Raw genomic sequence first — 57,671 nt, 5'->3', positions numbered from 1 at the left:
AGCGGCGCGCGGATGTTCGGGATCAGCGAGAGGATGTTCTGACCGTCCGCTTCAGCCTCGGCAATCTTGATCTGATCAAGGATGAAGTTGAGGTCGGAGCGGACCATGTTAAGGCCCGGGCCACCCTCGGTGGCATTGACTACCGGTGTCGGTGCTGTCGGCACGACCGGTGCGCCGGGAACCACGACGCCTGTCGGTTGCGAGAACACCACTTCAGTCGTGCCATGGCCATCCTGGTAGATAGCCTTGACCCGCAGTGACAGCCCGGCAAGATCCGGCGAGACCTTGAAGGAGGTGCCATCGGCACTCTGGAACGCCAGGTCACCCGCAGGCAACAGGATGATGTCTTCGAACACACCACTGCCTGGGTCGGCTTCGAACTGCCAGTAGTAAGACACCGAAGTATTGTTGACGAGACCCTGCGGGTTACCCGCAGTGACGTTGTTGGCATCGCTCACCCCGAGCATGCTCACGGTCAGTGTGTCGCCCACTGTAATGTCGCCGCCGTTGCCATCCGTGACAGTCGGCCTGCCGACCGGTTGTGCGTTCAGCCCCGGTACCAGCACCCGCTGGGTGTCGGCGAATTGCAGGCGCTCGATATGCAGCAGGGTATCGGTGCCGTCGCGACCCGCAACGGTATCCGTCACCGTCCAGACATCGTCCGCCAGGTTGGCCGTGCCACGGGTGTCCTGGGTCACCGTGTACTCGGACTGAAGCCCGGAGAAAATCGCGGTGTCGAACGCCGCCCCGCCCGTCGAGGTGCCGGGCAGGATTTCCCGCACGGCCTTGAGCTGCCCAGGGTTATACGTACGGTCCAGCATGAACGGGATCATATCAGCCATGCTGTCGAAGCTGGCGATCTCGGGGCCGGTATGGTTGACGTCGCCGGGGGCATAAACTGCGATTCTGACGTTGATCCATTTGTCGCCATCGATCAGATCATCGCCGCCGCGGCCCTCGATCAGGTCACTGCCATTGCCACCGAGGATGATGTTGCCCGTGGCAAAGCCGGTGGTCGGCAAGCCGGCATCGGACAGGAACTGCGCCAGTCCACGGATCAAGTCCACATTGGTCAGTGCACCACCCGTGGCACCACCGTGGTTGAGGATAGTGACCGCATCAACATCATCGCCTTTGAGGACGTCGCCGAAATTCGAACCGGACAAGCCTTCGACCTCGGCGAAACGGTCGAGAATCGAGGCCGGCGAGGCACCGACCGGATTGAACACCCCGGCGTTCTGGTTTGGCGCGTTGCCATGTGGCTGCGCCAGCGCGGCCAGGGACAAGTCGGCGGTCACGCCGACCTGGTCATTTTTGAAGGTCACCCAGTCGAACCCGGACATGCCGTCCATCTTGTCCTGGGCATCGCTGCCGACAAAGATGTCATCGCCACCCTCGCCGATCATTTCATCGAAGCCACCACCGCCGACAAAGATGTCGTTGCCGACCACATCGTCATTGAGCAATGGCGAGAAGTTATCGCCAGGCGCACCGTCCTGGGTGCCTTTCTCGATCCAGTCATCACCTTCGTTGCCGGTCGGTGGCAGGTTGGTCTTGGCACCGAGGATGAAGTCGTCACCCTGACCGCCGAAGGTGGTGCTGATGTCTTCGGTGGTGATGATGAAGTCCTGGCCATCGCCGCCAAGGATCAGGTTGCCCGCAACCCCCATTTTACCGGCCACGATCACGTCGTTACCGGCATTGCCTTCCAGGCGGTTGTCGCCGAACGAGTCGGTGATGATGTCATCACCCGCGCCGCCAAGTACCGCATCGTTCCCGGCGCCGCCCTCGAGGACATCGTTGCCGCCGTCGCCGTAAACGGTGTCATCACCTTCACCGGAGATGATGATGTCATCGGCGGCGGTGCCGCCGAGGACGACATGATCTTCACCGGTGTAATGCAGAAAATTACTGTCCGTGCCCACGGTGTCGGGGTTGTCGCGGATCACCAGCGGCACGACTTCCACGCCGTTGATCATGATGCCGCCCGTCGGGTCGGCACGACCGCCGACGCCAAGGCCAGTGAACTGATTGGCCTGGGTCACTTCGAGGGTGAACGCCGGTGTCAGGAACACGGTGTTCGACAGGTGGGTGACATCGGTGTTGAGCATGATCAGCTTGGCGAAGGAGTTGTTCTCAAGCTCGGTGCCGAAGTTCAGGCCCGCCGTACGCGACAGGTAGTAGAAACGGTCGCCGTTCTGCAACGCCTCCATCTGGGTTTCAAACACGAAGTTGAACGTCGAGCCGAGCATACCGCCGAACGGCATCTTCTCTTCGGCAAGGCCGCCGACCCAGAAGTCGATGTCGTCGACACCGGTGGTGGTGACGCCATTGACCATGGCGTAGGTGCCCGAGCTGTTAAGGAATGCCAGGCGATCCTCTTCAGTGGCGGTAAAAGTACGCTCATCGGCAGTGCCGGCGTTGATCACCGCGCTGCCGCCAAACACCAGGGCAGCAGCGACCGCACGCATCTCGACCAGCGTATCCACATCGGCCGCAGTCAATGCCCCGTGAGTACCGAAGGCCGCGATGAAGTTGACCAGGGATTCGGGGTGTTTGAGGTTTTCCGCCAAGTCAGCCCAACTGATGTACGGCTTGAGTTGGCTGTCGCCGGTTGCCTGGTAAAACTCACGCCGCGCCTCATTCAACGTAGGGATGCCAGTGTCGCGCCCACGCGCCAGGTTCAGGGCCGGCAAATCGAGGGGTAGACCCAGCAGATTGTTGCGCAACGCTTCGGTGACGAACTCGTCGATCTCGTTGCCGAGCTGACGGGTCACACCGCGAATGATCGCCCCTGCCGCTTCGTCAGCGGTAGCCCCGCTGCCGGCAAATGCCAGAGGGTTGAGGAAGGCTGCGATCAGACCGAGCTGCGCGTCAGGGTTGTTCGGGTCAGAGAGGACCGGATTGAATTCGGGGTCGAAGCGATCGACAGTCTCGGTCAGCATCGAGTGACCGAAGCGATACACCACGTGGGCGAACTCGGCGAGGATGGCCGGGTTGATTGAAGTGTCATAGCCGTTGGGGGCAAGGAATTCGTCGACCTGCGGCTGAACGGTCCGCGCAAATTCCTCGAACACCAGGTGCTGATACTGCATCTCGGTGCCGAACTTGGCGGCCTGGAACAGCCGTTCGCCATCCCACACCAATCCTGCGATTTCGGCGGGAGTAGTCGGAATTGCCGCGACGTCGTCTGCCAGCCACTCATTGAGAAACGCCAGATCGCCAGAGGCCAGGATGGTTTCCTTGGACTGCTGGACCAGGCGGTTGTGTTCGGAGTGGAACACATGGTGCACAGTGGTCAGGCCGATGTTTTCGTTCGCCCGGCCATCGCCGGCAATGTAGTGAGCGTCGAGCAGTTCGTTGTCGTAGGTCAGGTTGTTGCCGCCCGCGCCCACTGGCTGCGCATTGCCGATTTCGGTGTCACCATCCGCCTGCAAAACCCCGTCGACGAGCACCGGCGCGGCATTGTGCGCGATGTCGTCGAGGAAGCCATGCCCGGTGCTCACGGCGTTGGCCAGACTGATCGGAGCATCCCGGTTGCCTTCGACCAGTTGCGTGATGTCATCCGCCGTACCGGCGATACCGTCTGCGCCGTTGCTGATGCGCATCACCACCTGCGGCATACCGCCCGGGCCACGGATGAAGTTGCCATACGCGTCGGTCGCCAGCAGCGGCACGTTGTGCACATCGGCGTCGGTCAGGTTGATGCCGAGAATGTCACGGGCCTGGGCCTTGACCACTGCCCAGGTCGCCATGCCGCCATTTTCGGCGCCGCCATCATCGGCAGTGCCGAACTCGCCATCGGCGCCCAGATCGCGATTGGTAATCAAGCGCCCGGTTGCAACAGGGTCACCTGCCGCGTTGATGACGTACTCGCGCAGAAATACCTGATGCGAGGGGTGTGAGCTGTAAGTCTGGCTTTGGTCTACGAACGGCGAGGTGGTGTTGAGCTGCCCATCGTCCGTCGTACCAACAATTCCGTCCGCGCCGGCCGTACGCACGGCCCGTGGCAGCACCATGAAGTTGGTCGGACTGCCCGGCACGAACAACGGATCGTCCGGCTGCAACGGAATAAACACAAAATCGGTAGCGCTCTTGCTGACCAGGTCGAGGCCGTGGTCGAAGAACTGGCCGAAGAAAGTCATCCACGAGTTGAAGCCCGCAGTCAGTCCGGCGTCCGCGGACTGGTTGGGGATGAAGAACACTTGTTTGTCGTCATCCGTGCCGAAGACACCGTCGGGGCCTGGGCTGATGACCGGATCGGCACCGCCGTTCGCCGCAACCGCAGCCGGGTTGTTGGCGGTCTGATCAACGATCAGGTTACTGATAATCCGTGGTTGTGGGTCGATCACATCCCCTGTCCCGGAGTATGACGCCAGAAACGAGGGGTCCAGCAGGCGCGGGAAGGCATTGTCCGCAGCGCCAAACTCACTTTGCCCGGTCACCAGGTTGTTGTAGCTGCCATCGACGGTGCGCAGGCCGAAAGGCACCTGACTGTTGGGTAGCAAATCACTGAGGCTGGCGCCGTCGGCATGTGCTTCTGCGATGAAAATTTGTTTGAGGATGAACTCCAGGTCGGACTTGTTGAAATTGGCCATTTTGCTTGCCCTCGATTTCTTTGGTGAAGGGCACGGGACGAAAAGAATCCTCCCGCGCCCAGTCAGGTGCTGGCTTGCGCAGTGTGTAGGTTCATTTTTTTGGCGAGAGCTGACACGGGAAGGCAAAGCCGTCAGTACGGCCCCCGGTATGCGCGCCTGGAATTCGCGGAACTCGCGAAAGAATGGCTCGCTAAGCGATCAGGCAGAGCGAACCCGGGCCCTAGGCGGGCCATGGAAACTTGAGGTCAAGGCGAACTTGCTGAACAGCCCCTTCCCTCTGCAGTAGAACGAAGTGATCGACATGCTGTGCTCCTTCGGAGAACCACCGCGCTTTTCGCTGCCAAAGAGTTGACAGACTTCAGGCGGACGGTTGTCGTCAATGAGTAAGACTAAAGTTGGATAGCAAAAAATTGTCAATTTTACGACGGACAAACCGGACGACCGGTGCTAAGCCTCTCAACTCGCTGTTTTTAATGGACTTATAGAAAGATTGACGCACCATTAGAGCGAAATGTTATTTCAGATTGTTTCGCCGCGACCTACGCTGCTTGCTACGGGAGCAACGCAGAAATTTGCATGAGATTCGCCCGAGAGCGAACCTGCGTATCGACGGCTACCCACGGGACTAAATCTGTTAGCTGCTGCTCCGCAAGGGCAAACGGCTTTTTGAAGAGGGGGTCAGCCAAATGCAAAAGCAGTCGAACTCTCGATCCGAACTGGCCGACGCACTCTTCCGACTTCGTCGTAGTTTTTACTCCCTGGCGGGTTTCAGCGGCGTCATCAACGTCATGATGTTGACGCCAGCCGTTTACATGTTGCAGGTCTATGATCGAGCCTTGGTCAGTCGCAACGTCACAACGTTGACGATGCTGACCGTTCTGGTGATAGGCCTGTTCTTGCTGATGTCCACGCTTGAAATGTTCCGCACCCGTGTGCTGATCCGGGTCGGCAACTGCCTCGACATGGACCTCAATCGACGCATTTTCACCGCTGCATTCGAGCGCAACCTGAACCGCGCCGGAGGCAATCCGGCCCAGGCCCTGCAGGATCTCGCGCAGGTGCGCCAGTTCCTCACCGGCAACAGCCTGTTCGCGTTCTTTGATGCGCCATGGACGCCGATCTACCTGCTGGTCGCCTACCTGATCCACCCGCTGCTCGGACTGGTCACGCTCATCGGCTCGCTGATTCTGATGGGCCTGGCTTACCTCACCGAGAAGGCGACGCAAAAGCCGCTGGCCGAAGCCAATCAGGCCGCCCTCTCCTCCGCCACCTACGCCAACAACAACCTGCGCAACGCCGAGGTCATCGAGGCCATGGGCATGTTGCCGTCGATCGGCAAGCGCTGGTACCAAAGCCATTTGCGCATTCTGGAAATGCAGACCCTGGCCTCAGACCGGGCCGCCCTGATCAGCAGCACCGGGCGCTTCGTGCGTATCACCTTGCAATCGCTGATCCTCGGCGCCGGTGCGCTGCTGGCGATCGAAGGCAAGATCACCCCCGGGATGATGATTGCCTGCTCGATCCTTACCGGTCGTGCGCTGGGCCCGGTGGAACAAGTCATCGCGTCGTGGAAGCAACTGCTTGGCTGCCGTTCGGCCTGGGGCCGGTTGAATGAAATGCTCAACGACTTTCCGCGCCGGCCACCAAGCATGTCGCTGCAACGGCCGCTGGGCATGCTGGCGGTGGAGAATGTGTACGCCGGCTCCCCCGGCACCAACAACACGATTCTGCGCGGGGTGAGCTTCAACCTTTCCCCCGGCGAAAGCCTTGGCATTATCGGCCCATCCGCCTCGGGCAAATCCACCCTCGCCCGCCTGTTGGTCGGCGTCTGGCCGGCACAGGCCGGCAAGGTGCGCCTCGACGGCGCGGACATTTTCACCTGGAACAAAGGCGAACTTGGCCCCTGGCTCGGTTACCTGCCACAGGACGTGGAGCTGTTCGAAGGCACCATCGCCGACAACATTGCGCGCTTTGGCGAAGTGGACAGCGACGCGGTCATCCGCGCCGCCAGAACGACGGGCGTGCACGAGATGATCCTGCGTTTTGCGCAAGGTTATGAGACCCGCCTGGGCACCGATGGCAGCCCGCTTTCCGGTGGCCAGAAGCAACGCATCGCCTTGGCCCGCGCGCTGTATGGGGACCCCAATCTGATTGTGCTCGATGAGCCGAACGCCAACCTCGACGACGTCGGTGAAAAGGCGTTGGTCGATGCATTGGCCCAACTCAAAGACCGTGGCGCCACCGTCATTCTGATTTCCCACCGTCCCAATGTGCTCTGCGCCGTCGACAAAGTGCTGATGCTGCGTGACGGCGGCGTGCAGATGCTCGGCACTCGCGACGAAGTATTCGCAGCGCTGCGCAAGGCGAGTGTGATGCCTGCAGGCGCGTCGACTCCGCTGGCCTCCGTCAAAACGCGGGAGTGACCGATCATGCAAATGAGCCAACACACCGAGATGATTCACGTCGATCCCAGGAACGATGTAGATCTGGACGTCGCCAAACCTGTGCGCAGGGGCCTGTGGCTGGTGCTCGCCGGCTTCGGCGGCTTCCTCCTGTGGTCGTGGCTGGCGCCGCTGGATGCCGGCGTGGTAGCGACTGGCACGGTAAAAGTCACCAGCAATCGCAAAGCCGTGCAGCATCTGAGCGGCGGCACTGTGGAGGCCATTCTTGTCCGCGAAGGCGATTCCGTGAAAAAAGGCCAGGAGGTGGTCCGCCTCGATTCGCTGCGCGCACTTGCCGAACAGGGTGCGGTCAGCGCCCAGTACATCGTCAGCAAGACCGTGGAAAACCGCCTGGAAGCGGAACGTGACAACCTCGACGTAGTGAACTTCGATCCCGAACTGTTCAAGCGCTTCGGGAATGACCATCGCCTGCTGGCTGCCATGGATCTGCAGCAACGCCTGCTGAACACCCGACGCGCCGGCCTCGCTGGCGAAATCAGCATCCTGCAGGAAAACCTCGCGGCGTCGGCGGTGCAGCTCAAGGGCCTGCAACAGGTCTATGGCGCCCGCGCCTCGCAGATCAACTTCCTCAACCAGGAACTGAAAGGCACCCGCGTGCTGGCAGCCGAAGGCTATGTGCCGCGCAACCGCCTGCTGGAACTGGAACGCAGCAATGCCGACCTCTCCGCCGGCCAGGCCGAGAACCTCAACAACATCGCTCGCGTGCGTAGCCAGACCACCGAAATCAAGCTGCGCATCCTGCAGCGCCAGCACGATTACCTGAAGGAAGTCGAATCGCAGCTCACCGACACCGCCAAGGAAAACACCACCCTGGCCGACCGCTTGCGTGCGCTGGACTATGAAGTGACCCACACGGTGATTCGATCGCCCATCGATGGCATGGTCCAGTCCCTGAGCATTGCGACTGTCGGCGGGATCATCCAGCCCGGCTTCAAGATCATGGAAATCGTTCCGGACAACGAGCCGCTGCAGGTCGACGCAATGATTCCCGTGCAGGCCATCGACAAGATGGTCCCTGGCCTCGCCGTGGACATTGCCTTCCCGGCCTTCAACCATGCCCAGACGCCCAACATCCCCGGCCGCGTGAAGACCGTTTCCGCCGACCGCCTGATGGACGAGGAAAGCAAGCAACCGTTCTATCTGGCTCAGGTAGAGGTCACACCCGATGGCATGAACCTGCTTGGCAGCAATCACATTCGTCCCGGCATGCCCGCCAGCGTCACCATCAAAACTGGCGAGCGCAACATGATGAGCTATCTTCTGAAACCAATGCTCGACCGTGTTGACAGCTCTTTCAAGGAACAATGAAATGGACCGTCATTGCCTGTTCGCCTGCCTGCTATCGCTGTCTCTGCCTGCCAGCGCCATTGACCTCAAACAAGCGTGGGATCTGTTGCAGTACCAAGGCCCCATCTATCGCGCTGCCGTGCATGAAAAGGAGGCCGGCCTGGAAAACCGCGCCATCGGCCAGGCCGGTCTGCTGCCGCAGATCAGTGCCTCGGCCTACGACAACAAGGTCAATGGCACCCAGCGCCAGAGCGGCATCGAGAGGGATCTGGACTACGACTCCAAGGGCGCCAACGTGCGCTTGCGCCAGCCGCTGTTCAACAAACAGAAAATGGCCGAGTACCGCCAGGGTAAACAGCGTGCCGACTACAGCGTCGCGGTGTTCGATGCCAAGAGTCAGGACGCCGCGGTGCGCCTCGCCGAAAGCTATTTCGACGTGCTGTTGGCCAGTGAAACCATCGTCCTCGCCAAGTCCAAGCTGAACGCCTTCGAGGAGCAACTCGCTTCGGCGAAACGGCGCATGGAGCTGGGGGCCGGCACCGTCACCGACATCGACGAGTCGATCGCTCGCCGCGACCTTGCCGATGCCGAGCTGATCGAAGCGCAGGACAACCTGATCAATGCGCGCCGCAAGCTTGAGGAGTACATCGGAGAAACCCCAGAATCGTTGACCACCTTGCGTCCGACTTTCGATACGCCACCGCTGCTGCCGAGCAACCTGCAGGACTGGCTGGTCAAGGCTCAGACCGACAGCCCGCTGATCCATGCGCGCCGTCATAGCAGCGACCTTGCTGAAGAAGAAGTGAAGCGCGTCAAGGCGGGCCACTGGCCGACACTGGATTTCGTTGCCGGCTACACCGCGGGCGATAGCCAATCCATCTCCGAGCTGAATCAACGCAACCGCTACGGCTCAATCGGGCTGGAAGTCAATTTCCCGCTGTACAACGGTGGCGGCACCAGCGCGCTGGCACGCCAGGCCAGTTCCAATAGCTCCAAGGCCCTGGACGAACTCGACGCCACGCGACAGGAAGTCATCTCGGGAACGACCCGCGAGTACGCCGGCGTACAGAGCGGCGCCAAACGTATTCACGCCCTGGAGCGGGCCGTAGAGTCCAACGAACGCTCACTGCTGTCCACACGAAAGGGTTTCAAGGAAGGAGGCACCAGCACCAACTCGGACGTCCTCAATGCCGAAGAACTGCTCTTCGTTGCACGCCACGATCTGTTCGAGGCGAAGCTGCGTTACTTGATGTCGCGCCTGCGCCTGGCCTCTTCGGTGGGCAGCCTGGGCGACGACGACATCGACCACATCAACGACTACCTCGGCCCGGAGCTGTTGGTCACCAATTGAATTGGCGTTCAGGTGAACAGCGTCATTCCTGAGCCGTCGCTAATCGTAGAACGGCTCAACCAGCGCCCGGCGGCCGACAAAAAAGCTATCAGCGACCAGTCGCAGCGGCTGGAGATCCAGGTCACTGGCCTTGTCGCCAATCAGCTGTTGAAAATGTCGATACACCGCCGTGTACTCACCCTCCTCCGATACGGCCTGGCGCACGCCGTCGATACTCAAGAGTGCGCCGCCGTTGTCCAGTCGCAGGATGCCTTCGGCGCAACGAATCTCGATGCTCCAGAGTTCGTCATGGCCGTGGTCGAAATCGAACTCCGCACGAACATCGAGGTGGCGCGCGTCGGACATTTTGATGGACGCGGCGATAGGCGACTGGCAGTTGTCGGGGACGCGCAGTTCGGCGGACTCGACAAACAGCGACAGGGGCAGCAGATGAGTCGCAATCGACAAGGCATTGATGCCGGGATCGAAGACGCCCAGGCCGCCCGGCTGCCAGATCCACGCTTGGCCGGGGTGCCACTTGCGCACGTCTTCCTTCCAGTCGATCTGTACGCTTTGCAGGGTGCGGGTGGCCAGCCAGTCACGAGCGGCTTCAATGCCGGGCGCGTAGCGCGAATGCCAGGCGAACAGACCGCTGACGCCTTGCTCTGCAACCTGATTCACCAACGCCATCGCTTCGCCCAACGTGGCGCACGGAGGTTTTTCGACCAGTACGTGTTTGCCTGCGGCCAACGCTTGTTGCACCAGTGCGAATCGTCCTTGCGGCGGTGTGCAAAACGCAATCGCATCCACAGGCGGGCCGTTTTCGAGCAGCTCGCCCAGGGACTGAAAGTTCTCTACCCCGGCGCAGGGTTGCCCTTGCGTTGCGACAGCGACCAAATGGAACGCAGGGTTGGCGTTGATCGCTGGAACGTGTTGATCCTGGGCAATCTTGCCGTAGCCCACCAGACCGAGACGGATCGGTTGCATTAATGACTCCTGTTTTTTTTCTTGTCATGGGAAGCGAATCGACAAGACTACGTTTGTATAGCGGGGAAGTCATTGATGACGTGCTGACGTTTGGTGAACGCTACCTTTCAGTCAGCCCCTCCCCGCACAAACCGCCTGACCTCGGCCTGTATGGCATAAGCCGGCGCCTCCACCGCATTGAAATCCTGTGTATACCGCTGGGCAAATCCATCGACTCCCCACTCCTGAAACTGCTGCACATGCTTGAGTTCGTGAGCCCAGAGCGCGACATCCTGTTCTGCGGTTTGAGCGTCCCGGAAGAGAATGATGTCGATCAGCGTCACGGCTCCGACATCGGGGTTTTGCAGCATGGCAGTGGCGGCACTGAACTGACCGTTGTCGCTGACTTTATAGCCCGCGGCATCGAGGACACCGGGGTCGTACCAGCGCAGCAGTTGCTCGCGGATGTGCGGTGGGATGGGTTGGATGCTGGTGTTGACTACTTCAGCATGGGCTTGGGTCAGCCACAGCGCCAGGGCAGGTGCAGCGATCTGGTAGACACCATCAGGCACGGGGCCGAGCACTTGCCCCAGGTCTGGCAGGCAGATGCAGCCGTCCAGACAAACTTGTTTCTCGCCAGCCGGGCAGGCGCCGGGCTGGGCTGGCACTTCAAGCGTCAGACAAAGAACAAACAGCGCCACCAGGCGCGTGATGATCGGTGGCATTGTGACCTCCAGGGACGGAAGCAGCGCGAACAGTGGGCCATAACTGATCGACAACCTGCAAAGCTTTAGCGTATCCCTAAATTTCTTTGCGCCACTTTCCTGCGGGCAAAACAAAACCCCAACTGCTTTCGCAATTGGGGTTTCGGAATTTAATCTTGACGATGACCTACTCTCACATGGGGAAACCCCACACTACCATCGGCGATGCATCGTTTCACTGCTGAGTTCGGGATGGGATCAGGTGGTTCCAATGCTCTATGGTCGTCAAGAAATTCTTGAGCTGACGCGTCTTACGACGTTCCAGCGAATCGGGTATGCGATAGTTTGTGTGTTGCTCTCGAACTTTCGGTTCATTGCGTCTTCACACACCGCAATCTGATGCTCTTTCGAGTAGTCAAATTGCTTGGGTGTTATATGGTCAAGCCTCACGGGCAATTAGTATTGGTTAGCTCAACGCCTCACAGCGCTTACACACCCAACCTATCAACGTCGTAGTCTTCGACGGCCCTTCAGGGGACTCAAGGTCCCAGTGAGATCTCATCTTGAGGCTAGTTTCCCGCTTAGATGCTTTCAGCGGTTATCTATTCCGAACATAGCTACCCGGCAATGCCACTGGCGTGACAACCGGAACACCAGAGGTTCGTCCACTCCGGTCCTCTCGTACTAGGAGCAGCCCCTCTCAAATCTCAAACGTCCACGGCAGATAGGGACCGAACTGTCTCACGACGTTCTAAACCCAGCTCGCGTACCACTTTAAATGGCGAACAGCCATACCCTTGGGACCGGCTTCAGCCCCAGGATGTGATGAGCCGACATCGAGGTGCCAAACACCGCCGTCGATATGAACTCTTGGGCGGTATCAGCCTGTTATCCCCGGAGTACCTTTTATCCGTTGAGCGATGGCCCTTCCATACAGAACCACCGGATCACTAAGACCTACTTTCGTACCTGCTCGACGTGTCTGTCTCGCAGTCAAGCGCGCTTTTGCCTTTATACTCTACGACCGATTTCCGACCGGTCTGAGCGCACCTTCGTACTCCTCCGTTACTCTTTAGGAGGAGACCGCCCCAGTCAAACTACCCACCATACACTGTCCTCGATCCGGATAACGGACCTGAGTTAGAACCTCAAAGTTGCCAGGGTGGTATTTCAAGGATGGCTCCACGCGAACTGGCGTCCACGCTTCAAAGCCTCCCACCTATCCTACACAAGCAAATTCAAAGTCCAGTGCAAAGCTATAGTAAAGGTTCACGGGGTCTTTCCGTCTAGCCGCGGATACACTGCATCTTCACAGCGATTTCAATTTCACTGAGTCTCGGGTGGAGACAGCGCCGCCATCGTTACGCCATTCGTGCAGGTCGGAACTTACCCGACAAGGAATTTCGCTACCTTAGGACCGTTATAGTTACGGCCGCCGTTTACCGGGGCTTCGATCAAGAGCTTCGCGTTAGCTAACCCCATCAATTAACCTTCCGGCACCGGGCAGGCGTCACACCCTATACGTCCACTTTCGTGTTTGCAGAGTGCTGTGTTTTTAATAAACAGTCGCAGCGGCCTGGTATCTTCGACCGGCATGAGCTTACGGAGCAAGTCCTTCACCCTCACCGGCGCACCTTCTCCCGAAGTTACGGTGCCATTTTGCCTAGTTCCTTCACCCGAGTTCTCTCAAGCGCCTTGGTATTCTCTACCCAACCACCTGTGTCGGTTTGGGGTACGGTTCCTGGTTACCTGAAGCTTAGAAGCTTTTCTTGGAAGCATGGCATCAACCACTTCGTGTTCTAAAAGAACACTCGTCATCAGCTCTCGGCCTTAGAATCCCGGATTTACCTAAGATTCCAGCCTACCACCTTAAACTTGGACAACCAACGCCAAGCTGGCCTAGCCTTCTCCGTCCCTCCATCGCAATAACCAGAAGTACAGGAATATTAACCTGTTTTCCATCGACTACGCTTTTCAGCCTCGCCTTAGGGACCGACTAACCCTGCGTCGATTAACGTTGCGCAGGAAACCTTGGTCTTTCGGCGTGGGTGTTTTTCACACCCATTGTCGTTACTCATGTCAGCATTCGCACTTCTGATACCTCCAGCAAGCTTCTCAACTCACCTTCACAGGCTTACAGAACGCTCCTCTACCGCATCATCCGAAGATGATACCCGTAGCTTCGGTGTATGGTTTGAGCCCCGTTACATCTTCCGCGCAGGCCGACTCGACTAGTGAGCTATTACGCTTTCTTTAAAGGGTGGCTGCTTCTAAGCCAACCTCCTAGCTGTCTAAGCCTTCCCACATCGTTTCCCACTTAACCATAACTTTGGGACCTTAGCTGACGGTCTGGGTTGTTTCCCTTTTCACGACGGACGTTAGCACCCGCCGTGTGTCTCCCATGCTCGGCACTTGTAGGTATTCGGAGTTTGCATCGGTTTGGTAAGTCGGGATGACCCCCTAGCCGAAACAGTGCTCTACCCCCTACAGTGATACATGAGGCGCTACCTAAATAGCTTTCGAGGAGAACCAGCTATCTCCGAGCTTGATTAGCCTTTCACTCCGATCCACAGGTCATCCGCTAACTTTTCAACGGTAGTCGGTTCGGTCCTCCAGTTAGTGTTACCCAACCTTCAACCTGCCCATGGATAGATCGCCCGGTTTCGGGTCTATTCCCAGCGACTAGACGCCCTATTAAGACTCGCTTTCGCTACGCCTCCCCTATTCGGTTAAGCTCGCCACTGAAAATAAGTCGCTGACCCATTATACAAAAGGTACGCAGTCACCCAACAAAGTGGGCTCCCACTGCTTGTACGCATACGGTTTCAGGATCTATTTCACTCCCCTCTCCGGGGTTCTTTTCGCCTTTCCCTCACGGTACTAGTTCACTATCGGTCAGTCAGTAGTATTTAGCCTTGGAGGATGGTCCCCCCATATTCAGACAAAGTTTCTCGTGCTCCGTCCTACTCGATTTCATGACTAAGAGATTTTCGCGTACAGGGCTATCACCCACTATGGCCGCACTTTCCAGAGCGTTCCGCTAATCTCAAAGCCACTTAAGGGCTAGTCCCCGTTCGCTCGCCACTACTAAGGGAATCTCGGTTGATTTCTTTTCCTCAGGGTACTTAGATGTTTCAGTTCCCCTGGTTCGCTTCTTAAGCCTATGTATTCAGCTTAAGATACCTAACTTATGTTAGGTGGGTTCCCCCATTCAGACATCTCCGGATCAAAGTCTGTTTGCCGACTCCCCGAAGCTTTTCGCAGGCTACCACGTCTTTCATCGCCTCTGACTGCCAAGGCATCCACCGTATGCGCTTCTTCACTTGACCATATAACCCCAAGCAATCTGGTTATACTGTGAAGACGACATTCGCCGAAAATTCGCGATTAAACTCACAAATTTTACCTTAGCCTGAATAAACACCAGTGAAAGTGTTATCCAGTCTATCTTTCTATCACATACCCAAATTTTTAAAGAACGATCTAGTCAAAGACTAGAAATCAATATTCACACTGGAATATTCATTTCTAAACTCGAACAAAACAAACCAACTTAAAGGCTGGCCTCTCGTCTTCTTCAATGAATCAAGCAATTCGTGTGGGAACTTATGGAGCAGCTGATGTCGTCGATTAAGGAGGTGATCCAGCCGCAGGTTCCCCTACGGCTACCTTGTTACGACTTCACCCCAGTCATGAATCACACCGTGGTAACCGTCCCCCCGAAGGTTAGACTAGCTACTTCTGGTGCAACCCACTCCCATGGTGTGACGGGCGGTGTGTACAAGGCCCGGGAACGTATTCACCGCGACATTCTGATTCGCGATTACTAGCGATTCCGACTTCACGCAGTCGAGTTGCAGACTGCGATCCGGACTACGATCGGTTTTATGGGATTAGCTCCACCTCGCGGCTTGGCAACCCTCTGTACCGACCATTGTAGCACGTGTGTAGCCCAGGCCGTAAGGGCCATGATGACTTGACGTCATCCCCACCTTCCTCCGGTTTGTCACCGGCAGTCTCCTTAGAGTGCCCACCATTACGTGCTGGTAACTAAGGACAAGGGTTGCGCTCGTTACGGGACTTAACCCAACATCTCACGACACGAGCTGACGACAGCCATGCAGCACCTGTCTCAATGTTCCCGAAGGCACCAATCCATCTCTGGAAAGTTCATTGGATGTCAAGGCCTGGTAAGGTTCTTCGCGTTGCTTCGAATTAAACCACATGCTCCACCGCTTGTGCGGGCCCCCGTCAATTCATTTGAGTTTTAACCTTGCGGCCGTACTCCCCAGGCGGTCAACTTAATGCGTTAGCTGCGCCACTAAGAGCTCAAGGCTCCCAACGGCTAGTTGACATCGTTTACGGCGTGGACTACCAGGGTATCTAATCCTGTTTGCTCCCCACGCTTTCGCACCTCAGTGTCAGTATCAGTCCAGGTGGTCGCCTTCGCCACTGGTGTTCCTTCCTATATCTACGCATTTCACCGCTACACAGGAAATTCCACCACCCTCTACCATACTCTAGCTTGTCAGTTTTGAATGCAGTTCCCAGGTTGAGCCCGGGGATTTCACATCCAACTTAACAAACCACCTACGCGCGCTTTACGCCCAGTAATTCCGATTAACGCTTGCACCCTCTGTATTACCGCGGCTGCTGGCACAGAGTTAGCCGGTGCTTATTCTGTCGGTAACGTCAAAACAGCAAAGTATTAATTTACTGCCCTTCCTCCCAACTTAAAGTGCTTTACAATCCGAAGACCTTCTTCACACACGCGGCATGGCTGGATCAGGCTTTCGCCCATTGTCCAATATTCCCCACTGCTGCCTCCCGTAGGAGTCTGGACCGTGTCTCAGTTCCAGTGTGACTGATCATCCTCTCAGACCAGTTACGGATCGTCGCCTTGGTGAGCCATTACCTCACCAACTAGCTAATCCGACCTAGGCTCATCTGATAGCGCAAGGCCCGAAGGTCCCCTGCTTTCTCCCGTAGGACGTATGCGGTATTAGCGTCCGTTTCCGAGCGTTATCCCCCACTACCAGGCAGATTCCTAGGCATTACTCACCCGTCCGCCGCTCTCAAGAGAAGCAAGCTTCTCTCTACCGCTCGACTTGCATGTGTTAGGCCTGCCGCCAGCGTTCAATCTGAGCCATGATCAAACTCTTCAGTTCAAACATCTTTGGGTTTTTAAGAAACCCTAAACTTGGCTCAGCAATCGTTGGTTACATCTTTGATTTCTCGCGGAGTAACTTGTGATGCTGATAATCTTGTTGACTATCAGTCTGACTCCACAAGCACCCACACGAATTGCTTGATTCAGTTGTTAAAGAGCGGTTGGTTAAGATCTTTCGTCTCAACCGAGGCGCGCATTCTACAGCGCCTTTCATCAAACTGCAACCTTAAAAGCTGATGATTTTTCTTAACCAAATCAACAACTTAAACCAGAACCAGCAGCGAACTGCTCGTTAGCGGGAGGCGAATAGTACAGTATTAAAATACGTGGTCAACCCCCGAGCGAAAATTCTTTTTCCACACCAAAGATCCCTGGCTGCCACCGTCAGCCCTGGCCCGATAATCGTCTTATATAGAAGCAGGAAGGTTCCGTCGCCCGTGAACAACAGGGGGCCTCCTGATCGGTTACAACGCACCGCATCGGAACGACTAAGCTTTTTCGAATGAACCTCGTCTTTCAAGGGTGACTCCATGAGCAGCGCCCCGCTGTCTGAACTCGATGCCGCTCTACCCGGTCTGGCTCGCAAGATCCGCGTACTGAATGCCCTGTCCTGGCCGGATGGCGTCGAGGAAGTTTTCCTGGCGCATTGGCGTAACGGGAAAGCCGAATTGCCCAGAGTCGAATTGTGCCCCCGCGATCACAGTGCCGACATCGCCGCTCTGGAAGCCTTTATAGGACGCTGCGATCAGGAGCACCCAGCCGGGCACTATCTCGCCATGACAGCGCGCAGCTATGCCACGGCCGGACGCATGTTGGGGGCGATTGGCACTCCCGCCTTCACTCAATACTCATCCGCGCTGTACCGACGCCCGGATTTCTATTATCCGAGCCAGAAACTCAGCATGCTGGACGCGGCCAATTTTTTTCTCACCACCACCGACGCCCTATTGGGTGGTGCCCGGATTCCACCGACTCAGGCTGAGATCCCGGCCGAGGTCTTCGCCGCCTGGATGCAGCCGGAGTTGGACCGTTTCTTCGGCGAGGGCCGGGTCACGGTCGTGCTCGACCCGACGCTGGCTGCCAAGGCCATCGCCGGGGCAAGCCGTATACGCCTGCGTACCGGTGCCCTGTTCTCCGAACTGGACAAGAATCAGTTACTGCAGCATGAAGCCTTCGTGCATGTTGCTACCGCACAAAATGGCGCGCTCCAGCCCAACCTCAAAAGTCTGGGTTTGGGGGCTCCACGCACGACCCAAACCCAGGAAGGCATTGCCACACTGGCAGAACTGTTCACTGGCAGCATGGACATCAACCGCCTGCGCCGCCTGGCCCTGCGCGTGCTTGCGGTCCAGCAGGCTTTGGACGGCGCCGATTTCATACAGGTATTCGAGGGGTTTCTCGCGGCAGGCCAGTCACAAGAGGAGTCCTTCCGCTCAACCCAGCGGGTCTTCCGTGGCGCCGACCTGCGTGGAGGCTCGGCGTTTACCAAGGATGCTGCTTACCTGACGGGTTTGCTGGGCGTCCATACCCTATTGCGCATCGCGATCCGCGACAATCGACCGGAACTGGTGGGGCATTTGTTTGCCGGACGCCTCAGTCTGGCCGACACCGTACGCCTGGCGCCTCTATTTGAATCTGGCTGGCTCCAGGGCCCCACCCATCTACCGGCCTGGGCCTGCGATTTACGTCTGCTCGCCGCCAACCTGGCCTTCTCCGCTTTTATTGCCCAGATAAAACTGGATGTGCTCGATCTGGAGGTGCTCATGACATTTGCAGACGAACACGAACACGATGCCAGCGCCCAGTGATCATGGGCACCTGCCAATCGGCTCGATTGAGTTTCACGGAAATATCCTGACCGCGGCCTTTCGTGGCACGCAGCAATCGGCCAGAAGCGGCCGGTGGTCGTTGCACTTCGCCAGTCGCCGGCGTGTGGCTAAGCTTAATTAATCGGGGTGAATTGAAACCTGAGAGATAGCGGCCATCAGCGAATCTGGACAGGCATCAAGACGGCGCCCCATAGGAGACGACTATGTATGCGGTGATAAGAACCTACTTGGGTACTGGAGCAAAGCAGCTTTTCGAGCTTTTGGAAGAGCGCAAGACCGACGTTGAAGCGACCCTGCGGACAGTGCCAGGCCTCGTAAGCTACACGCTGCTGAATACGGGTGATGGTGGTACGTCGGTAACGGTTTGCACGGACAAGGCCGGCAGCGATGCGAGCTTGAAAGTCGCAAGCGAGTGGATCAAGAAAAATGCATCAAGTATCCACGCGTCCCCGCCGATCGTAACTGAAGGTCCGGTCATCGTGCAGATCAAATAACGCGCCCTTGCGATTGATCTCGCGACACGGTCGCTGTCGCGGGGTTTGTATGCTTGCCTGGCGCAAATGTGATCGTCCGCAAACCATCAGATTGGGTTTGATTGCGGTGCAAGCCCCTGCCTCACCCCTAGGCTTCTTACGCAAACCTCTGCCATCATTCAGGCATTCACAAGCCGAGTAGAAATACATGAATCGTCAGAAAAAAATAAAGCAGCTATTAAAGGCTCACGCCAAAAAGGCCAGTGCCAAACTGGCACCGCAAAACAAGTCTAAATACATCAGCAAAGCTGACCGATTGAAACTGGCCGCTGAATCCGCTCAAGACGCAATCACGCCCTCTGAGGGCTGATCCAGCCCCTAACGAACCATCAACGAACTCGCCAACAACGCCTCCAACCCCATCGGCTTCGCAAAGTAATAACCCTGAGCCTGCCCTGCGCCCATTTCGCGTAGCAAGACCAGCGTCGCTTCATCCTCGACACCTTCGGCCACAACGCTGAGGTCCAGCGATTCGGCCATCCGCACAATCGCCCGGACGATCGCGCGACTGCGAGGGCTGGTGGTCAGTTCGAGGATGAACGATTTGTCGATCTTCAAACCGCTGAAGCGGTACTGATGCACGTAGCTCAGGGATGAAAACCCGGCACCGAAGTCATCGAGCACCACTGACATGCCGTTGTCGGCCAATTGCTGCATGGTCAGTCGGGCAATCGCCGGCTCCGCCACCAGTGCCCCTTCGGTCAACTCCAGGCAGATCCGCGAGGGCTCGACCCCGTATCGCGCCAACAGCGCAAGCACATCATTGGCAAAGTCCGGGCGCGTCATGCTGTAGCTGGAGCAATTGACGTGCACCGCCGGCCAATTGGCGTGTTCGGGTTGGGCGAGGATCGCGGCGATGCTGGTCAGCATGTACAGGTCCAGTCGACCAATCAGGCGCAGACCCTCGACATCCGGCAGAAACTCGCCCGGCGCGATCACCCGGCCGCCCGGCTGATGCCAGCGGATCAGTGCTTCAAGGGCCAACAGTTCGCCGCTTTCGACACTGACTATCGGCTGGAAATACGGCAACAGTTCGTCGGTGCGTTTGAGCGCGTTGCGCAAGGCCCCTTCCCGCTCAACCTGGTCCGAGACTTCACGGCGCACTTCCTGATTGAACACTGCGTAGCTGTCGCGCCCGGCGCTCTTGACCCGGTACATCGCCGCATCGGCATCGCGCAGCAAGTCGGCGGGTTCCTGATGGAACTGACTATCGGCGCTGACAATTCCGATACTGCAGGACGAAAACACTTCATAGCCATTGATCAGGAACGGCAAGTCGAACGCCACCAGAATCCGTTCGGCGATGTCGATTACCACCTCCAGCGGCGCCTCGGGAGCCAGCACGGAAAACTCATCGCCCCCCAGGCGCGCGAGCATGTCGCTGTCGCGCAGACAACCGCGCAAACGGTGGGCGGCCTGCATCAACAGCAGGTCGCCAAAATGGTGGCCGAGGCTGTCGTTGACCATCTTGAAACGGTCGAGGTCGATAAACATCACTGCCAGGTGCCCGCCTTCGCTGCCGAACTGCGACCAGGCCAGATTGAGGCGCTGTTGCAGGTAGGTACGATTGGGTAGCCCGGTCAGCGCATCGTGGGAGTTTTCGTGTTGCAACTTGGCATTGGCGTGATCGAGCTCGCGGGTGCGGTTCTGCACCCGGGCTTCCAGCTTGAGGTTGGCGGCATGGATCGCTTCGGCGGCCGTGCGGCGCGACAAGGCTGTATCGATGTGCCGGGACACGAACGTCAGCAGTTCCTGGTCGCGCAGGGTATAGCGCACTTGCGAGGTATAGCTTTGCACCGCGAGTACGCCACGCACCACATCGCCATCGAACAATGGAATGCCCAGCCAGGAGTAGGATCGGAAGTACGCTTCAGCCAGTTCGATGTCGCCGTGCGCAGACAATCGCTCAGCTTCGTCGGCGTCAATCAGGCAAGGTCGACGCTGACGGATAACGTACTCGGTCAAGCCCCGGCGCCCTCGCCGTGCCACCGGGCAGGCCGTCTGCCGCTCATCGACATAATACGGAAAGGTCACTTCAGTGGTCGCGTCGTCGAACAGCGCAATATAGAAGTTCCGCGCGAACAGCAGATCACCGACGATGCCATGCAAGGTTTGAAACAATTCAGCCATGTCGCCAGGCCGACTGGAAAGTTCAGCGATCTGGAACAGCGCGCTCTGCAGATGTTCGGCGCGCTCTCGCTCTGCCACCTCCTGCCTCAAGGCGTCGTTGAGCGCTGAGAGCTCCAGGGTACGACGCATCACCGTCGCTTCCAGATCCTCGCGGTGCAGAATCCGGTCCAGCGCCATGGCCACGTGGCGGGCCACCACCAGAAACAGCGCGCGGTCCTCGGCGCTGTAGGTACGAGAAACGTCGTAGACCTGCATCGCCAGCATGCCAAACACCTCGTCCGAGGCATTTTTCAACGGTGCGCCCATCCAGAATTCGGGACGATCTCCCACGCAGTAAAAACGGCCTTCGGCCTGAGCCGCGAGGATGCCGGCGGCGTCGATCAGCAACGGCTGGCCGCTGGTCAATACCTGGCCGGTCAACGAAAGATGCGAAGGGTCAAGGTATTCGTAATGCGAGGACTCCACGGCATCAACGTCAATGATGTCGACGTAATACGGGTAGTCGATCTTGCCGCTGTGCGGGTCATACAGCGCGAGATAGAAGTTCTCGGCGTCGATCAGGCTCGCCAGCAACTGGTGAACCCCCACCAGGAACACTGACCGGTCGCGGGTCGAACTGGCCAGGTAGGTAATTTCATACAGCACACGTTGAGTAATCTGCGCGCGGGCCAGGGTATTGGTCTGCACCTCAATGCCCAGGCGCTGGGCAAAACCGGCGAGCGCCGGTTCTTCGGCCTCGGCGATTGGCGCAAGCAGCCAGCCCAGCACACTTTCGCCGCTGCCGGTCGGCCAGCGGTGCAAGTGCCGGGTCTGGCAAAAGGCATCGAACTGTTCATTCGCAACACTTGACGGCCATTGCGCCTGTGGGTCGCCCTGCCCGACCAAATGCATCTGTTCACCGGCACGGTAAACGACCCACGCGGTGGTGTGCGTCCAGTTGCGCGCCGAGTTCAGTAAGTGTTCGATCGTATCCTCGTTGCCAGCGCAGGTCATGCCGACAGTATCCGAATTCCCTTTAAGCTCAGAGGCGACAATATCGCAATCGTTCGATTGCCGCGGGAAGTCGGTCAAAGGACGAAAACTCATCAACGCTCCCTGAGCCAGAAACTGGCGATACTCACTTACTGGTTACTAGCAATGCGCCAGTGAGCTTCCCGTTTATAGAGTTTTTATTCAATAGGTTTTTTCGAATTGTGAGTTGCTTGCTCAACAGGTCATTCTTTACGGGCGCCAACTCGGCAAACGACTGACAAGTGTGCCTCTGCACCCTTATCCAAGTAGTTCCACCAGGAAAAGGAGCGTCCTTATGGAGACCGTCACAATTCGTACCCTGCAAAACACTGATGCTGAGGCATTGCTGACGTTTGAAAGGGACAATCGCGAGTGGTTCGAGCGCCACATTGAGCCACGCGGTGCTGCTTTCTATTCGGTGCAGGGTGTCACCGAGCACATTGCAGCCTATTTATCTGATTATGCCGCCGGCACCTGGCACCCCTTTGTCATCGTAGACGCTGGGGGGAAAATAGTGGGCCGGGCGAACCTCAAAGACATCGACACGTCCGCGCGGGCGGCAGAAGTCGGCTATCGGATTGCTCAAAGTGCTTGCGCAAAAGGACTGGCGACGCGGGCGGTTAGGCATTTGATCGAGCAAGCGCAGTTACGTTGGGACCTTAATCAACTGGTTGCCAACGTTTACGTCGACAATATCGGCTCGGCAAAAGTGCTCGAACGCTGCGGTTTCGTGATTGAACAGACATCTCTGCAAGCAGGGGTAAACCAGAAGTATCGGTTTGGCCTTTCGATTCAGACGAGTGAATGATGTGCCGATACGATTTACGCAGACAAAAAAAGCCCCGCAACCAAATGGGCTGCGGGGTAAAAAATTGGTTGGTTGCGGCCAACCAAAGGAGCTCTGTAGAAAGCGTTACGGGCCGGGGTCAGATGCAATCCTGTGCGGCGCGTTCAAAACTTGAAGGCAGCAGGTTCGAAGCCAGCAAGTGCCGCTCGTAGATAAACACCTTGCCGCCATTCCCGGCCTTGTAGGCTTCCAGCACGTTGTCGGCCGAGACTTTGCTCGGCACCACGATCCGGTAGCTGCGCTGGGTTTGCGAGACGGTTGGGTTCAACGCATGGCTCTGCAATTTCGGTACGACGCAATCGGCGTATTGGGCTGGGGTCTTGCTGGTCTGCAAGGTCAGGGTCGGGTCGTTCGGCGCGGAGGCGCAACCGGCGAGCAACAAAGAGCCAATAGCCATGGCGGGTACAAATAAAGAGCGCATCGGTCTTATCCAGAAAATAAAAGCTTCGGTTCATCCAGCAGCGGGACTGCGTCACGGTGCGTGTTCGTTGGAGGTGATTTTCCGCCTATAGCCAACAAAGCAGAACTTGTGTTTCGTAATGGTCACTATTACCTCTAGCAATAGTTGCGCGCCGTGCAGATGGGTACACACTCTGAATCACCACTAAAAAAATTGATGAGGATCTATCCTTGAGAACTTTTGACCTGATCCGCGATGCCGTTTTGCCCGATTTCCGCGACCGGGTAGCCGAGTACCTGGTCCAATACGAAACCGTACTGTTGGGCGAACACGCGCCCGACCCGGAACTTGTGCGGGCCACCGCCAATCAGTTGCGCGGTTATTTACGCGGGTTGAACACCACGCGGGTGCTGGGCATGGCGGACTGGGAGGAACTGGATCGGCGGGTGGTGAACACGTGGCTTTAGCGCCGCACGCCTCGACCGGCGGATCAGCATCCATCGAATGACTTTCTATACTGCTGTCGAATCCGGAAAGACGCAGGATTTGCCGTCATCGTAGTCGTGGTTCTCTCTGGGTAATGTCTCCCGATAGTTCTCAAGCAAAAAAGGAGTTTGCGTCATGACCGACGATCCAAAAGTAAAAGGACCAGCGTCGTACTTTCCCTCTATTGAAAAAAAGTATGGGCAGCCAATCACCCACTGGCTAACCCTGCTCAAGACAGTCAGCGGCAAGAAGCATATGGAGATGGTTGCGTTGCTCAAAACTGAACACGGCATGGGCCATGGCCATGCCAACGCGTTGGTTGCGTACTTTGTAGCGAGCACTAAAGCCGACTGACGAGACTGATGTAGCACAGGGCGCTCGATGCACCCGCTTACGGCTCAAGCCAACCGGGCGCCATACACCTGACTGTTGCTATCAAATCCACCTCCACTGTATCTGCTTCAACCCAATGACTACGGTTAGCCTTGTTTCTCATCCAGGGAAATTTGCGCTATGCCGGACGCCACCAACCTTTACCTGTTCACTGTCGCCGCCCTGCTATTGCTGATCGTGCCTGGCCCGAACATGGCCATCGTCACCAGCCATGCCGTTGCCCATGGCTGGCGTGCCGGTTTCGCCGCAGCTTTGGGAATAACCCTGGCCGACGTGCTGATGACCGCCATGGTCAGCGCGGGGCTCGGTGCGTTGGTGATGAGTTGGGCGCCGGCATTTGATTTGCTGCGGTGGGCCGGGGCTTGCTATCTGATGTGGCTGGCGTGGAAGGCATTGAGTACTCCACCAGCGGACGCTGAGGCTCAACCCGCATTGGCATCGCGGCGCAAGATCTTCATCCGGGCGACCCTCAACAGCCTGTTGAATCCCAAGGCGCTGTTGTTCTTCATGGTATTCCTGCCGCAATTCGTCACCCTGGGAACCAGCAGCGTCACGGTGCAACTGATGGTATTAGGTGTGTTGCTTGCGCTGATCGCTTTGATCTTTCATTCCCTGCTCAGCGTCTGTGCCGGACAGCTACATGGGCGTCTGCGTGGGGGCAAAATCTCCAGCCGCCTGGGTGCTTATGGCTTCGCTGTCGTAATGACGGCGCTGGCGGTACGTTTGCTGGTGCTGAACCGGACAGCCTGAAGCAGCAGCTTCGAAATCGCTCAATAGACGTCTCTCGTCGAAGCCGCCTTTTACTGCGCCAACCAAAACCTGCACACTTGTCGGCTTTTTTCGCGACAGGAAGTCTCCCCATGCAACGGATTGTCATTCTGGGCAATGCCGGTAGCGGCAAATCTACCCTCGCCCGCGCCCTCGGCAAGCGCCTGAACCTGCCCGTGGTGCACCTCGACACGCTGTTCTGGGAACCCGGCTGGGTCGAACCCGACGCCGAGCAGTTCCGCGCACGGGTCCGCAAAGCGCTCACACCAGAGGCCTGGATTTGTGAAGGCAACTATGCGCGGCGAACCTTCGACCTTCGCCTGCCCCGGACCGACCTGATCATCTGGCTCGATACCTCGCGGCTCACCTGTTTTACCCGGGTGATCAGGCGCAGCGTCATGAACCGCCCTCGCCCTGACCTTGCAGCAGGCTGTACAGAGAAGCTCGACCGGGCGTTCCTGACCTTTCTGAATTTCGTGTGGAATTTCGATCGTGGCTACCGTCCAGGAATCGAGGCGGTGCGCCTGGCCATCGGCCCGCAAATTCCTGTGATGCACTTGCGCGGTTCCCGGCAGATTCGCGCCTTTCTCGATAGCTTGGCTGCAACGCCTGAAATCTGCCTTGAATAGAGGGTGATTTTCGCTATTCCGGTAGTTGATCCGCGTACGCCCGGCAGGGGCTATGAGAGAAAACCTACGGCGACAAACGACTGGCTGCACAGCCAGTACGTGTCATCCAACGACGAAATGAAAGCGAGTCAGCACGTTTTGTGCGACATCCATCTATCCCCTCTACGACTGAATCTACGATTGAATGGATAATGATGCGGTCATTTGCGCGTGACACACCGCCAGAATTTCATCGGCCAGCGCCGAGTCGTCAGGACAGGCGCGCGATAACATGATCGCACCGACCGCACGCGCCAGCAGGTCGATCATTTTCACCCTCGCCTCCCCCGGCGCCGCATCCGGCCCGGTCGGGTATTTTTCGCCGAGCGTTTGCAGCGTGCGCTCGATGCCTTCAGCGAAAGCCGACTTCAAATCGCCCGACTGACGCGCCGCGTCACCGCACAACGCCGCCATGGTGCAACCCGTGGCGCGCCCGTCGCGATGATCCCTGGACACATACACATCGATGAAATCCTTCACGCTCAATGCTTCGGCGCCGACCAGTGACTGCGCAAGACTGTTGGCCGAGGCTTCGGCCATCAGGTCAGCCTTCGAACCGAAATGTTTGTAGAAACCGCCATGGGTGAAACCGGCGGCGCCCATCAGGTCGGCCACGCCTACACCGTCAAATCCGCGCTCGCGAAACACGACTGAGGCCGTTTTGACGATGTGCTCCCGATTTGCCTGAGCCTGGGCCTTGGACACTCGCATGTTCGATACCTCTCTACCGCTGAAATTCATCGGCCAATGATACATAGATGCCGATCATAATCAAAATCGTTGACAGCTTAGATTTCGATCATCATCCTAATCGCAAGCGATATGACCATTTACCAACGGGCACGGAACAAACACCCATGAGCGACCTGAATCTGTTTACCCCCTACACGCTTGGCGCCCTGACGCTGTCGAACCGCGTGGTTCTCGCTCCACTGACGCGCAATCGCGCGGGCAAAGGCTTTGTGCCGAGTGAGTTTGCTGCTGCCTATTACAGCCAGCGGGCAAGCGCGGGCTTGCTAATTTCCGAAGCCTCGCAGATCTCGCAGCAGGGACAGGGCTATCAGGATACCCCGGGCATTTACACGCAGCCGCAGATAGAGGGATGGCGCAAGGTGACCGATGCCGTGCACGCCAAGGGCGGGAGAATTTTCCTGCAGCTGTGGCATGTGGGCCGTGTTTCCCACGTGGATCTGCAACAGCAAGGCGCGGCGCCGGTAGCCCCTTCAGCTCTTCGTCCCGCGACCAAGGTGTTCGTCAACAATCGCTTCGAGGACGTTTCCGAGCCGCGGGCGCTGGAGGCTGACGAACTGCCAGGCATCGTCAACGATTTCCGCCAAGCGGCGGCAAACGCCATTGCGGCAGGCTTCGACGGCGTGGAAATCCACGGTGCAAACGGCTATTTGCTGGATCAGTTCATCAAGGACGGCGCCAACCTTCGTACTGATGCCTACGGCGGCTCGATCGCAAACCGTGCGCGGCTGCTGTTGGAAGTGACGGCCGCGGTGGCAGCCGAGATTGGTGCTGATCGCACGGGCATTCGCCTTTCGCCTGTCTCGCCGGCCAATGGTGTATCGAGTAGTGATCCACAGGCTCAGTTCGATTACATCGTCGACCAACTCAATGTTCTGGACATCGCTTATCTGCACGTCGTCGAAGGTGCCACCGGCGGGCCACGCGACGTGGCGCCCTTTGATTTCGACGCCTTGCGCCAGCGCTTCAAGAACACTTACATCGCCAACAACGGCTACGACCTGGACCTGGCCACGGCACGCCTTACGCATGACAAGGCCGACCTGATCGCCTTTGGCCGCCCTTTTATCGGCAACCCCGATCTGGTGGAGCGACTCAAGACCGGTGCGCCACTGTCCGCCTTCGACCCCTCCACGCTCTACGGCGGCGGTGCAGCGGGATACATCGACTACCCGACACTTGCCGAATCAAGCGCTGCCGCGAACTAGGCATTGGCTGATCGAGCCTGGTTTTATTCGTGCATCAATCCATATTCCTGATAAAGAGCTGACATCATGACTACTCGCCCTACCGTTCTCATCACTGGCGCTTCCACCGGCATCGGCGCGGTTTACGCCGAGCGTTTCGCCCAACGCGGGCATGATCTGGTGTTGGTCGCCCGCGACCAATCGCGCCTGGAAACGCTCGCCGCGAAGTTGCGTGGCGAACACAACGTCGCCATTGAAGTGCTTCAGGCCGACCTGACTCAACTCAGCGACCTGCACACCGTCGAAGCGCGCCTGCGGGATGACGCGCGCATCGGCATCCTCGTCAACAATGCCGGCGCCGCACAGTCCGGCAACTTCATCGAGCAAAGCACCGACAGCGTTGCGCAACTGGTGGCCCTCAACACCACCGCGCTGGTGCGGCTCGCCAGCGCCATCGCGCCACGCCTGGCCAAAGCAGGTGAAGGCGCGATCATCAACATCGGTTCGGTTGTGGGTCTGGCGCCTGAGTTCGGCATGTCGGTCTATGGGGCGACCAAGGCGTTTGTGCTGTTCCTTTCCCAAGGCCTGAGCCTGGAACTTTCGCCTCTGGGTGTTTATGTGCAAGCCGTACTGCCCGCCGCCACCCGCACGGAGATTTGGGATCGCGCCGGTATCGACATCAACACCTTGAGCGAAATCATGGAAGTGGGTGATCTGGTCGATGCCGCACTGGTTGGCTTCGACCGTCGCGAGCCGGTGACCATTCCTCCGTTGCATGAAGGCGAGCGCTGGGATGCCCTGCAAACCGCGCGTCAGGGTCTTTTGTCGCAGATCAGGCAATCCGCCGTGGCGCAACGCTATTTGACTCAAGTCTGACCCATGTCGAGCAAGTCCGCCTCGCCCCGCAATTGGACGGAGTAAACATGACCCTTATAGCGACACGTAATCACCCGGGTTCGCAGTCGTCATTTATCAGCGCGGCGAACCAGTCGGTTCTGATTGGCGGGATACCCTTCGCCTATCGTGACCTGGGACCCAGGACGGAGGTCCCGCTGGTCATGCTCAACCATTGGGGGGCAGTGTTGGATAACTTTGACCCCAGGATCATCGACGGCCTGGCAAAAAACCGGCATGTCATCACGACTGATTACCGCGGTATCGGTGGCTCGGGGGGCGCCGCGCCATTGACCGTCGGTGAGATGGCTGACGATGCAATCGGCCTGATTCGTGCGCTGGGTTTTGACAAGGTTGACCTGCTTGGCTTTTCACTCGGCGGCTTCGTCGCTCAAGACATCGCTCTGAAAGCCCCCGAACGAGTGCGCAGATTGATCCTCACCGGAACCGGACCGGCCGGTGGCACAGGCATCGACAGGGTCGGTTCGGTGACCTGGCCATTGATCATCAAAGGTTTGCTGACGCTGCGAGACCCCAAGTTCTACCTGTTCTTTACTACCACGGCCAACGGCCAACGTGCCGCGTCCGAGTATTTGCAACGTTTGAAAGAACGCCAGCAAAACCGGAGCAAAGGCCCGACACCCGGCGCATTTTTACGGCAGTTCAAAGCCATTACTGCGTGGGGCAAGCAAGCGCCGCAAGATCTCAGTCGCCTGCCGATGCTGACCCTGATAGCCAACGGGGACAACGACATCATGGTGCCCACCGTGAACTCGATTGATCTGGCAAAGCGAATCCCCAACGCGCAACTGATCATTTATCCGGATGCCGGGCACGGCAGCATTTTTCAGCACCATACCGATTTCGTGGCCAAGGCTTTGGCGTTCCTCGACTCCTGACAACCTGCACATCTAATCGCATCAACGTTGTCGGGGCCGCGCCCCATTCTCATTCCACCAACAAGAGCAGCTGCAACATGAAGGCATTTTTTATCGACCGCTACGGCAAGCAGAACGGAATGATTGGCGAAGTGCCCGACCCTGCGGTCGGTGTGCATGACGTTCTGATCCAGGTGCATGCAACGAGCGTGAACCCGTTGGACTCGAAGATCAAAACGGGGGAGTTCAAACTGATCCTGCCCTATACATTTCCATTGGTATTGGGCAATGACCTGGCCGGAGTGGTCGTTCGCACGGGTTCTGCGGTGAAGCGATTCAAGCCAGGAGACGAAGTCTATGCACGTCCTCCAGAGGCACGGATCGGGACGTTTGCTGAACTGATCGCAGTGAACGAAAACGCGCTCGCGCTGAAACCCTCGAATCTCGACATGGCCGAAGCGGCTTCCATCCCCTTGGCCGTCTTGACGGCCTGGCAGGCGCTGATTGAGACCGCCCATGTGAAAAAAGGCCAGAAGGTGTTGATTCATGCCGGATCCGGCGGTGTCGGCACGCTTGCCATCCAGCTCGCCAAACACCTCGGCGCCTTCGTTGCGACCACCACCAGCACGGCGAATGTCGAATGGGTGAAAGCACTCGGGGCGGATGTGGTCATCGATTACAAACATCAGGATTTTGCAAACGAGTTACGCGATTTCGACGTGGTGTTGAACAGCCTCGGCGCCGATGTACTGAAGAAATCGATCAAGGTTCTCAAGCCTGGTGGACAACTCATTTCCCTTTCGGGGCCGCCGACCGCGCAATTTGCCCAAGAGCAAGGCTTGTCCTGGGTGCTGGGGCAAGTCATGCGCCTGCTGAGCAGCGGTATTCGCAGAAAAGCCCGCAAACATGGGGTGAGCTATGTATTTTTGTTTATGCGTGCCAACGGGATACAACTGCAAAAAATCACCTCGCTTATCGAGGCTGGCGTCATCAAACCGGTCATCGATCGTTCCTTCCCTTTTGAATCGACTGCAGAGGCGTTGCGGTACGTCGAGCAGGGCAGATCAAAAGGCAAAGTCACCGTAACAATCAAATAAGCGCACTACAAAAAATGTCAGTCGATAACGTACATGCCGCCAAGTATCAGACTCCAGCGCCTGAACCAGAGGAGCCGCCACCGCACAACAGACACACACAGGAGCAGTTGCAACCGGAAGTCGCACCTGTAGAAAAGCCTATGATCATTTGGCGTAGCTTGATGCTTGAGCAGTAACGAGAAAGGGGTCATGTCACTCTTCAATTGAAACAATGCTGACTTCGCCACGAGCTCGTGACGAATGGCAAGTTTGCAAAAGCGGACACTCAGAAACTCAACCGCGCACCAGGTAGGATTGGGCCTGCTGCCCCGCCTGGATCAATTCGAAGTTACGGTTACGCAACTCGACGTTGCGCCCAACCCGCATGTTCGAGCGCGCCGCCAAGGTTTCAGCCTGCTGGTACTGCCCCTGCTGAAGACGCAACACACCAAGGTAATGCAGTGTCGCGGAATTGTTCGGCTGGATATGCAGGGCACGCTCCAGCGTGGCGGCGGCCTGGTCCAGTTGGCCATTTTCATACTGCCGCGAGGCTGTTTCGATCAGGGTGGTTGATGCGCTGTTGCTTTGCGCGGGCGCTCTTCGCTCTGCAGCGACAGAACAAAACGACGCGACGCGACGACGCAGAACACCAGAATGCTTCACGCAGAGCAGAAAACGGCCAGAAGCGGGCATGTACAAAGCAAACTTCAAAAAGGGGTCGAACAGTGAGACCGCCGGCTATTTAAACAGCGGCGCTCTAGAACTTTTCCCTATTTACAGGTCTATGTGGACAGGCACATTCGCTCGGTAAGCGCTAACTCGCAGGCTTCCCGCAGCCAGATGGCTACACATCAACATGTCAATTCAGAGGTTGTCTTCGCTCATGAAATTCCATGACCTACGGATGGTGCTCTTCGGCCTGTTCGCGTTCGCGGCAGTGGGCTCGGCATCAGCAACACAGATGAAGACCTCAACCCCTGTTTTCGCAACTGAAGTGGCGGCCGTTCAGGCGCCGGTCCAGGCTGCCGGCAGCCCTTGGCCGACCGTGGCCAGTATGGCCGGCAACCAGCCAGGGTCGTTGCTTGCCCATGATGACCGATACTGGCATGACGACCGTTGGCATGATCGTAGAGACAATTGGCGCCGAGACGACTGGCGTAGAGAACAGTGGCGTAGAGAGCAAGCCCGCCGGGATGCCGAACGCCATCGTTATTGGGAGCGTCATCAGGATCGGTCCATGCGGCACCGCTACGAGGACGATCGCCGCTACTATCGTCGCTAAATCCGCCTGTAACACCAGGCTGTAGAAATCAGGCTGAAAACCTCGACGAGGTATGAATTGGCTGTTCGCTCAGTGCTTCCCAAACGAAGTCTGAGCGTCCGCAGCCAATGAAGGTTATCGACCAAGCGCATTCAATACTGGCCTTTGAAATGACCGTTAAGCCCTGCGCGTGGAGCAATACTCCACGATGAGCTGAGTAACCGCCACCACCATCGCCTGATCCGCTTCAGGCGAGGTAAACAGCCGAAACTCTGCATCCGGCAACTCCGGCAACCCTTGTTCAGCCCCAAGAACCACCAGCCCTTGCCCCAACTGACTGAGTGTCATGGGCGCAACCGCGAAGCCTGCAAGCGCCGCAGCCCGCAACCCGCCGGTGCTGCTGCATAACATCGCGGTGCGTTGGGCGATCCCCGCCTGAGCCAGTCGCTTCAACGCAACCTCGCGATAAGGGCACGGCTCGGGGAACAGGGCCAGCGGCAACGGCGTCGGTAACCGGGTGACGGGTTGCGCCGACCAGGCCCACACCAGCGGCTCTTGCCACAGCAATTTCCCCGCATCGCTGGTTTCGCACAGTGAGCCGATGACCAACTCCAGATGCCCTTGCTTCATCAGCGCCAGCAACGTGCCGGGAATGCTCACCTGCACGTCGATCTCCATCCCAGGGTACTGCGCCGCGAAATCCTGAAAAGCGCGCAGTAGTCGAGATTCGACAAAGTCCTCGGACACCCCGATCCGCAGTCGCCCGTGAAATGGCGTACGCGTCAGTTCCGCCCAGGCATCACGGTTCAGCACAAGGATCGTGCGCGCATAAGAAAGCAAGCGCTCGCCATCGGGCGTCAATTGCTGGGAACGGGTGGTACGCGTCAACAGGGGTTTACCAATCTGTTCTTCCAATCGCCGCACATGGCCGCTGACCGCAGACTGAGTCAGGTGCAGCTTTTGCGCTGCACGGCTGAAGCCTTCTTCGTCGACCACAGCGACAAATGTTTTGAGTAGCAGCGAATCGAACATAGTTTTATACGTGATTAATCGACTGGTAATTTACGATTTATATTTCAAATATAACTATGTTGCAATGCCTCCCTACCCCACCACTCGAGGCGTGCCATGACTACCCTGCTCCATATCGAATGCTCCCCACGCAAGCAGCGCTCGGCGTCCCTTGAAGTCGCCCGCAGCTTCATTGCGCGTTATCGAGAAAACACCCCGGACACCGACATCATCACTCTCGACCTCTGGAACATGGCGTTGCCGGAATTCGATGACCTGGCAATGGAAGCCAAATACGCAGGACTCAGCGGCACTGCCTTGACCCCGGCGCAACAAGAGGCCTGGAACACCTTGAAGGACCTGGCTGCGCACCTGCATCGCGCGGATGTACTCGTGATGTCCGTACCGCTTTGGAATTTCAGCATCCCGTACAAGCTCAAGCATTTCATCGACCTGGTATCGCAGAAAGACATCCTGTTCAGCTTCGATCCGGAACGCGGCCTGGAAGGCATGTTGCACAACAAAATCGCCGTAGTGGCGTACGCCCGAGGCCTGGATTTTTCGGCGCAGTCGATCACGCCGGCGGAACGCTTCGACTTCCAGAAGCCCTACGTGGAAGCCTGGCTGCAATTCATCGGCGTGACCGATGTGCATTCGGTGATTGTGGAGAAGACCATCCTGGGGGAAGACGTTGATCTTGATGCGCGTGAGGCTGCGACTCAGCAGGCCAGAGGATTGGCAGATACTCTTTGTCGCTGACGGGTATTTATAAGGTACGGGCGCCCACTCAAACATGAGAGCCAGAGGCAGTTTTCGACCCAATGCTTCCAGTGAAGGCCGGCAGAAATCGGCCAAAAGAAGTCGCAAACCCCATGACGCTTCGGGGCTTGCGACTTATTGCCAATACGTCCTTCAAACTCTCGGACGTTTGCTACGGGAATGCCTGCCGTGTTCATTGCAGAACGTGCAGGCCTAGTTTTGTACCTCAACCGCGTCGATATCCGGGGCGTCCGGGGCGTCAGCCACATCCTCTCTGGCGTCCCTCGCCTCGGCTTTGGCAGCCTCTCTGGCTGCGTTTGCCTCTACCTTGGCAGCGTCCCTCGCCGCATCTGCAGCAGCCCGGGCAGCATCTCTGGCTGCATCGGCTTCTGCTTTGGCGGCGTCCCTGGCTGCGTCGGCAGCGGCCCGAGCTGCATCTCTGGCTGCATCTGCGCCCGGTATGCCAGCAGCTTTTGCAGCATCCCTGGCTGCATCCGCCTCAGCTCTGGCGGCATCTCTGGCTGCATTTGCAGTAGCCCTTGCAGCATCCCGGGCTGCATCTGCATCAGCTCTGGCAGCATCTCTGGCTGCATTTGCATCGTTTCTGGCAGCGTCCCTGGCTGCATCTGCGGCATCGTTGTCATGCGCGTTGCCTGAGCCTCTGTTCCCGGCAACACCACCATGACCGTCACCGTCATGGCCTGATGCACCATGACCACCACCATCTCCATGGCCGCTGCCACCGTGACCACTGCCTCCGGAGCCTCCACTACCGGAACCACCACCGCCACCGCCGCCGCCACCACCGTGACCGCCTCCTCCTCCGCCTCCGCTGTTACCGCCGCCACCACCGCTGCCGCCATCTTTGGCATACACGCTGGAGAAACTACTGATGTAATCGGGCACTAGAACAGTCGATGCCGACAGGACCCCGCCAATTGCCAGGGCCAACAAACATTTATTGATCAGCATGATGCACCTCCGCTTGGAGTTGCGCAGTCATGTCCCTATCGAACGCAATATCCAGTGAGTTCCCGGCCGCCCTTTGGAGCGGCCAGCCAACCGGCACGGCCATAAATCTGCAGCATTAACCAGCAACTGCGGTTTCCGCACGATCCCTGAGAGCCAGTCAGCATCTTTGTGTGGGACGTTACCCCACATTTTTAGATAGGTGCTGTCAGCCCGAGTTCAACAAACAAATATCTGGACTGAAGCATGCGTTGAGCAAAAACCTCTAAACCTTCCGGACGCCAACAGTTCACCGCGAGCTGAATGCCTGAAATCCCCTGACCACGCTGGGTCGAGCGCCCACCCTTTCATACCAGCGGCGAAGCTTGGGCAAACGATCCCACGGGATGTCTGCCTCTACTGACGACATGATGCTGTAGGCCGCGATATCCGCGATGGAGAAACAGCTTCCCGCCATATAAGCATCAGCACTGACGAACTGTTCAGCCAACTCAATTGACGAAAGCATGCGCTCGACCAGCCGCGCAGAGCCATCGTTGAGCCCTTGGCCGCGAAGGAAGAACGCCGAATGGCCAGGTGCGATGACATCCGTCAAAAAGAAGAAGAATCGCTCATACACCGTAGCTCTGTGGCCAGCGGCACTGGGCAAGAGCCGCTCTGGAGCCTTTTCGGCAGCGTAGAAAATGATCGCGTTCGACTGAGTGAGTACAAAGGCAGGCTCATCGCCCTTTCGTTCGACCAATACCGGGACTTTTCCGGCCGGATTCAGGGAGCGATGATCCGCCCCTGTTTGCTGGCCTTTTGAAAGATCCACCAGTCGAACCGTGTACGCCAGCCCCGCTTCTTCGAGGGCGATGGCTGCCCGGATGCAATTGCCTGTGGGCGCACCGTGTAATTCCAGTAAGGCGTTCATGACGTATTTCTTCCTCCTTGCGGGCTCAGTTCAGTCATCCGCTAAAGCGCGCCGACTGTCACACAAGCCAGGCCCGACGCTGCGAGTCATCACACATAGACGTCCCGTTTTTTTTCGATGAAAGCCTGCACAGACGCAGCTATCGACAAATTCTTTTGAAAAAATCCGAGCGGATTGACTCAACCTACACTGAGCTTGATAGGCGTCCGATTTACGCGTTGCAAGCCTTCCTGGCAGGGCAAGCGTATTGCGGTGAACGCTCCAGTCCGACCACTTATGCCTGAGTCGTTGATCATGGATGAAGTCACTACCGTGCCCTCGGATGATGTACCTGCTACTCAACACATCGTGCAGCGCAAGCTCGGACGCTGTCTGATGCGCGTGCAACAATACGAACGGCAGCTGAAAGCCATTGTCGCGCATTACGAACTGACCGGTCCTGCAGATCAGCTGTCTAGCATCCGCGACCAGAAGGTCGCATGTGCAAAGAAAAAGACGATGGGTACATTGATCGGGATGTTGACCGAAAGCTTTCTGACCCCGCCGCACCCAAATGAAGAAGAGTCACAGACCGAAGCCTATGTCGGTGACCAGATCTGGTTCAGGCATCAATACCAGTTGGAAATGACAGCCGAGGACTATGAGGCAATGAAGGCCGACCTCAAGGAGCTGGTTGACCTGCGAAATAACCTGGTCCACCACTTCATTGAGCGTTTCGATCTCTGGTCTGAATCGGGCTGCCAGGCGGCGGATGGTTTTCTGGAGGAAAGCTACGAAACCATCAATCGGCATTGCCTGAGTCTGCAACGTTGGGCCAAAAACATGATTGAGGCACGAGCTAAAATGGCTTCGTTTATACAAAGCCAAGCATTTGAAGATGCGCTCGACGGTATCCGAGTGGATGGCTCAGTTGATTGGCCTGATAGTGGGATTTGCTGCTGCTTACGTGAAGCAGAAACCAAGCTTGCCGAAGGTGGCTGGACTCGATTGGAAGCATCCATTCGCTGGATTGGTGGTACCTATCCAGCGCAGACGCCCAAGCGCTACGGCTGCAGCAGCTGGAGGCATGTCCTGCACGAATCAATGCAGTTCGAAATACGAAAATTCCAGGCTGATAATGAACGTACTGCCGTCTGGTATCGCAGCAAGGTCAGCTGAATGGGAAATTGAATCGTCCCTCCTTTTGTAAGCGCACTGAGTGACTGCTCCTGGCCGAATGCTGCCTGTCGCGAAGGGCTGCATTCGACCCAAAGCGGTCGGTCAGCACTGGCGATGGTTGATCATCCCCACAGGCATAAATACGACGTTTTGGTTCGAGCGGGTGCAGAAGAAGTGGGTGGTGTTGGGGGAGAGAAATATCTTGGCCTGGACTGAAACATGAACGTCACGGGAGCCCAATCAAGCCAGAAATACATTGTTGCGCAATCGATAGAAGCCCGGAAGCCCCGCTTGGAGGCGTTCCGGGCCATTGAGATTTTGCTTATTCGCCGAAGGCTTCCATAAGCACTTGAACCAACTCGCCGCCTTCCGGTGTTGCCCAGCTACCTGCCAGTTCGGCGATTAGCTGGTTGGTGGTAGTCAGCGTCACACCGGCCTTATCCATGCGGCGCAAAGCAATGTCATCAGCCATGGCGGTAGGTGAAGCGCCCCCATCGGCAACTACCTGGACTTCATAACCATCACGGACCAAAGATAGCGCCGGGTAGACCGTGCACACATCGTTGGTCACACCGGCAATGATCAGCTTTTTGCGGCCTGTTGCCTTCACGGCTGCGGCGAAGTTTTCATCGTCCATTGCATTGACGATGCCCAGTCGTTTGATGCGGCTAGCAAATTCAGTCGGAAGGATCTCTTCCAGTTCGCTCAGCAGCGGGCCTTGGGCATATTCTTCCATGCTGGAAGTCAGTACGACGGGAAGCTTCAGGATGCGTGCTGCTTTTGCAAGCATCAGTGCGTTGCGCTTCAGCTCTTCAAAGGGCATGGATTTAGCCCAGCCCATGGTCCCGACTTGGTGATCGATCAGCAGTAGGGCCGCATTCTTAGCATTGAAATTTTCGAATGTCATGGTGATTCTCCTGGCGTCTACGTTGGGGCACTTGCCCCGGTTGTTGGATAAGTGAATCGTTTAACGAGCTTGCAGCGTTCCAAACTCGCCGCGCCGGTAGCCGTCTACTGCTGTGGCCAGCGCGTCCATCGAAGCGAGGGCCATTGGCCCTTGCCAAAACACCGGTTGATTCAACGGAGTGCCGGAAAACATGACTGCCTTGGCATTTCCGTTCTTTGCTTGCAGGGTGACAACCCGATCAGCGCCCTGAGGAAGATTGACCGGCGCCTTGGGGTCAGTCAGGTCGAAGGCCTGCCCGTCGATATACATCTCTCCGTCGATTGGCATCACGAACGCCACATGCCCTTGCGGTACCGGAATCTTCACTTCGCTTGCGACTTCAAGGGAGATGTCCAGAAGCCTTACGTCCGTAGGCAGTAACGACGGAGAATCCAGCCCTTCGAAGTTACCCAGCGGGACACGTATTTTCGCGCCTGCCAAATAAACGGTAGGCACATCCTGGGCCTCCACACTGAAGACAAAGGGCGCATCGGCTTGCATGTCTTTGGGCAGGTTGATAAAAATTTGCAGCATGTGAACAGTCTTGCCCGGTTCAGCAGGGACCTCTTCGTGAACGATGCCTTCACCCGCCGCCGTCCAGTGCAAACCACCGGGTTGAATCAGATTGCGATTGCCGAGCGAGTCCCGGTTGTCGATGCCTGTTTCCGAATCCAGAAAAAGGTAGGAGACCGCTGAAAAACCCGCATGCGGATGGGGTGGAAACGTCGGTCCGCTGATCCATGCATGGTCCACACCGAGGAATGGATCGATAGGTTTCGCATACTGATCGCCGCGCAGACTGAACGCCCGAAACTGGCTGCCATGGTTCATGCGCTGTAAACGTGCGATGGAAGGCATGGCTGCGGTCCTCAGGCCCCTTGAGACAGGGTGGGATAATCGATATAGCCTTCTTCGCCCGGGGCGTAGAAGGTGTCCTTTTCTGGAGTATTCAACTCAGCGCCTGTACGGAACCGCTCAGGCAGATCGGGGTTGGCCAGGAAGGCACCGCCGAACACCGCTGCGTCTGCTTTACCGTCAGCGATCAGCGACTCGGCGCTGTCTTTGGTCTGGCCACTGCCGATCAGGTAGCTACCGTCGAATAGCGGACGCAATGCGGCGTGGTAGTCGTACTGGGCACCAAACAGCGCCACGTGCAGATAAGCGAGCTTGAAGTCGCGAAGTTGCTTGACCAGGTAGGTGTAGGTTTCCTGTGGATTGGCATCGACGATGTCGTTGAAATTCATCTCTGGAGAGATCTTGATGCCGACACGGTCACTGCCCACTTCACTCACCATGGCGGCGAGCACTTCCAGAACGAAGCGAGCACGGTTTTCTACCGAGCCACCGTATTGGTCGTCGCGCTGGTTGCTGCCGGTGGAGAGAAACTGCTCAGGCAGGTATCCCGAAGCGGCGTGCAATTCAACACCGTCGAAACCGGCTTCAATCGCCCGACGTGCGGACTGACGGTAGCCTTCAACCACATTGGCAATTTCAGCGACGGTCAGGGCGTGGGGTATCACGAAATCCTGCAACCCGGTGGCGGTGTAGGTCTGGCCTGCGGCCTTGATTGCAGAGGGCGCTTGCGGCTGTGCGCCGTTGGCCAGCAACGAAGGGTGTGAAACCCGCCCGCAGTGCATCAATTGCATGAAAATGCGGCCACCACGAGCGTGAACCGCGTCGGCGACTTTCTTCCAGGCGGCAATCTGTTCGGTGGTTTCAATACCTGGTGTGCGGACATAGCCTTTACCGAGTGCAACGGGGAAGACGCCTTCGCTGATGATCAAGCCGGCGGTGGCGCGCTGTGCATAGTAGGTTGCAACCATGTCGCTGGGCACACCAGCGTCATCGGAGCGCGAGCGGGTCATTGGCGCCATGACGATACGGTTGGACAGGGAGTAGCGGCCTACCTGGACTTCGGAAAAAAGAGCATTCATTACGGTGTTCCTCAGTAGTGATGTGGTTATGATTGATCAATCCGGATTCGGGATAAATCCGCGAAAGCCGAAATGACTAATCCATTAATGGGATAATGCTGTGGAATTTCTCAACGACATGGCGCTGTTTGTCGAGGTAGTGAAGGCGCATAGTTTCACGCGTGCGGCAGAAACGCTGGGGATACCCAACTCGACCTTGTCCCGGCGAATAAGCGCGCTGGAGAAGGGGATTGGCTTGCGGTTGTTGCACCGCACGACTCGCAAGATCGAGCCCACCGAAGCGGGCCAGTTGTACTTTGAACGCTGCAAACGAATCGTCGATGAGGCCCGTCTGGCGCATGAGCAGCTAGGGGAAATGCTGGCCCGGCCCAGCGGCTTATTGCGCGCCTCGCTACCCGTCGACTTCGCCACTGTCTACCTGGCCCCATTGATTGCGGAGTTTGCCCGGATCTACCCCGGCATAAGTTTTGAGTTCGATCTGAGCCCACGTCAGGTCGATCTGATCAGTGATCCGGTTGATGTGGTGATTCGGATGGGGGAGCCGCCGAACTCGACCCTGATCGCTCGTAAGCTCGCAAGCTTGCGGCGCAGCTTGTATGCATCTCCAAGATACTTGGAGGTCTCCGGTGCTCCTGAGCATCCATCTGAACTGGTCAACCATGAATGCCTGCGATTGCGTGGAGCAGGAGGCGACCGTTGGACGCTGTCCAACGAGGCAGATAACGAGCAGGTAGATATAGGAGGGCGATTCGAACTCAACAGCGTAGGCATGCTAAGGCGTCTGGCAACGTTGGATCTCGGTGTGGCGTTGTTGCCAGACGGTATCGCGGCGCAGGACCTTGCGGACGGAAAACTTCGCAAAGTTCTACCGCAATGGCAGGCATCGCCTGTATCGGTTTACGCGCTGACTGAAACCCGTTTGCTTCCGGCGAAAACCCAAAGATTTATTGAGTTTCTGCGAGATAAGCTTGAATGCGCGTAGTGTCCAGAGCGAATGGCCGCTTCTGGCCGTTTTCTGCCTATGGCGACTGGTTGAAAACGACCCATTGCTGCCCTCTGCCAAGGGCAGCTAGGGATTGTGAATTCAGCAGGTCGATGCAACACAACTAAATTCTGTGTAAGCGACATGCAGACGGCCTCAGCGATTGAGCCTGGTAATTTTTGAACCCTGCAATCCCAGCCCGGCCATTAAGCCCTTTTGATCAAAGATGAACGCATAGACATCGGATTGAGCCGTTGAGGTAGTTATCGATTTGGCCATGCCTGAATCTACGACCACGATGCTTGGGCCCACGCCGACCTCAAATCCATTAACATTTTTCAGATCATTCATCGCTGAATAGGTCATGAAAAACATCACGTATCCAAACCGCTGCACGCCCGCCTGAAGGCCGTATGAGGCTGCTGTGGTCGCGTAGTATCCCGTCACTTTTCCGTTCTCAATCAATTCGCCTTCGCCATGGTGTGCGCCGGCGATGAGGCCCGCTTTCAGCACATCAGGGAAAACGAGGATACCCTTGGCTCGCTGCGCGAGGGCGCGCGCTTGCGGCGTTTTGGTATACAAACTCTGTAACGCCGCTTTCGCCTCGCGGTCCATTTCCGCGTTAGCAGCCATCGCATCAGAGGCGGAAGTTGATTGACCCATTTGGCAGCCCGCCGTGATCGCGAGGATTGAAATCATTGCCATCATTCGAAGGTATTTGATCATGAGCAATACTCCTTTTCTGTACCTGCCATTGAGGAACCTGCGTGGCGATAGCCGTTGCGGATCAAAGACTGACGGGGTCGATCTTTCCCTTAGACTTTAATCCTAATAAGCAGTTGGTCAAATGCTATGCACATGCATGTTCCTCAGACGAAATCGACAGTCAGCTGTTGGCCGACAGTGGGCAAGAGTCATGCCGCAGAATAGCGATGCCAGATCTTTTTATAGTTGAACAAAAAACGGGCGCCTTCAGCGCCCGTTTTCATTCACTCCTTCGTCTGCGCCCGCAATCGCCGACCAATCACATCCATCAAGTCACAACCGTCGCGCAACGGAATGGCCAGCAGTTTGGAGAAGTCCGACAACACCACCGTGTCGCAACCAATCTCGGCACGAAAGGCGATGTTCTCCAGCACCTGAGTAACTGCGCGAATTCGGTAGTCAGCGGCGGCTTGCAATACGTCGAGTGGAGCTTCGGTGTCGATGAGCAGGGAAGCCGGAACCAGGTCGATTCCGGTGAGGGGCATGTATCGATTCATTTGAAGATCTCTGTTTGATTGGCTCAAAGGCCGTCACTCAGTCGTCGCCAAACGATTGGGTGGCAGCTGTGCGCAGGTTGGCGAACCGGCACAGAGAACACCGGCAGACCCGAAGGCCTCCCGCGCACAGCCGCCATTACAGCGGCCTTGCGGGTGCGGCGACCCCTGCAACAAAGCGTAGAGCCCTCGCATTCTCTGTAGTCAGGTCGCCAAACCCGAATCGCCATTTTGGGCGACGGGGCGGACTATAAGCTTCATCGGAACGGCGGGCAAGGTGAGGAGTTCCGAGGTTCGTGTAGGAATTTTTATAGCGTCCTAGGAACGTTATACCCCTACTGTGGGCGACTGTTATAGGTCAAGAGCTACCCGTTAAGTAATCGGCAGAATCGACTCAAAGCCGACGTAGAAACTAGCAGGGACAGTAGTTTGAAGCGAGCTGCTTAACCGAGATGCCAGGCATGCTCATTCAGCTTTTTCCCGCGTCGAGCAAAACTGAAAGCTTTGTGTCGTATGGACTGAGAGAGCGTTTTCCGAGATGAGCATTGAAGCAATAGTTCGGATAGGTCGTGGTCAACAGGAAACCCTTCGTCCAACCATTTGATCGCAAGCTGAGACCAGTACTCAGAGTCAGACTCAAGTGCTGTTACAAGCAACTGGTGCAACGATATCTCTGCTGGTAATGATCCTTTAATTTCCAGAGCTGATACGGCGACAGGAAGGTCGAGCTTTACGGCCTCGTACGGTTTTTCAAGCAGTGGCAGTAGCCAAACGTAACTAAAGCTTAGAGTCATCGTCTCAAGGATCTCATATGACTTACTCAATGACGACCAATCCCCCTTTCGGAACGACCAGTTATGATCAAAGCTTTGTGAAATAGCTTCCGAACCGATACGGCGTTCAGAAGGTGTGCAATACATAAATCGACCCTAACTGAATCACCCCACCTTTTCTAGACGCCTCAACCGGCCGCTACAGGGGCGATCGCAGCCCTTCGTGACAGACAGCAATCGGCCAAAAGCCGCCACCCACATTACCTGAGCAAACACAGGCAATTCAGTGTCGCGCAGAAGAAACCCGCAACCCGACCTATATGGAATTGCGCTTGCGCCGAGCCTCTTCATTCTCCGCCAACGCCTGACGAACCAGCGCCCTCGCCGCCCACGCGGCGGTGTCGAGTGATTCTTCGACGCTCGCGCCACTGATATCGCGCACGGCGATCAACGCCTCGGTGCCGATAACGATCGACAGCGCCTGCTTCAGTCGTTTGCGTGCGCGGGGCGAGAGCACGTCCTTCAGCGAGTCGACGATCGGTTCGATGTAGCTCATCCGGCGGCCTGGTCGCAGGGGCTCGTGGGTCTCGCTGTCGAGCCACACCGACATGAACGAACGCTCCATCACGTGCAGGCCGATCTCGTCGTCGATCAAGAGTTTGTTCAACGCGTTCGCGGCCAGGCCAATGCCCTTGACCGGGTCGTCTCCCGGTTGCCAGAAGCTCTCCAGCGGCTTCATTTCACGATCCGCTGCCGTCTCGCTGATCAAGGCCTCGGTCGAAGGAAAATAGCGATAGGCCGTGGCGCGCGAGACCATCGCGCGCTCGGCCACTTGCGCAACCGTCGGGTTTTGGCCCTCGTCGCGCAAGGCGATGGCGGCATCGATCAGCGCCTGACGCGTTCGCAGTTTCTGGTTGGCGCGGCCTTGCGGATCGCCGCCGGGTTCAGACGGGGTTGACTTCTGGATCGACATGGAATATATGAGACTCTGTCTATTCATGAGACTTTAGTCTCATAATAGGCATGTGACAATCAACCGACAAGAGGTCGCCCGTTATATTTCAGCAACTGAGCGCGCCTCAGGGCGCATGAGGTGAATGCCATGAATCACAACCCCCGTTCACGGACCTGGTTTCGGCTCGCTGCCCTCTACTTCGCCATTGGCGTGATGCTGGGCGTGGCGATGGGCGCTTCCGGCGACCACTCGCTTTTCGCGGTACATGCTCATGTCAATCTGTTGGGATGGGTGTCGATGGCCCTGTTCGGCATCATCGGCACAGCGTACCCGTCAATCACCGAAGGGCGCGCGGCTGCCGCACAGTTCTGGATGTACAACATTGGCGTCCCGGTAATGCTCGGCGCACTGACGTTGCGGCTCAAGGGCGTCGCGGCCATTGAGCCGTTGATTGGCGTCGCTTCCATTCTTGTTGGTTGCAGTGTGCTGCTGTTTGTGTGGCTGGTGTTCTCGCGCATCGGTGTAACGGCTATGGGTTTGAGCAGCGCAACACGTGAGTCGCGCACGTCTTGAAGTCAGCTGTCCTTAGGACCGGCACACAAAATGTGCCGGCCACTTGCACCACCGCTGTCTTATTTTTTGATTGAAACAATCGTCGCGCTGCCACCCTCGACCTGGAAAACAAACGAGACACGGTCTCCGGCCGACAGCCCGGCGAGCTGATCATCCGTCACGGAAAAGGCCATGGTCATCGGCGGCCATTGCACGGCGGGTACTGTGCCGTGGGAGATGGTCACCGTGTGTCTGGCAGCATCGATAGCCTTGATCGTTCCGTTGGCATTAGCGACGGGCGCCTGCTTTGTCTCCTTTGTCTGCATGCCCTCCATACCGTCCATTTTCATACCCGGCATATCCTCTGCACGAGCCAAGAAAGACAACGCAACCAAGGTTCCTGCCACTGCAATATGGGTCAGTTTCATACGACGTTTCCTTTAAGGTGAGTGGATTCAATGACGAGATGTCGGCGGCGCATCAGGCGATAGGCTGCCGGAATGACAAACAGGGAAAGCAAGGGAGCCGTGATCATGCCGCCGACCATGGGCGCGGCAATGCGGCTCATCACTTCACTGCCCGTTCCGCTGCCCAACAGGATGGGTAACAGGCCGGCAATGATCACGGCCACGGTCATGGCCTTGGGTCGAACACGCTGCACAGCGCCTTCACGAATCGCCGCAACCAGCCCGCGCTCAGTGCTGTCGCCGAGGTCTTCACGTTCTGCCCAGGCGTTTTTCAGATAGAGCAGCATGATCACGCCAAACTCGGCAGAAACACCGGCCAGGGCGATAAAACCGACACCGGTGGCGACCGACAGGTTGAATCCCAACAGATAGATGAACCATGCCCCGCCAGTCAGCGCGAATGGCAGCGTGGCCATGATCAGCAACGCCTCATCGAAGCGCGCAAACGTCAGGTAGAGCAGCACGAAGATGATCAACAGCGTGGCTGGCACCACCAGTTTGAGTCGTGCATTGGCTCTGTCGAGAAACTCGAACTGCCCTGAGTAGCTCAGGCTCATGCCAGGCTGCAACTTGACCTGCTCGTTTACGGCATGGCGCAAATCAGCGACCACCGAGGCAATGTCCCGGCCACGCACATCGATATACACCCAGCCTGAAGGCCTCGCGTTTTCACTTTTGAGCATCGCCGGGCCGTCGCTGATTTTGACGTTGGCCACTGTCCCCAGGGTGATCTGGATGCCTGACGGCGTGTAGATCGGCAATTGCTCCAGGGCACCAAGCGAGTCACGCCACTCCCGCGGGTAACGTACGTTGATCGGGAAACGTGCGAGCCCTTCAATGGTCTCCCCGACATTTTCACCACCGATAGCGCCGGCCACGATGGACTGCACATCAGCGATATTCAGCCCGTAGCGAGCGGCGGCCTTGCGGTCGATATCCACGTCGATATAGCGGCCGCCGGTCAAGCGTTCGGCCAGCGCTGAACTGACACCGGGTACGCCTTTGGCCACCCGCTCGACCGCCTGGGTGACAGCATCGATGTCCGTCAATTGGGTGCCGGCGACTTTCACTCCGATCGGACTTTTGATGCCGGTGGCAAGCATGTCGATACGGTTGCGAATCGGCGGTATCCAGATATTGGTCAGCCCTGGAACCCGAACCACGCGATCCAGTTCTTCCACCAGTTTTTCCTGAGTCATGCCTGGCCGCCATTGCTCGTGTGGCTTGAATTGAATGGTGGTCTCGAACATTTCCAACGGTGCCGGGTCGGTGGCAGTTTCGGCACGCCCCGCTTTGCCGAACACGTGCTCGACTTCGGGCACCGTCTTGATCAGGCGGTCGGTCTGTTGCAGCAGCTGCGCAGCTTTCTGTGCCGACAACCCCGGGAGAGCGGAAGGCATATAGAGCAGATCGCCTTCGTCCAAAGGCGGGAGAAACTCACCGCCCAGGCGCGACATCGGCCATAGCGCACTGACAAACACCACCAGTGCCACCAGCAGGGTGACTTTGGGACGGCGCAGCACCGCCTCCAGGGCCGGCTGGTAGATCCTGATCAACCAGCGGTTCAACGGGTTTTGTTGCTCACCGGGAATTCGCCCGCGAATCCAGTACCCCATCAGCACGGGCACCAAGGTCACCGACAACCCCGCCGCTGCGGCCATCGCATAGGTTTTGGTGAACGCCAACGGGCCAAACAGTCGCCCCTCCTGCGCTTCCAGGGTGAACACCGGAATGAACGATAAGGTGATGATCAACAAACAGAAGAACAGCGCCGGGCCGACCTCTGCCGCTGCTTCGGTCATGACGTGCCAATGACGCTCGCCCTTCAATTCCTCCCCCGGATTGGCCGCGTGCCAGGCCTCAATCTTCTTGTGGGCATTCTCGATCATCACCACGGCAGCATCGACCATGGCGCCGATGGCGATGGCAATCCCGCCCAAGGACATGATGTTGGCGTTGATCCCTTGGTAACGCATGATGATGAAGGCCATCAGCACGCCCACCGGCAGGGAGATGATCGCCACCAGTGATGAGCGCAAGTGCCAAAGGAAGATCCCGCAAACCAGCGCGACGACAATGAACTCTTCGATCAACTTATGGCTGAGGTTTTCCACCGCGCGGTCGATCAGCTTGCTGCGGTCGTAGGTGGTGACGATTTCCACTCCGGCCGGCAAACTGCTTTTCAGTTCGTCGAGCTTGGTCTTGACCGCCGCAATGGTCTCGCGAGCGTTCTTGCCGCTGCGCAAAATCACCACGCCACCGACGGTTTCGCCCTCGCCGTCGAGTTCGGTAATGCCCCGTCGCATTTCCGGCCCCAACTGAATAGTGGCGACATCGCCAAGGGTCACCGGCACGCCATCCGCCCCCAACTTGAGCGGGATCGCTCGAAAGTCATTGAGCGTCTTCAGATAACCGGAAGCGCGCACGATGAATTCGGTCTCCGCCATCTCCAGTACCGCGCCACCCGTTTCCTGATTAGCCTTGCCGATAGCCTCGGTCACCTCTGTCTGAGTGATTCCGAGGCTGGCCAGTTTTAGCGGATCGAGTTGCACCTGGTATTGCTTGACCATGCCCCCCACCGTGGCCACTTCCGCGACGTTGGGCAGGGTCTTGAGTTCGAACTTGAGGAACCAGTCTTGAAGCGCGCGCAGTTGCGCCAGGTCGTGTCCACCGCTGCGATCCACCAGTGCGTACTGATAGATCCAGCCCACCCCCGTTGCATCCGGCCCCAACGCCGGTTTGGCGCTGGCCGGCAACCGACTTTGTATCTGACTCAGATATTCCAGCACCCGCGAACGGGCCCAGTACACGTCAGTGCCGTCTTCGAACAGCACATAAACGAAGCTGTCACCGAAGAAGGAATAACCACGCACCGTCTTGGCTCCCGGCACTGAGAGCATGGTGGTGGCCAACGGATAGGTCACCTGGTTCTCGACAATCTGCGGCGCTTGCCCCGCAAAGGGAGTGCGGATAATCACCTGAACATCCGAGAGATCCGGCAGCGCATCGATGGGTGTGCTCTGCACTGACCATATGCCCCACGCCGTGACGAACAGTGTCGCCAGTAACACCAGGAACCGGTTGGCGACTGACCAACGAATCAGGGCCGCAATCATGGCTGGCTCCCCGATTTTTCCTCATCCGCCTCATGAATACCGGAGGCTGCTGCACTGGGTGGCGACTCGTCCTCAGTGCTGGCGACAATGCCCTTGAGACTGGCCTCCGAGTCCAGCAGGAACTGGCCAGACGTAACCACCTTCGAGCCTTCTTCCAGACCTTTCAAAATGGCCGTCTTGCCATCGCTCTCCTGTCCGGGTTGCACCTCTACCGGGCGGTAGTGGCCGGTGTCTTCGGCGAGCATCACCAAGGCCCGTCGCCCCGTACGAATAACCGCCTCGCTCGGCACCCACAACACACTGTGTTCGCTCGAACGGTTCAGGCGCACCTGCGCCGTCAAACCCGGCCTGAGGCGGCCGTCCGGATTGGGCAGTTCCACCCGCACACGCAGGGTGCGACTGTCCGCACTGGTCTCGGGCAAAATAGCGCTGACCTCGCCGTTGAGCACCGTCCCCGGGAAGGCTGGCAGCCGTGCTTCGACCGTCTGCCCCACTGTGATCGATCCGGTCTGCGACTCTGGAACGGCCACGGCCAGCCAGACACTGCTCAAGCCATTGACGCGTGCCAGCGTGTCGCCCGTCGCCACGGTCATGCCCGTGCGCACATTCAACGCTTGAAGCACACCGGCGATGGGACTGGTCAGCGTCAGGTACGGCTGAACCTTACCGCTACGCTCTATCTGAGTGATCAGCGCTGCCGGCATTCCGGTGAGCTGCAGTCGCTGGCGGGCCGCCGCCAGCAGCTCAGCGTCGCCGTTACGCTTCAGGGCAAGGAACTCCGTCTGAGCCGCAGCCCATTCCGGCACCAGAATATCCGCCAACGCCGCGTTGGCGTTCAGCACATCTCCTGGAGCATGGGCATAGACTCGCTCCACAAAGCCAGCGGTGCGTGCCTGAATCACCGCAACATCACGTTCGTTGAGCGCCAGGACACCTGTCACGTCGAGGCTGGAATGAAAGGTTCCACGGGTGACAGTCGCAAAACGCAGCCCGAGATTCTGGGTCAGCCCCGGGTCGATACTGACAGTCGCCCGGTCTCCTGCGCCGCTGGCGTATTGGGGAACCAGTTGCATGTCCATGAAGGGGGACTTGCCCGGTTTGTCGAACTTTTGCTGCGGGTACATCGGGTCGTACCAATACAGGGCTTTGCGTTCGGGCACAGCATTGATGTCTTGCTCCGCCACGGCATTTGGCGCTGCGCTCATACGCTGGTAAGCGAACCCGTAACCACCGGCAACACCCAATGCCAGCGAAAGGCTAACCAGCAATGCCCCGTTCCATTTTTCAAGTTTCATTGGCTGGCCTCCCCGTAAGCAAAATACAAACGCGCACTGGTCAGCGCGCGCTGCTCTTCCACGTCGATTTGTTTGAGCCGAACTTCGATGAGTTCACGTCGGGCGGTCACAACGGTGTCTAAATCGCCTTTGCCGGCCCGATAGCTGGCCATGCTGAGTTCGACCTTTTCCTTGGCCAGCGGCAACAGGCTTTCCTGGTTTCGGCGCACGGCACGATTCAGGCGCTCGTAGTCAGCCAGTTGGTTCTCCAGTTGCTGGGTGTGCTCGCGTGACAAGGCTTCGCGCTCGGCCTCAAGCTGGTTGAGTTCAGCGTGTCTGGCGGCGATTTTCGGGTTTTGGCGAGCGTCAGGAAACAACGGCAGATCCCAGGAAAACTGCACGCTGACCATGTCGCCGAACTGTCGGCCACGATGCTGATAGTCAAGCTCCCAACTCCAATCCGATTGCTTCTCCGACTCGGCTTCACGAACCCTGGCTTGCGCTTCGCGGGTCATCGGCGCAAACGCTGCCAGCTCCGGATGGTGTTGCAGTTGATGGGAGTAGCTTGAGCTATCGACGGGCCATTCAGGCAGGCTGCCCACAGGCTTGTCGTTGGCGGCTGAGCCAATCCAGCGTTTGAGGGCTGCTCGGGCCTGGGCTCGCTGCAGAATCAGATCGTCCTGCTGCTCTGCCAACTGAGCGGCTTCCTGTTTGGGTGTCACCGCATCGGCGGGCTGGGCGCGGCCGCCAGCAATCCGGGCCCGGACGGTATCGCTCAGCAGGCGGTTTTCTTTGTAGAAGTCCTGGAACAACGCATCTTTACGCTCGATTGAATAACTGCTGATCCAGGCCAGTGCGGTGGACTGGCGGACCTTCAGACGTTCGACCCGACGCTCGGCGGCAGCGCGATCAACAGCCGCATCGGCGACCTCGATACGGGCTTTTCGCTTGTCGCTGTTCGGCATCTCCTGACGGACCCCGACCATTTGCATGGTCATGAAATCCTGGTCGAGGCTCCAGCGATCCGGACCGCCTATGGGGTAGTTCTGCACTCCCAGAAGCAGCTTGGGATCAGGTAGTTCACCCGCCGGGATGGCTGCGCTGCTGGCAGCCTGAATCCTGGCGTCTTGTGCGGTCAGTGACGGCGCATTGTTTTCGGCCAGCCGCAACGCTTCATCGAGTGTCAGTGCGGCAGCGAAGCTCGGCAATGCCAGTACGCTTGCCGCCAGGCCGACCACAAGGGGCCAGCCTGTGCAATAGCACTTGGAGTTCATATCTACGATTCCTGTGATCATCAACTGCGCGCGTCAAAAGACATGCGCACAGCCAGGTCATCCCGCTAATGCGGAATGAGGTTCGATGTGGGACAGGAATCAAACGCGGGGCGGTCGCCATACCCCGGACGGGGTTCGCACGGGCAGGGAATCGCTAAAGAAGGAAAGCGCTACGGGGCTGAATGCGGTTATGGGAGGCTTGATAATCGAGACTTGCAGCATGCCGCCCGTCTTGCATTCCTGGCCTGGTTTGCAAGGCTTGCCGTGCTCGGTGGGGCTTTTCATGTCGTTGCAGCAGTCCATCCCCATGCCGTCCATCATCGCCATGCCCATCGTCTTCATGGGGCACGGTTCTGTCGGTGCCTGAACGCCCGCCATCCCGCTGAGGGGAAGCGCCAGGCTGATCATGAAAATGATGCAAAACCGCAGATAGCGTTTCATGGGGTGGAGTGTAGTCGCTGCAAATGGCTCTTACGATGGGCTTGAGTCGTCAGCAACCTGTCATCAGGTTCCGACGCAGGCGATAACACCGGAGATGAATTAAGCCAGCATTACGTGTTCATCGACCATCCTGAAATCCACGCGGGATCGTGTGCTTCCCATTGCCCGCCTCTCTCATCACAGGGGCAAAGGCCTGTCCTGCACCACCCGTTTCATGACCAGCGTCGACGTCAGCCGCTGCACGTTGGGCAAGGTCGAAAGGCTTTCATCGTAGAGCCGTTGAAAGGCCGGCAAATCCTGAGTGATGACGTGCAGCAGATAATCCGGTTCGCCGAACAACCGCTGGGCATCGACCACCTGCGGGATGTCGACAAGCGCCGTCTCGAACGCCTCGACCGCTTTGCGGTCGCCCTCACGCAACGTGGCAAACACCATCGCGGAAAAGTTAAGGCCCAAGGCGCTTGGGTCCAGTTGCGCTCTGTAGCCGAGCAACACACCCGACTCCTCCAATGCCCGGACGCGTCGATGGCAAGGGGAAAGGCTCAGGCCCACGCGCTCGGCGAGTTCGGTGACCGACAGGCGACCGTCCTTTTGCAGCTCAGAAAGAATCTTGCGATCAATCCTGTCCATTTCGAATTTTCTCCCAACTCTGCGCATTCTGATGATCATCTTTGAAAGTAAATTCTAACAAGATTTCCTTATTCTTCCTCGCACCCATATTTTTCGGAGCGGGACGATGCAGAGCACGGTGTATCAGCAGCAGAAGTGGTTAGCGCCATGACCTTGAGTGTTTTCGTGGCTTTTTGGGCGGTGTCGATTCTGTTCGTCATCACGCCGGGTGCAGATTGGGCTTACGCGATTTCGGCGGGGTTGAAGGGCCGGGTCGTGATACCCGCCGTGGGTGGGCTGTTGTCCGGTCATTTGATTGCCACGATGATCGTTGCCGCGGGCGTCGGCACGCTGGTGGCCAACCACCCCGTTGCCTTGTCGGTGCTGACCGTTGCCGGGGCCGGTTATCTGCTGTGGTTGGGCATCAACATGCTCGCCCGCCCCGCTACACCGCACTCAGATGATGCTCAGGCGCCGGGCTCCTGGCAGCGTTGGGCGATCAAGGGGCTTTGTGTGAGCGGGCTGAATCCGAAAGTGTTTTTGCTGTTTTTGGCGCTGTTGCCGCAATTCACCGACGCGGCAGCGGCCTGGCCTGTGCCGATGCAGATGATTGCGCTGGGGCTCATCCACACGGTCAGTTGTGGCGTGATTTATTTGCTCGTGGGATTCGGCTCACAGGCCGTACTGCAAGCACGCCCCGCCGCGGCCCGGTGTGTCAGTCGTTTCTCCGGAACGGCCATGATCATCATCGCGGTCGTTTTGCTCGGCGAGCAGCTGTTGGGTTAAGTCCGTGACAAGGCCAGCATTGCACAGCGCTTTTGCCCCACGCCAACACTGCACGGATTGGCGAACGAGAGTGGCATTGCCGCCACTCTCCAGCGGCGCTGGCACCTTCCACAACGCCTGCTTACCGAGCGAGAATCGCAGCTGTCGAGTGGGTCATTCTCTCGATCAGCGAGGCGACGTCCTTCGCACCAAAACAGCGGAATTTAACGCTGCCAACGTCGGTGTCCAGTCGGACGATCTTCGTGACAAACCCACCTTCCACGCTGACCTTGCGGACCAATGCCAGCGGGAGTTCAATATCCATCGTTCCATCCTGAATGACACGGTTCAGGGCATTGGCGCTCAAGCGAACCACGGAGTGAGTCACCTCCACCTTCCCGCCAACCCAAAGTCCACCGTATGCGTGCCTGAAGACCTCAAGCACATCGGCCAGCGCGTCCACATCGCCACTCCCCGCCTCGTCGTACAGATCGCTCACGGTGTCGTAGTCCACTCGGGCGTCGGGCACCAGAAAATTGACCAGCTTCGACTTCAAAATCTCTTCGACCATCTTGGTGTCTCCTTGATATGAGTAGCAGTCCTGTCAATCAGACACCTGCTGTGCACTGGCGCTGAGTGCACGGGGTGATAATGTAGCGCGCCGAATGGAGAATCCAGACCATGCGCCAAGTTCTTCTCGTTGTGGATGTTCAATCCACCTTCTCGCCGCCTGAATGGCTCGTGAAGGGTATTCAAAAAATCGCGGACGTTGTCCCGGCGGTGGCGACCGTCGAGCTGCATGACGAGCAGCGCACGCCGTTCCATCAACAGCTCGGCTGGCACCCTGCGGCGCTCGACAGCAGCGCGGTAAAAACAGAGCAGGTTTTCGTCAAGCACGGCTATGCACCTTCGCCTGAGACCATGGACTATTTGAAGCGCCTGAAGCCGGACCGTGTCCTGGTTTGCGGTATCCAGACGGACACCTGTGTCCTGGCCGCAGGCTTTGCACTGTTTGACGCCGGCCTTTATCCAACGCTTGTCACCGACCTCACGGTGGGTTCATCCCTGGACCGCTCCGGGCAACTGGGTATCAGCCTCTGGACCCACCATTTTCGGCACACCACCACCTCAGCTGAAGTTCTTTCAGGATTGATCGCCGAGCAAAAGTGACGTGATCACGAACAGGAAAGCCACCGCAGCGGGCATTCGTGGATAGGCGCACGTCGCTTGTGCGGCAGCCTGTCGGCGCAGGGTCAGGATGGCTGCACCGAAGCGGATGAACGTTGAGCTGGCAAAAAAGCAAAATTGCCATGTGTTCCACTCGTTAGTTCATACGTCGCAGTTCTCACTGCCCGTTTCTATCTGTCTGGAGTTCTCTCGATGCCCTCGCCCAAATCCGTGCCCGCTGCGCTGCTGGGGCTGGCGCTTGCCTGTCCGGCCATGGCCGAGGAAGCCCAAGGCCTGGAGCTGGGACAGGTGCTGATTCAGGCTGAGGAGCAGCGCGGCGAAGACCAGACGATCGAGGACGCCAAGGCCCGGCTTGCCCAAGTGCCCGGCGGCACCAATGTGGTCGATATGCGCCGCCCCCTTCAGGGCCGCGTGGCCAGCAACCAGGATGTGCTGGCCTATCAGCCGGGGGTCTATGCCCAGTCTGCGGGCAATGAAGGGGTGAAGATTTCGATCCGTGGCTCGGGGATCAACCGTGCACCGGGCGCCCATGCCTCGGGGCTGTACGCCATGCTCGACGGTCTGCCGCTGACCGGCCCGGGCGGCACGCCCTACGAGTTGCTGGAGCCGCTGTGGCTCGATCATGTGGAAGTGCTGCGCGGCGCCAACGGTTTTGACAGGGGCGCGCTGGCCTTGGGCGGAGCCGTCGATTACATCAGCCACACCGGCTACGACGCACCGCTGTTGCAAGTGCGCTACGCCATGGGCAGCCACGGTTATCAGCAGCGTCAGGTCAGTTCCGGGCAGGTGCTGGGGGATTTCGACTACTACGTGTCCACGACCGATGCGCGCGCCGACGGCTATCAGGATCACACGGCCAGCGAGAGCCAGGGCGTCATTGCCAACTTCGGCTATCGCTTCAACCCGAAGCTGGAAACGCGCTTTTATCTGCGCTATCGCCAGACCGACAACGACCTCGCCGGGCGGGTGACCAAACGCTCCATCGAGCACGACCCACGGGCGGCCAACCCTGCTTACGTGACGCGGGATGATCGTCGCGAACAACCGGGAAGCACCTTCTTCGGCAACAAGACCACCTACTACATTGATGACGATTCGAGTATCCAGACCGGCCTTACCTACCATGACTACCCGATGGATTTGCGTGAGGGTCCCAACCGCTTGAAGGTGGCGTACACGGACGTCAGCGGCACCTTCGACTATAAGCGTCGTGACACCCTCTGGGGCCTGGAAAGCCATAGCACGCTGGGCCTGCGCGTGACGAAGCACTTGCCCAATGCCGGCGCCAGCGAATCAGTGCGCATCCCCACCGGCAACACCGCCGGCTATGCGCCGGGCACGCCCATTCGCAACTTCACCTACCAGGGTTCAGACACGGTCTTGCATATGGGCAATGACCTGGAGATCGCCGACGACCTGTGGCTGACCACCGGCCTCGCAGCCATTTACACCCGCCGCGAAAGCGCCGTGACCTTCCCGGAAGGTGGCGGCAAAACCAGCCTCAACGACTGGGACTACGCACCACGCGTGGGCCTGCGCTACCAACTCACACCGGACTTGCAGCTGTTCGGCAACCTCAGCCGCTCGGTCGAAGCGCCGCACCCGTGGTCGCTGATCTACAGCTCCAACATTCGCTTCCCGGCAGGCAGCGGTGTCGCCACAGGCGCCCAGCGCGATCCGGTCAAGCTGCAAAACCAGACCGCGACCACCCTCGAACTCGGCGGCCGCGGCGACAGCACGATGGGGCAATGGAGCCTGGCCTGGTACTACGCTCAGGTGCAGCACGAATTGCTCTCGGTGTTGCCGGATGCCAATGCCGTGACGCCTTACGAACTCAACGCCAGCCCGACCGTGCACCAAGGCGTGGAAGCCAGCCTGCAAAGCAACCTGTGGTCGTCCGGCGATGGCGGCCAACTGAGCTTGCGCCAGAGCTACACCTTCAGCGACTTCCACTACCGCGACGACGACCGCTTCGGCGACAACCGCCTGCCGGGCTTGCCGATGCACTACTACCAGGGCGAACTGCGCTACGACTGGCCCCAGGGTTTCTTCGCCGGGCTCAATTCGCAGTGGGTGTCGAAAACTGCGGTCGATTACGCCAACAGCTATTACGCCGACCCTTACGCACTGTTCGGCGCGACGGTGGGCTACAACGCCCCCAAGGGCGACTGGCAGACCTGGCTGGACCTACGCAACTTGACCAACAAGCACTACGCCGCCACCGTCACGCCGGGCTACGACGACAAAGGTCTGGACGCGGCACGGTCGACGCCGGGCGAAGGTATGGCGGCGTATGTCGGGGTGTCGTGGAGTTTGCGCTGAGGCCTGGGCATGCTTTTGAGTCGGTCCTGACTATGCCGACGACACTTTTGAGCTGAGACGTTTCAGCGGCTGCCGCGATAATCGAACGCTAAACCCATGAGACATCGAGGTTCAGCATGACAAGCGCCGCGACAGAGCAGGTCAGCCCGCAAACCCTGAGAAAAGTGATTGTCGCCGCCGGCATCGGCAATTTCGTCGAGTGGTTTGACTTTGCCGTCTACGGCTTCCTCGCGACGACCATCGCCCAGCAATTTTTCCCCAGCGGCGATGCCAGCGTTGCGCTGCTGAAAACCTTTGCGGTATTCGCCGTGGCCTTTGCGTTTCGGCCTCTGGGCGGGATTTTCTTCGGCATGCTCGGTGACCGGATTGGTCGCAAGCGCACCCTGGCGATGACCATTCTGCTGATGGCGGGCGCGACGACCCTGATCGGTTTGTTGCCGACCTACGCCGCGATCGGTGTCACGGCACCGGTGCTGCTGAGTCTGATCCGCTGCGCCCAGGGTTTTTCCGCGGGCGGCGAATATGCCGGTGCCTGCGCCTATCTGATGGAACATGCCCCCAGCGATAAAAGAGCCTGGTATGGCAGTTTCATTCCGGTGTCGACCTTTGCCGCGTTTGCATCGGCAGCCGTGGTGGCTTACGCACTCGAGGCGTCACTGTCGGCCGAAGCCATGGGCAGTTGGGGCTGGCGCCTGCCGTTCCTGATTGCCGCGCCACTGGGCCTGGTCGGTCTTTACCTGCGCTGGAAGATGGATGAAACCCCGGCGTTCCAGGCCGTCACCCAGCAACATGCTGTCGCGCACTCCCCGCTCAAGGAGACCCTGCGCAACCATGGTTCGGCCATCTGCTCACTCGGTGCGTTCATCTCGTTGACAGCCCTGTCGTTCTACATGTTCACCACCTACTTCGCGACTTACTTGCAGGTCGCGGGCGGCCTGAGTCGTGCAACGGCGTTGCTGGTGTCGCTGATTGCACTGATCTTCGCCGCACTGATGTGCCCATTGGCCGGTTTGTATTCGGATCGGGTCGGGCGGCGCATGACGGTGATGACGGCCTGCGCGCTGTTGATCGTGGCGGTGTATCCATCGTTCATGATGGCCAGTTCCGGCTCGTTCGCAGCCTCCATCGTTGGCGTCATGCTCCTGGCGATTGGCGCCGTGTTGTGTAACGTGGTGACCGCCGCCCTGCTCTCGGAAACTTTCCCGACACGCACTCGCTACACCGCATCGGCGATCACCTACAACATGGCCTACACCCTGTTCGGCGGCACCGCGCCGCTGATGGCGACCTGGCTGATCAGTACCACCGGCAGCAATCTCTCGCCGGCGTTCTACCTGATTGCCATTGCGGTGCTGGCATTGGTTGGCGGCCTGGCGTTGCCGGAGACTTCGAAGATCTCCCTGCACGATGTTTCATCGGGTGAGAAGCAAACAGAGGTGCCGGCGGTGGCACGAGGGTGAAACTCACCCTCGTGGCTTGTTTAACCCGGCTAACCCCTGAGCGCCGCTTCAATCGCCGCGACGTCGATCTTGCCCATCTGCATCATCGCCTCAAATGCACGCTTGGCCGCGGCGGGATCGGGATCGGTGATCGCCGCCGTCAGCACCCGAGGGGTGATCTGCCAGAACAAACCCCACTTGTCCCGGCACCAGCCGCAGACGTTTTCTTCGCCGCCGTTCCCCACTATCGCGTTCCACAAGCGGTCCGTCTCGGCCTGATCGTCGGTCGCCACCTGGAACGAGAAGGCCTCGTTGTGCTTGATCGACGGCCCGCCGTTCAGCCCGAGACACGGGATGCCCATCACCGTGAATTCCACCGTCAGGACGTCGCCCTTCTTGCCCGCCGGATAGTCGCCGGGGGCGCGGTGGACGGCGTTCACCGCGCTGTCCGGAAATGTTTCGGCGTAGAACGTCGCGGCGTCCAGCGCGGCGCCGTCATACCACAGGCAAATCGTGTTCTTGCTGACCATTTTTGTTCTCCAAAAGAATGTGGCGGTTTTTCCTAGTCAACGTCTTCGAACGTTCCCGTACGTACTTCGCCGCTGCGTTCGTAGCGGCTGATCAATACACCCGCTGGCGTGGTGATCGAGTGCGCCAGAGTGAACGCCGACGCCAGCGCATCGTCGCCGAACAGGCGCTTGCCACGCCCCAGGACCACGGGAAACATCATCAACCGCAGCTCGTCGACCAACCCGGCGGCCAGCAATTGGCGCACCAGATCACTGCTGCCCTGGGTCAACAAACGGGCGCCGTCCTGCTGCTTGAGCACGCGTATCGCGTCGGCAAGGTTGCCTTTCAGTGCATGGCTGTTCTGCCAGCCGAGCGTATCGGGTCGATGCGTGGCGACGTGCTTGGCCACGCGGTTGAACAGGTCGCC

General features: G+C 58.1%; 48 protein-coding genes, 3 rRNA genes and 1 pseudogene (2 of these 52 running past the window's edge). 24 read left to right on the top strand and 28 right to left on the bottom strand.

The annotated features are described in order from the left end of the window. On the bottom strand, nt 1-4,598 hold the beginning of the coding sequence (locus tag K5R88_RS02710; RefSeq protein WP_226299129.1) for a peroxidase family protein. Its footprint begins 6,232 nt before the window's first position; only the first 4,598 of its 10,830 coding nucleotides appear in the window; the start codon lies at nt 4,596-4,598; the stop codon falls past the left edge of the window. Nucleotides 4,599-5,284: 686 nt separating this feature from the next. Between K5R88_RS02710 and K5R88_RS02705 the strand changes: the two genes are divergently transcribed. Genes K5R88_RS02705 through K5R88_RS02695 form a run of 3 tightly spaced genes read left to right on the top strand, consistent with a single transcriptional unit; the run spans nt 5,285 to nt 9,698 of the window. Then, nucleotides 5,285-7,021, top strand: a complete 1,737-nt coding sequence (locus K5R88_RS02705; RefSeq protein WP_207286715.1) for a type I secretion system permease/ATPase — start codon at nt 5,285-5,287, stop codon at nt 7,019-7,021. A 6-nt stretch (nt 7,022-7,027) separates the two neighbouring features. After that, nucleotides 7,028-8,368, top strand: coding sequence for an HlyD family type I secretion periplasmic adaptor subunit (locus tag K5R88_RS02700; protein WP_008039525.1), 1,341 nt, complete (start codon nt 7,028-7,030; stop codon nt 8,366-8,368). A 1-nt stretch (nt 8,369) separates the two neighbouring features. Further along, entirely contained in the window at nt 8,370-9,698 is a 1,329-nt protein-coding gene (locus K5R88_RS02695) for a TolC family outer membrane protein (protein WP_008024524.1), read from the top strand. Between the two features lie 39 nt (nt 9,699-9,737). Here the strand turns inward: K5R88_RS02695 and K5R88_RS02690 are convergent, their stop codons facing one another. The 5 genes from K5R88_RS02690 to K5R88_RS02670 all read right to left on the bottom strand — a co-directional run bounded on the left by K5R88_RS02690 (nt 9,738) and on the right by K5R88_RS02670 (nt 16,515). Beyond that, nucleotides 9,738-10,664 carry a Gfo/Idh/MocA family protein gene (locus K5R88_RS02690; protein WP_226299128.1) on the bottom strand — a complete coding sequence of 309 codons (927 nt, stop codon included), beginning with the start codon at nt 10,662-10,664 and terminating at the stop codon, nt 9,738-9,740. 107 nt (nt 10,665-10,771) lie between these two features. Then, nucleotides 10,772-11,368 (bottom strand): eCIS core domain-containing protein, encoded by a 597-nt coding sequence (locus K5R88_RS02685; protein WP_207286717.1) that lies wholly within the window; start codon nt 11,366-11,368, stop codon nt 10,772-10,774. A gap of 153 nt (nt 11,369-11,521) precedes the next feature. Continuing rightward, a 5S ribosomal RNA gene (rrf, locus tag K5R88_RS02680) occupies nt 11,522-11,637 on the bottom strand. 145 nt (nt 11,638-11,782) lie between these two features. Continuing rightward, nucleotides 11,783-14,676 (bottom strand): 23S ribosomal RNA (locus K5R88_RS02675). A 302-nt stretch (nt 14,677-14,978) separates the two neighbouring features. After that, nucleotides 14,979-16,515: ribosomal RNA gene (locus tag K5R88_RS02670) — 16S ribosomal RNA — on the bottom strand. Together the 16S, 23S and 5S rRNA genes form the textbook arrangement of a ribosomal RNA operon. A 532-nt stretch (nt 16,516-17,047) precedes the next feature. Between K5R88_RS02670 and K5R88_RS02665 the strand changes: the two genes are divergently transcribed. From K5R88_RS02665 to K5R88_RS02655, 3 genes are all read left to right on the top strand, one after another. Continuing rightward, a complete protein-coding gene (locus K5R88_RS02665) occupies nt 17,048-18,325 on the top strand; it encodes a flavohemoglobin expression-modulating QEGLA motif protein (protein ID WP_226299127.1) in 1,278 nt (425 codons plus the stop codon). 224 nt (nt 18,326-18,549) lie between these two features. Further along, the gene (locus tag K5R88_RS02660; RefSeq protein ID WP_008035503.1) at nt 18,550-18,840 is read left to right on the top strand and encodes a hypothetical protein; all 291 of its coding nucleotides are present in this window, start codon (nt 18,550-18,552) and stop codon (nt 18,838-18,840) included. A 187-nt stretch (nt 18,841-19,027) separates the two neighbouring features. Then, on the top strand, nt 19,028-19,189 hold the full coding sequence (locus K5R88_RS02655) for a DUF2986 domain-containing protein (RefSeq protein WP_008037782.1): 162 nt from the start codon (nt 19,028-19,030) through the stop codon (nt 19,187-19,189). Between the two features lie 8 nt (nt 19,190-19,197). On the opposite strand, the gene K5R88_RS02650 is transcribed toward K5R88_RS02655, so the two are convergent. Further along, the gene (locus tag K5R88_RS02650; protein WP_223452686.1) at nt 19,198-22,095 is read right to left on the bottom strand and encodes a sensor domain-containing phosphodiesterase; all 2,898 of its coding nucleotides are present in this window, start codon (nt 22,093-22,095) and stop codon (nt 19,198-19,200) included. A gap of 220 nt (nt 22,096-22,315) precedes the next feature. On the opposite strand from K5R88_RS02650, the gene K5R88_RS02645 reads away from it, so the two are divergent. Continuing rightward, nucleotides 22,316-22,828: a GNAT family N-acetyltransferase gene (locus K5R88_RS02645; protein WP_226299126.1), complete on the top strand. Its 513-nt coding sequence runs from the start codon at nt 22,316-22,318 to the stop codon at nt 22,826-22,828. 118 nt (nt 22,829-22,946) lie between these two features. Here K5R88_RS02645 and K5R88_RS02640 read toward each other — a convergent pair whose 3' ends face one another. Then, on the bottom strand, nt 22,947-23,288 hold the full coding sequence (locus K5R88_RS02640) for a hypothetical protein (RefSeq protein WP_008037788.1): 342 nt from the start codon (nt 23,286-23,288) through the stop codon (nt 22,947-22,949). A gap of 209 nt (nt 23,289-23,497) precedes the next feature. On the opposite strand from K5R88_RS02640, the gene K5R88_RS02635 reads away from it, so the two are divergent. The 4 genes from K5R88_RS02635 (at nt 23,498) to K5R88_RS02620 (ending at nt 25,543) form a co-directional block, all read left to right on the top strand. Then, nucleotides 23,498-23,734, top strand: coding sequence for a hypothetical protein (locus tag K5R88_RS02635; RefSeq protein WP_192228829.1), 237 nt, complete (start codon nt 23,498-23,500; stop codon nt 23,732-23,734). Nucleotides 23,735-23,888: 154 nt separating this feature from the next. Further along, entirely contained in the window at nt 23,889-24,107 is a 219-nt protein-coding gene (locus K5R88_RS02630; protein ID WP_226299125.1) for a DUF4287 domain-containing protein, read from the top strand. Between the two features lie 159 nt (nt 24,108-24,266). Further along, a complete protein-coding gene (locus tag K5R88_RS02625) occupies nt 24,267-24,896 on the top strand; it encodes a LysE family translocator (RefSeq protein WP_223415346.1) in 630 nt (209 codons plus the stop codon). Nucleotides 24,897-25,006: 110 nt separating this feature from the next. Then, complete coding sequence (locus K5R88_RS02620; protein ID WP_226299124.1) at nt 25,007-25,543, top strand: AAA family ATPase; 537 nt, start codon at nt 25,007-25,009, stop codon at nt 25,541-25,543. Between the two features lie 174 nt (nt 25,544-25,717). Here the strand turns inward: K5R88_RS02620 and K5R88_RS02615 are convergent, their stop codons facing one another. Then, the gene (locus tag K5R88_RS02615) at nt 25,718-26,293 is read right to left on the bottom strand and encodes a TetR/AcrR family transcriptional regulator (RefSeq protein WP_008035516.1); all 576 of its coding nucleotides are present in this window, start codon (nt 26,291-26,293) and stop codon (nt 25,718-25,720) included. A gap of 146 nt (nt 26,294-26,439) precedes the next feature. Here K5R88_RS02615 and K5R88_RS02610 point away from each other — a divergent pair, with 146 nt between their 5' ends. The 4 genes from K5R88_RS02610 to K5R88_RS02595 all read left to right on the top strand — a co-directional run bounded on the left by K5R88_RS02610 (nt 26,440) and on the right by K5R88_RS02595 (nt 30,388). Further along, nucleotides 26,440-27,540, top strand: coding sequence for an alkene reductase (locus K5R88_RS02610; protein ID WP_008035518.1), 1,101 nt, complete (start codon nt 26,440-26,442; stop codon nt 27,538-27,540). A 66-nt stretch (nt 27,541-27,606) separates the two neighbouring features. Then, nucleotides 27,607-28,395, top strand: coding sequence for an SDR family NAD(P)-dependent oxidoreductase (locus tag K5R88_RS02605; RefSeq protein WP_008035520.1), 789 nt, complete (start codon nt 27,607-27,609; stop codon nt 28,393-28,395). 47 nt (nt 28,396-28,442) lie between these two features. Continuing rightward, entirely contained in the window at nt 28,443-29,312 is an 870-nt protein-coding gene (locus K5R88_RS02600) for an alpha/beta fold hydrolase (RefSeq protein WP_226299123.1), read from the top strand. 77 nt (nt 29,313-29,389) lie between these two features. Next, nucleotides 29,390-30,388, top strand: coding sequence for an NADP-dependent oxidoreductase (locus K5R88_RS02595; protein ID WP_008035523.1), 999 nt, complete (start codon nt 29,390-29,392; stop codon nt 30,386-30,388). Nucleotides 30,389-30,679: 291 nt separating this feature from the next. Here K5R88_RS02595 and K5R88_RS02590 read toward each other — a convergent pair. Further along, nucleotides 30,680-31,060, bottom strand: a pseudogene (locus K5R88_RS02590) (tetratricopeptide repeat protein); the annotation flags it as partial. A 190-nt stretch (nt 31,061-31,250) separates the two neighbouring features. Here K5R88_RS02590 and K5R88_RS02585 point away from each other — a divergent pair. After that, complete coding sequence (locus K5R88_RS02585; protein ID WP_081500185.1) at nt 31,251-31,649, top strand: hypothetical protein; 399 nt, start codon at nt 31,251-31,253, stop codon at nt 31,647-31,649. A 156-nt stretch (nt 31,650-31,805) separates the two neighbouring features. Here the strand turns inward: K5R88_RS02585 and K5R88_RS02580 are convergent, their stop codons facing one another. Then, nucleotides 31,806-32,660, bottom strand: a complete 855-nt coding sequence (locus K5R88_RS02580; protein ID WP_226299122.1) for a LysR family transcriptional regulator — start codon at nt 32,658-32,660, stop codon at nt 31,806-31,808. A gap of 96 nt (nt 32,661-32,756) precedes the next feature. Here K5R88_RS02580 and K5R88_RS02575 point away from each other — a divergent pair, with 96 nt between their 5' ends. Then, nucleotides 32,757-33,398, top strand: coding sequence for an FMN-dependent NADH-azoreductase (locus K5R88_RS02575; protein ID WP_223452698.1), 642 nt, complete (start codon nt 32,757-32,759; stop codon nt 33,396-33,398). Between the two features lie 323 nt (nt 33,399-33,721). Here the strand turns inward: K5R88_RS02575 and K5R88_RS02570 are convergent, their stop codons facing one another. After that, on the bottom strand, nt 33,722-34,261 hold the full coding sequence (locus K5R88_RS02570) for a hypothetical protein (protein WP_226300310.1): 540 nt from the start codon (nt 34,259-34,261) through the stop codon (nt 33,722-33,724). Nucleotides 34,262-34,656: 395 nt separating this feature from the next. Next, nucleotides 34,657-35,280, bottom strand: coding sequence for a glutathione S-transferase family protein (locus tag K5R88_RS02565; protein ID WP_226299121.1), 624 nt, complete (start codon nt 35,278-35,280; stop codon nt 34,657-34,659). Between the two features lie 294 nt (nt 35,281-35,574). Here K5R88_RS02565 and K5R88_RS02560 point away from each other — a divergent pair, with 294 nt between their 5' ends. Beyond that, nucleotides 35,575-36,438 (top strand): OST-HTH/LOTUS domain-containing protein, encoded by an 864-nt coding sequence (locus K5R88_RS02560; RefSeq protein WP_223451889.1) that lies wholly within the window; start codon nt 35,575-35,577, stop codon nt 36,436-36,438. A gap of 322 nt (nt 36,439-36,760) precedes the next feature. Here the strand turns inward: K5R88_RS02560 and K5R88_RS02555 are convergent, their stop codons facing one another. From K5R88_RS02555 to K5R88_RS02545, 3 genes are read right to left on the bottom strand one after another with little or no spacing between them, the layout of a single operon-like run. After that, a complete protein-coding gene (locus tag K5R88_RS02555) occupies nt 36,761-37,345 on the bottom strand; it encodes an isochorismatase family protein (RefSeq protein WP_223451891.1) in 585 nt (194 codons plus the stop codon). Nucleotides 37,346-37,405: 60 nt separating this feature from the next. Beyond that, nucleotides 37,406-38,242, bottom strand: coding sequence for a pirin family protein (locus K5R88_RS02550; protein ID WP_223451894.1), 837 nt, complete (start codon nt 38,240-38,242; stop codon nt 37,406-37,408). 11 nt (nt 38,243-38,253) lie between these two features. Beyond that, nucleotides 38,254-39,318 carry an alkene reductase gene (locus tag K5R88_RS02545; protein WP_223451896.1) on the bottom strand — a complete coding sequence of 355 codons (1,065 nt, stop codon included), beginning with the start codon at nt 39,316-39,318 and terminating at the stop codon, nt 38,254-38,256. A gap of 100 nt (nt 39,319-39,418) precedes the next feature. On the opposite strand from K5R88_RS02545, the gene K5R88_RS02540 reads away from it, so the two are divergent. Continuing rightward, nucleotides 39,419-40,300, top strand: coding sequence for a LysR family transcriptional regulator (locus K5R88_RS02540; RefSeq protein WP_223451897.1), 882 nt, complete (start codon nt 39,419-39,421; stop codon nt 40,298-40,300). Between the two features lie 156 nt (nt 40,301-40,456). Here the strand turns inward: K5R88_RS02540 and K5R88_RS02535 are convergent, their stop codons facing one another. From K5R88_RS02535 to K5R88_RS02525, 3 genes are all read right to left on the bottom strand, one after another. Then, nucleotides 40,457-41,026 (bottom strand): YSC84-related protein, encoded by a 570-nt coding sequence (locus K5R88_RS02535; RefSeq protein WP_008024532.1) that lies wholly within the window; start codon nt 41,024-41,026, stop codon nt 40,457-40,459. A 263-nt stretch (nt 41,027-41,289) separates the two neighbouring features. Continuing rightward, nucleotides 41,290-41,562: a hypothetical protein gene (locus K5R88_RS02530; protein WP_223451898.1), complete on the bottom strand. Its 273-nt coding sequence runs from the start codon at nt 41,560-41,562 to the stop codon at nt 41,290-41,292. Between the two features lie 1,086 nt (nt 41,563-42,648). After that, nucleotides 42,649-43,305 carry a TetR/AcrR family transcriptional regulator gene (locus tag K5R88_RS02525; RefSeq protein ID WP_226300308.1) on the bottom strand — a complete coding sequence of 219 codons (657 nt, stop codon included), beginning with the start codon at nt 43,303-43,305 and terminating at the stop codon, nt 42,649-42,651. A 129-nt stretch (nt 43,306-43,434) separates the two neighbouring features. On the opposite strand from K5R88_RS02525, the gene K5R88_RS02520 reads away from it, so the two are divergent. Beyond that, nucleotides 43,435-43,860 carry a hypothetical protein gene (locus K5R88_RS02520; protein WP_226299120.1) on the top strand — a complete coding sequence of 142 codons (426 nt, stop codon included), beginning with the start codon at nt 43,435-43,437 and terminating at the stop codon, nt 43,858-43,860. A 59-nt stretch (nt 43,861-43,919) separates the two neighbouring features. Here the strand turns inward: K5R88_RS02520 and K5R88_RS02515 are convergent, their stop codons facing one another. The 6 genes from K5R88_RS02515 to K5R88_RS02490 form a co-directional block, all read right to left on the bottom strand. Then, nucleotides 43,920-44,267, bottom strand: coding sequence for a copper-binding protein (locus K5R88_RS02515; protein ID WP_226299119.1), 348 nt, complete (start codon nt 44,265-44,267; stop codon nt 43,920-43,922). Then, a complete protein-coding gene (locus tag K5R88_RS02510; RefSeq protein ID WP_226299118.1) occupies nt 44,264-47,422 on the bottom strand; it encodes an efflux RND transporter permease subunit in 3,159 nt (1,052 codons plus the stop codon). The genes K5R88_RS02515 and K5R88_RS02510 overlap by 4 nt, the downstream gene beginning before the upstream one ends. Then, the gene (locus tag K5R88_RS02505) at nt 47,419-48,717 is read right to left on the bottom strand and encodes an efflux RND transporter periplasmic adaptor subunit (RefSeq protein WP_226299117.1); all 1,299 of its coding nucleotides are present in this window, start codon (nt 48,715-48,717) and stop codon (nt 47,419-47,421) included. The genes K5R88_RS02510 and K5R88_RS02505 overlap by 4 nt, the downstream gene beginning before the upstream one ends. Further along, nucleotides 48,714-49,970: a TolC family protein gene (locus K5R88_RS02500; RefSeq protein ID WP_226299116.1), complete on the bottom strand. Its 1,257-nt coding sequence runs from the start codon at nt 49,968-49,970 to the stop codon at nt 48,714-48,716. The genes K5R88_RS02505 and K5R88_RS02500 overlap by 4 nt, the downstream gene beginning before the upstream one ends. Before the next feature lie 99 nt (nt 49,971-50,069). Next, nucleotides 50,070-50,411 (bottom strand): hypothetical protein, encoded by a 342-nt coding sequence (locus K5R88_RS02495; RefSeq protein ID WP_226299115.1) that lies wholly within the window; start codon nt 50,409-50,411, stop codon nt 50,070-50,072. Nucleotides 50,412-50,588: 177 nt separating this feature from the next. After that, nucleotides 50,589-51,041 carry an Lrp/AsnC family transcriptional regulator gene (locus tag K5R88_RS02490; protein WP_008035574.1) on the bottom strand — a complete coding sequence of 151 codons (453 nt, stop codon included), beginning with the start codon at nt 51,039-51,041 and terminating at the stop codon, nt 50,589-50,591. A gap of 147 nt (nt 51,042-51,188) precedes the next feature. Here K5R88_RS02490 and K5R88_RS02485 point away from each other — a divergent pair, with 147 nt between their 5' ends. Next, a complete protein-coding gene (locus K5R88_RS02485) occupies nt 51,189-51,806 on the top strand; it encodes a LysE family translocator (protein WP_008035576.1) in 618 nt (205 codons plus the stop codon). A gap of 121 nt (nt 51,807-51,927) precedes the next feature. Here the strand turns inward: K5R88_RS02485 and K5R88_RS02480 are convergent, their stop codons facing one another. After that, nucleotides 51,928-52,356, bottom strand: coding sequence for a hypothetical protein (locus tag K5R88_RS02480; protein WP_226299114.1), 429 nt, complete (start codon nt 52,354-52,356; stop codon nt 51,928-51,930). A gap of 110 nt (nt 52,357-52,466) precedes the next feature. Between K5R88_RS02480 and K5R88_RS02475 the strand changes: the two genes are divergently transcribed. The 3 genes from K5R88_RS02475 (at nt 52,467) to K5R88_RS02465 (ending at nt 56,755) form a co-directional block, all read left to right on the top strand. After that, nucleotides 52,467-52,955, top strand: a complete 489-nt coding sequence (locus tag K5R88_RS02475) for an isochorismatase family protein (protein ID WP_223451910.1) — start codon at nt 52,467-52,469, stop codon at nt 52,953-52,955. A gap of 210 nt (nt 52,956-53,165) precedes the next feature. Then, nucleotides 53,166-55,295, top strand: coding sequence for a TonB-dependent receptor family protein (locus K5R88_RS02470; RefSeq protein WP_226299113.1), 2,130 nt, complete (start codon nt 53,166-53,168; stop codon nt 55,293-55,295). 116 nt (nt 55,296-55,411) lie between these two features. Next, nucleotides 55,412-56,755 carry an MFS transporter gene (locus K5R88_RS02465; RefSeq protein WP_226299112.1) on the top strand — a complete coding sequence of 448 codons (1,344 nt, stop codon included), beginning with the start codon at nt 55,412-55,414 and terminating at the stop codon, nt 56,753-56,755. A gap of 29 nt (nt 56,756-56,784) precedes the next feature. Here the strand turns inward: K5R88_RS02465 and K5R88_RS02460 are convergent, their stop codons facing one another. Together K5R88_RS02460 and K5R88_RS02455 are read right to left on the bottom strand one after the other, a co-directional pair. Further along, nucleotides 56,785-57,264 (bottom strand): VOC family protein, encoded by a 480-nt coding sequence (locus K5R88_RS02460; protein WP_223415373.1) that lies wholly within the window; start codon nt 57,262-57,264, stop codon nt 56,785-56,787. Between the two features lie 32 nt (nt 57,265-57,296). Continuing rightward, nucleotides 57,297-57,671: the 3' portion of a dihydrofolate reductase family protein gene (locus tag K5R88_RS02455; RefSeq protein ID WP_226299111.1), read on the bottom strand. 240 nt of this gene lie beyond the right edge of the window; 375 of the gene's 615 nt are visible here — the last part of the coding sequence; its start codon lies off the right edge, out of view; its stop codon occupies nt 57,297-57,299.

It is taken from the genome of Pseudomonas sp. MM213 (assembly GCF_020423045.1).
Taxonomy (GTDB): Bacteria; Pseudomonadota; Gammaproteobacteria; order Pseudomonadales; family Pseudomonadaceae; genus Aquipseudomonas; species Aquipseudomonas migulae.
Note: the sequence above shows the minus strand (reverse complement) of the source record. Positions and strands in the feature narration are given on the sequence as shown.

Excerpts from the sequence above, each read along its gene's own strand:
- K5R88_RS02645 (WP_226299126.1), top strand. The coding sequence starts at position 22,316 with ATGGAGACCGTCACAATTCGTACCCTGCAAAACACTGATGCTGAGGCA.
- K5R88_RS02470 (WP_226299113.1), top strand. The coding sequence starts at position 53,166 with ATGCCCTCGCCCAAATCCGTGCCCGCTGCGCTGCTGGGGCTGGCGCTT.
- K5R88_RS02610 (WP_008035518.1), top strand. The coding sequence starts at position 26,440 with ATGAGCGACCTGAATCTGTTTACCCCCTACACGCTTGGCGCCCTGACG.
- K5R88_RS02600 (WP_226299123.1), top strand. The coding sequence starts at position 28,443 with ATGACCCTTATAGCGACACGTAATCACCCGGGTTCGCAGTCGTCATTT.
- K5R88_RS02475 (WP_223451910.1), top strand. The coding sequence starts at position 52,467 with ATGCGCCAAGTTCTTCTCGTTGTGGATGTTCAATCCACCTTCTCGCCG.
- K5R88_RS02515 (WP_226299119.1), bottom strand. The coding sequence starts at position 44,267 with ATGAAACTGACCCATATTGCAGTGGCAGGAACCTTGGTTGCGTTGTCT.
- K5R88_RS02660 (WP_008035503.1), top strand. The coding sequence starts at position 18,550 with ATGTATGCGGTGATAAGAACCTACTTGGGTACTGGAGCAAAGCAGCTT.
- K5R88_RS02530 (WP_223451898.1), bottom strand. The coding sequence starts at position 41,562 with ATGAATCGATACATGCCCCTCACCGGAATCGACCTGGTTCCGGCTTCC.
- K5R88_RS02495 (WP_226299115.1), bottom strand. The coding sequence starts at position 50,411 with ATGAAACGCTATCTGCGGTTTTGCATCATTTTCATGATCAGCCTGGCG.
- K5R88_RS02615 (WP_008035516.1), bottom strand. The coding sequence starts at position 26,293 with ATGCGAGTGTCCAAGGCCCAGGCTCAGGCAAATCGGGAGCACATCGTC.
- K5R88_RS02690 (WP_226299128.1), bottom strand. The coding sequence starts at position 10,664 with ATGCAACCGATCCGTCTCGGTCTGGTGGGCTACGGCAAGATTGCCCAG.
- K5R88_RS02505 (WP_226299117.1), bottom strand. The coding sequence starts at position 48,717 with ATGAAACTTGAAAAATGGAACGGGGCATTGCTGGTTAGCCTTTCGCTG.
- K5R88_RS02490 (WP_008035574.1), bottom strand. The coding sequence starts at position 51,041 with ATGGACAGGATTGATCGCAAGATTCTTTCTGAGCTGCAAAAGGACGGT.
- K5R88_RS02605 (WP_008035520.1), top strand. The coding sequence starts at position 27,607 with ATGACTACTCGCCCTACCGTTCTCATCACTGGCGCTTCCACCGGCATC.
- K5R88_RS02580 (WP_226299122.1), bottom strand. The coding sequence starts at position 32,660 with ATGTTCGATTCGCTGCTACTCAAAACATTTGTCGCTGTGGTCGACGAA.
- K5R88_RS02585 (WP_081500185.1), top strand. The coding sequence starts at position 31,251 with ATGAAATTCCATGACCTACGGATGGTGCTCTTCGGCCTGTTCGCGTTC.
- K5R88_RS02525 (WP_226300308.1), bottom strand. The coding sequence starts at position 43,305 with ATGTCGATCCAGAAGTCAACCCCGTCTGAACCCGGCGGCGATCCGCAA.
- K5R88_RS02485 (WP_008035576.1), top strand. The coding sequence starts at position 51,189 with ATGACCTTGAGTGTTTTCGTGGCTTTTTGGGCGGTGTCGATTCTGTTC.
- K5R88_RS02460 (WP_223415373.1), bottom strand. The coding sequence starts at position 57,264 with ATGGTCAGCAAGAACACGATTTGCCTGTGGTATGACGGCGCCGCGCTG.
- K5R88_RS02510 (WP_226299118.1), bottom strand. The coding sequence starts at position 47,422 with ATGATTGCGGCCCTGATTCGTTGGTCAGTCGCCAACCGGTTCCTGGTG.
- K5R88_RS02695 (WP_008024524.1), top strand. The coding sequence starts at position 8,370 with ATGGACCGTCATTGCCTGTTCGCCTGCCTGCTATCGCTGTCTCTGCCT.
- K5R88_RS02465 (WP_226299112.1), top strand. The coding sequence starts at position 55,412 with ATGACAAGCGCCGCGACAGAGCAGGTCAGCCCGCAAACCCTGAGAAAA.
- K5R88_RS02595 (WP_008035523.1), top strand. The coding sequence starts at position 29,390 with ATGAAGGCATTTTTTATCGACCGCTACGGCAAGCAGAACGGAATGATT.
- K5R88_RS02700 (WP_008039525.1), top strand. The coding sequence starts at position 7,028 with ATGCAAATGAGCCAACACACCGAGATGATTCACGTCGATCCCAGGAAC.
- K5R88_RS02555 (WP_223451891.1), bottom strand. The coding sequence starts at position 37,345 with ATGACATTCGAAAATTTCAATGCTAAGAATGCGGCCCTACTGCTGATC.
- K5R88_RS02560 (WP_223451889.1), top strand. The coding sequence starts at position 35,575 with ATGGATGAAGTCACTACCGTGCCCTCGGATGATGTACCTGCTACTCAA.
- K5R88_RS02570 (WP_226300310.1), bottom strand. The coding sequence starts at position 34,261 with ATGGCGGCAGCGGTGGTGGCGGCGGTAACAGCGGAGGCGGAGGAGGAG.
- K5R88_RS02655 (WP_008037782.1), top strand. The coding sequence starts at position 19,028 with ATGAATCGTCAGAAAAAAATAAAGCAGCTATTAAAGGCTCACGCCAAA.
- K5R88_RS02620 (WP_226299124.1), top strand. The coding sequence starts at position 25,007 with ATGCAACGGATTGTCATTCTGGGCAATGCCGGTAGCGGCAAATCTACC.
- K5R88_RS02630 (WP_226299125.1), top strand. The coding sequence starts at position 23,889 with ATGACCGACGATCCAAAAGTAAAAGGACCAGCGTCGTACTTTCCCTCT.
- K5R88_RS02480 (WP_226299114.1), bottom strand. The coding sequence starts at position 52,356 with ATGGTCGAAGAGATTTTGAAGTCGAAGCTGGTCAATTTTCTGGTGCCC.
- K5R88_RS02625 (WP_223415346.1), top strand. The coding sequence starts at position 24,267 with ATGCCGGACGCCACCAACCTTTACCTGTTCACTGTCGCCGCCCTGCTA.
- K5R88_RS02640 (WP_008037788.1), bottom strand. The coding sequence starts at position 23,288 with ATGCGCTCTTTATTTGTACCCGCCATGGCTATTGGCTCTTTGTTGCTC.
- K5R88_RS02575 (WP_223452698.1), top strand. The coding sequence starts at position 32,757 with ATGACTACCCTGCTCCATATCGAATGCTCCCCACGCAAGCAGCGCTCG.
- K5R88_RS02565 (WP_226299121.1), bottom strand. The coding sequence starts at position 35,280 with ATGAACGCCTTACTGGAATTACACGGTGCGCCCACAGGCAATTGCATC.
- K5R88_RS02685 (WP_207286717.1), bottom strand. The coding sequence starts at position 11,368 with ATGCCACCGATCATCACGCGCCTGGTGGCGCTGTTTGTTCTTTGTCTG.
- K5R88_RS02545 (WP_223451896.1), bottom strand. The coding sequence starts at position 39,318 with ATGAATGCTCTTTTTTCCGAAGTCCAGGTAGGCCGCTACTCCCTGTCC.
- K5R88_RS02535 (WP_008024532.1), bottom strand. The coding sequence starts at position 41,026 with ATGATCAAATACCTTCGAATGATGGCAATGATTTCAATCCTCGCGATC.
- K5R88_RS02550 (WP_223451894.1), bottom strand. The coding sequence starts at position 38,242 with ATGCCTTCCATCGCACGTTTACAGCGCATGAACCATGGCAGCCAGTTT.
- K5R88_RS02665 (WP_226299127.1), top strand. The coding sequence starts at position 17,048 with ATGAGCAGCGCCCCGCTGTCTGAACTCGATGCCGCTCTACCCGGTCTG.
- K5R88_RS02520 (WP_226299120.1), top strand. The coding sequence starts at position 43,435 with ATGAATCACAACCCCCGTTCACGGACCTGGTTTCGGCTCGCTGCCCTC.
- K5R88_RS02650 (WP_223452686.1), bottom strand. The coding sequence starts at position 22,095 with ATGAGTTTTCGTCCTTTGACCGACTTCCCGCGGCAATCGAACGATTGC.
- K5R88_RS02705 (WP_207286715.1), top strand. The coding sequence starts at position 5,285 with ATGCAAAAGCAGTCGAACTCTCGATCCGAACTGGCCGACGCACTCTTC.
- K5R88_RS02500 (WP_226299116.1), bottom strand. The coding sequence starts at position 49,970 with ATGAACTCCAAGTGCTATTGCACAGGCTGGCCCCTTGTGGTCGGCCTG.